Origin of the sequence: Shewanella sp. NKUCC01_JLK, from assembly GCF_019345615.1 — a bacterium.
GTDB classification, from domain to species: Bacteria; Pseudomonadota; Gammaproteobacteria; order Enterobacterales; family Shewanellaceae; genus Shewanella; species Shewanella oncorhynchi.
Genome location: NZ_JAHKRD010000013.1, coordinates 115343 through 162938 on the forward strand (window position 1 = coordinate 115343; position 47596 = coordinate 162938).

The 47596-nt window shown below is 45.8% G+C and carries 39 protein-coding genes (1 of these 39 only partly in view); 21 read left to right on the forward strand and 18 right to left on the reverse strand.

Going from position 1 to position 47596, the window contains the following annotated elements; all coding sequences use genetic code 11:
* The 3 genes from KO537_RS15255 to KO537_RS15265 all read right to left on the reverse strand — a co-directional run.
* Nucleotides 1-311 carry the beginning of a hypothetical protein gene (locus tag KO537_RS15255; protein WP_219234782.1) on the reverse strand. The gene continues 871 nt to the left of window position 1, outside the view, so the window shows 311 of its 1182 coding nt (coding positions 1-311); its start codon is at nucleotides 309-311; its stop codon lies off the left edge, out of view.
* Nucleotides 312-442: 131 nt separating this feature from the next.
* The gene (locus KO537_RS15260) at nucleotides 443-1492 is read right to left on the reverse strand and encodes a nitronate monooxygenase (RefSeq protein WP_219234783.1); all 1050 of its coding nucleotides are present in this window, start codon (nucleotides 1490-1492) and stop codon (nucleotides 443-445) included.
* Nucleotides 1493-1526: 34 nt separating this feature from the next.
* Nucleotides 1527-1922: a VOC family protein gene (locus tag KO537_RS15265; protein WP_219234784.1), complete on the reverse strand. Its 396-nt coding sequence runs from the start codon at nucleotides 1920-1922 to the stop codon at nucleotides 1527-1529.
* Nucleotides 1923-2254: 332 nt separating this feature from the next.
* On the opposite strand from KO537_RS15265, the gene torT reads away from it, so the two are divergent.
* Nucleotides 2255-3328: a TMAO reductase system periplasmic protein TorT gene (gene torT / locus KO537_RS15270; protein WP_219234785.1), complete on the forward strand. Its 1074-nt coding sequence runs from the start codon at nucleotides 2255-2257 to the stop codon at nucleotides 3326-3328.
* A gap of 6 nt (nucleotides 3329-3334) precedes the next feature.
* Here the strand turns inward: torT and ubiA are convergent, their stop codons facing one another.
* Nucleotides 3335-4195: a 4-hydroxybenzoate octaprenyltransferase gene (gene ubiA, locus KO537_RS15275; protein ID WP_168827752.1), complete on the reverse strand. Its 861-nt coding sequence runs from the start codon at nucleotides 4193-4195 to the stop codon at nucleotides 3335-3337.
* Between the two features lie 138 nt (nucleotides 4196-4333).
* Nucleotides 4334-6502 (reverse strand): DNA helicase II, encoded by a 2169-nt coding sequence (gene uvrD / locus KO537_RS15280; protein ID WP_219234786.1) that lies wholly within the window; start codon nucleotides 6500-6502, stop codon nucleotides 4334-4336.
* Nucleotides 6503-7183: 681 nt separating this feature from the next.
* Between uvrD and KO537_RS15285 the strand changes: the two genes are divergently transcribed.
* Complete coding sequence (locus tag KO537_RS15285) at nucleotides 7184-7966, forward strand: hypothetical protein (RefSeq protein WP_219234787.1); 783 nt, start codon at nucleotides 7184-7186, stop codon at nucleotides 7964-7966.
* A 734-nt stretch (nucleotides 7967-8700) separates the two neighbouring features.
* Entirely contained in the window at nucleotides 8701-9900 is a 1200-nt protein-coding gene (locus KO537_RS15290) for an SAM-dependent methyltransferase (protein ID WP_219234788.1), read from the forward strand.
* A 25-nt stretch (nucleotides 9901-9925) separates the two neighbouring features.
* Here KO537_RS15290 and KO537_RS15295 read toward each other — a convergent pair whose 3' ends face one another.
* From KO537_RS15295 to KO537_RS23260, 4 genes are all read right to left on the reverse strand, one after another.
* Nucleotides 9926-10363 carry an NUDIX domain-containing protein gene (locus KO537_RS15295; protein WP_219234789.1) on the reverse strand — a complete coding sequence of 146 codons (438 nt, stop codon included), beginning with the start codon at nucleotides 10361-10363 and terminating at the stop codon, nucleotides 9926-9928.
* Between the two features lie 51 nt (nucleotides 10364-10414).
* The gene (locus KO537_RS15300; protein ID WP_219234790.1) at nucleotides 10415-11293 is read right to left on the reverse strand and encodes a neutral zinc metallopeptidase; all 879 of its coding nucleotides are present in this window, start codon (nucleotides 11291-11293) and stop codon (nucleotides 10415-10417) included.
* A gap of 130 nt (nucleotides 11294-11423) precedes the next feature.
* Entirely contained in the window at nucleotides 11424-11849 is a 426-nt protein-coding gene (locus KO537_RS15305; RefSeq protein ID WP_107949438.1) for a hypothetical protein, read from the reverse strand.
* A gap of 11 nt (nucleotides 11850-11860) precedes the next feature.
* Nucleotides 11861-11992, reverse strand: coding sequence for a hypothetical protein (locus KO537_RS23260; RefSeq protein ID WP_276572372.1), 132 nt, complete (start codon nucleotides 11990-11992; stop codon nucleotides 11861-11863).
* Nucleotides 11993-12359: 367 nt separating this feature from the next.
* Here KO537_RS23260 and KO537_RS15315 point away from each other — a divergent pair, with 367 nt between their 5' ends.
* From KO537_RS15315 to KO537_RS15330, 5 genes are all read left to right on the forward strand, one after another.
* Nucleotides 12360-13856 carry a helicase HerA-like domain-containing protein gene (locus KO537_RS15315; RefSeq protein WP_219234791.1) on the forward strand — a complete coding sequence of 499 codons (1497 nt, stop codon included), beginning with the start codon at nucleotides 12360-12362 and terminating at the stop codon, nucleotides 13854-13856.
* Between the two features lie 365 nt (nucleotides 13857-14221).
* Nucleotides 14222-14344: a hypothetical protein gene (locus tag KO537_RS23265; protein ID WP_105250371.1), complete on the forward strand. Its 123-nt coding sequence runs from the start codon at nucleotides 14222-14224 to the stop codon at nucleotides 14342-14344.
* Nucleotides 14345-14623: 279 nt separating this feature from the next.
* On the forward strand, nucleotides 14624-15580 hold the full coding sequence (locus KO537_RS15320; protein ID WP_105250372.1) for a TAXI family TRAP transporter solute-binding subunit: 957 nt from the start codon (nucleotides 14624-14626) through the stop codon (nucleotides 15578-15580).
* Between the two features lie 108 nt (nucleotides 15581-15688).
* Complete coding sequence (locus tag KO537_RS15325) at nucleotides 15689-17722, forward strand: TRAP transporter permease (protein ID WP_219234792.1); 2034 nt, start codon at nucleotides 15689-15691, stop codon at nucleotides 17720-17722.
* A 45-nt stretch (nucleotides 17723-17767) separates the two neighbouring features.
* Nucleotides 17768-18172 (forward strand): DUF1850 domain-containing protein, encoded by a 405-nt coding sequence (locus KO537_RS15330; protein ID WP_219234793.1) that lies wholly within the window; start codon nucleotides 17768-17770, stop codon nucleotides 18170-18172.
* On the opposite strand, the gene KO537_RS15335 is transcribed toward KO537_RS15330, so the two are convergent.
* Complete coding sequence (locus KO537_RS15335; protein ID WP_219234794.1) at nucleotides 18169-18888, reverse strand: FadR/GntR family transcriptional regulator; 720 nt, start codon at nucleotides 18886-18888, stop codon at nucleotides 18169-18171. The genes KO537_RS15330 and KO537_RS15335 overlap by 4 nt on opposite strands.
* A gap of 279 nt (nucleotides 18889-19167) precedes the next feature.
* On the opposite strand from KO537_RS15335, the gene KO537_RS15340 reads away from it, so the two are divergent.
* The 4 genes from KO537_RS15340 to KO537_RS15355 all read left to right on the forward strand — a co-directional run bounded on the left by KO537_RS15340 (nucleotide 19168) and on the right by KO537_RS15355 (nucleotide 24818).
* Nucleotides 19168-20406: an OprD family outer membrane porin gene (locus tag KO537_RS15340; RefSeq protein WP_212599580.1), complete on the forward strand. Its 1239-nt coding sequence runs from the start codon at nucleotides 19168-19170 to the stop codon at nucleotides 20404-20406.
* A 140-nt stretch (nucleotides 20407-20546) separates the two neighbouring features.
* Nucleotides 20547-22283: a tannase/feruloyl esterase family alpha/beta hydrolase gene (locus KO537_RS15345; RefSeq protein WP_173496228.1), complete on the forward strand. Its 1737-nt coding sequence runs from the start codon at nucleotides 20547-20549 to the stop codon at nucleotides 22281-22283.
* Nucleotides 22284-22724: 441 nt separating this feature from the next.
* Entirely contained in the window at nucleotides 22725-24404 is a 1680-nt protein-coding gene (locus KO537_RS15350; protein ID WP_105250377.1) for an FAD-binding protein, read from the forward strand.
* Nucleotides 24405-24473: 69 nt separating this feature from the next.
* Nucleotides 24474-24818 carry a cytochrome c3 family protein gene (locus KO537_RS15355; RefSeq protein ID WP_105250378.1) on the forward strand — a complete coding sequence of 115 codons (345 nt, stop codon included), beginning with the start codon at nucleotides 24474-24476 and terminating at the stop codon, nucleotides 24816-24818.
* Nucleotides 24819-24943: 125 nt separating this feature from the next.
* Here the strand turns inward: KO537_RS15355 and KO537_RS15360 are convergent, their stop codons facing one another.
* Together KO537_RS15360 and KO537_RS15365 are read right to left on the reverse strand one after the other, a co-directional pair.
* Nucleotides 24944-25921 carry a diguanylate cyclase gene (locus KO537_RS15360; RefSeq protein WP_219234795.1) on the reverse strand — a complete coding sequence of 326 codons (978 nt, stop codon included), beginning with the start codon at nucleotides 25919-25921 and terminating at the stop codon, nucleotides 24944-24946.
* Between the two features lie 142 nt (nucleotides 25922-26063).
* Nucleotides 26064-26399, reverse strand: a complete 336-nt coding sequence (locus tag KO537_RS15365; RefSeq protein WP_011845636.1) for an FKBP-type peptidyl-prolyl cis-trans isomerase — start codon at nucleotides 26397-26399, stop codon at nucleotides 26064-26066.
* Between the two features lie 234 nt (nucleotides 26400-26633).
* On the opposite strand from KO537_RS15365, the gene trxC reads away from it, so the two are divergent.
* Together trxC and KO537_RS15375 are read left to right on the forward strand one after the other, a co-directional pair.
* Nucleotides 26634-27056: a thioredoxin TrxC gene (trxC, locus tag KO537_RS15370; RefSeq protein WP_173247825.1), complete on the forward strand. Its 423-nt coding sequence runs from the start codon at nucleotides 26634-26636 to the stop codon at nucleotides 27054-27056.
* A gap of 57 nt (nucleotides 27057-27113) precedes the next feature.
* Complete coding sequence (locus KO537_RS15375; RefSeq protein ID WP_219234796.1) at nucleotides 27114-27548, forward strand: hypothetical protein; 435 nt, start codon at nucleotides 27114-27116, stop codon at nucleotides 27546-27548.
* Between the two features lie 176 nt (nucleotides 27549-27724).
* Here the strand turns inward: KO537_RS15375 and KO537_RS15380 are convergent, their stop codons facing one another.
* On the reverse strand, nucleotides 27725-29125 hold the full coding sequence (locus KO537_RS15380) for a DASS family sodium-coupled anion symporter (RefSeq protein ID WP_105250382.1): 1401 nt from the start codon (nucleotides 29123-29125) through the stop codon (nucleotides 27725-27727).
* A gap of 609 nt (nucleotides 29126-29734) precedes the next feature.
* Here KO537_RS15380 and KO537_RS15385 point away from each other — a divergent pair.
* Nucleotides 29735-30901 (forward strand): MFS transporter, encoded by a 1167-nt coding sequence (locus tag KO537_RS15385; protein ID WP_173496227.1) that lies wholly within the window; start codon nucleotides 29735-29737, stop codon nucleotides 30899-30901.
* A gap of 261 nt (nucleotides 30902-31162) precedes the next feature.
* Nucleotides 31163-31864 (forward strand): pseudouridine synthase, encoded by a 702-nt coding sequence (locus KO537_RS15390; protein ID WP_173247830.1) that lies wholly within the window; start codon nucleotides 31163-31165, stop codon nucleotides 31862-31864.
* A 163-nt stretch (nucleotides 31865-32027) separates the two neighbouring features.
* Here the strand turns inward: KO537_RS15390 and KO537_RS15395 are convergent, their stop codons facing one another.
* A complete protein-coding gene (locus KO537_RS15395; protein ID WP_173496226.1) occupies nucleotides 32028-33524 on the reverse strand; it encodes a permease in 1497 nt (498 codons plus the stop codon).
* 2 nt (nucleotides 33525-33526) lie between these two features.
* Nucleotides 33527-34027: a Zn(2+)-responsive transcriptional regulator gene (zntR, locus tag KO537_RS15400; RefSeq protein WP_173496225.1), complete on the reverse strand. Its 501-nt coding sequence runs from the start codon at nucleotides 34025-34027 to the stop codon at nucleotides 33527-33529.
* 352 nt (nucleotides 34028-34379) lie between these two features.
* On the opposite strand from zntR, the gene purH reads away from it, so the two are divergent.
* From purH to KO537_RS15420, 4 genes are all read left to right on the forward strand, one after another.
* Complete coding sequence (gene purH / locus KO537_RS15405) at nucleotides 34380-35978, forward strand: bifunctional phosphoribosylaminoimidazolecarboxamide formyltransferase/IMP cyclohydrolase (protein ID WP_173496224.1); 1599 nt, start codon at nucleotides 34380-34382, stop codon at nucleotides 35976-35978.
* A 70-nt stretch (nucleotides 35979-36048) separates the two neighbouring features.
* Nucleotides 36049-37347: a phosphoribosylamine--glycine ligase gene (gene purD, locus KO537_RS15410; protein ID WP_219234797.1), complete on the forward strand. Its 1299-nt coding sequence runs from the start codon at nucleotides 36049-36051 to the stop codon at nucleotides 37345-37347.
* 177 nt (nucleotides 37348-37524) lie between these two features.
* On the forward strand, nucleotides 37525-40755 hold the full coding sequence (locus KO537_RS15415) for an ImpA family metalloprotease (RefSeq protein WP_219234798.1): 3231 nt from the start codon (nucleotides 37525-37527) through the stop codon (nucleotides 40753-40755).
* Between the two features lie 170 nt (nucleotides 40756-40925).
* Nucleotides 40926-41153 carry a hypothetical protein gene (locus KO537_RS15420; RefSeq protein WP_105250390.1) on the forward strand — a complete coding sequence of 76 codons (228 nt, stop codon included), beginning with the start codon at nucleotides 40926-40928 and terminating at the stop codon, nucleotides 41151-41153.
* Between the two features lie 18 nt (nucleotides 41154-41171).
* Here the strand turns inward: KO537_RS15420 and KO537_RS15425 are convergent, their stop codons facing one another.
* The 3 genes from KO537_RS15425 to hemE all read right to left on the reverse strand — a co-directional run bounded on the left by KO537_RS15425 (nucleotide 41172) and on the right by hemE (nucleotide 46111).
* Complete coding sequence (locus KO537_RS15425) at nucleotides 41172-41975, reverse strand: SDR family oxidoreductase (protein WP_219234799.1); 804 nt, start codon at nucleotides 41973-41975, stop codon at nucleotides 41172-41174.
* Between the two features lie 75 nt (nucleotides 41976-42050).
* On the reverse strand, nucleotides 42051-44630 hold the full coding sequence (locus KO537_RS15430) for an EAL domain-containing protein (protein WP_105250392.1): 2580 nt from the start codon (nucleotides 44628-44630) through the stop codon (nucleotides 42051-42053).
* Between the two features lie 416 nt (nucleotides 44631-45046).
* Complete coding sequence (gene hemE / locus KO537_RS15435) at nucleotides 45047-46111, reverse strand: uroporphyrinogen decarboxylase (RefSeq protein WP_006079904.1); 1065 nt, start codon at nucleotides 46109-46111, stop codon at nucleotides 45047-45049.
* 457 nt (nucleotides 46112-46568) lie between these two features.
* On the opposite strand from hemE, the gene rsd reads away from it, so the two are divergent.
* Nucleotides 46569-47048 carry a sigma D regulator gene (gene rsd / locus KO537_RS15440; protein ID WP_105250394.1) on the forward strand — a complete coding sequence of 160 codons (480 nt, stop codon included), beginning with the start codon at nucleotides 46569-46571 and terminating at the stop codon, nucleotides 47046-47048.
* Nucleotides 47049-47596 lie beyond the last annotated feature (548 nt).

The following is a 47596-nucleotide window of genomic DNA, read 5'->3' on the forward strand; positions in this document are numbered from 1 at the left end:
CGCAGCCAAGCGATAAACTCGAAATACTCTGCAATTTGAGGAGGGTAGCTGAGGCGAGCCATGAGGCTGCTCAAACTTAGAATGACTAATATTTTCCAGCTTTTTTGCGCACCAATTTTGATAATCCAATACCAATAGAGCAGAGGTAACAACATAAAATATAGCGCACTGACGAGTGCCAAGGACAACTGCTCACTTGTTTGCGTTAACTGTTCTGGCAGTAAATTAAACCCAAGCCAATACACAATAATCATCAAAATGAGAAAATAAATTCGATATTTAGCTGGGCGTCTTAGTCGAATTTTTAGCATTTAGCATCCTTGTCAGTTGGTCTAGCCAAGCCTATACGATAGTGAAAAACCCAAAAGTAGCTTGGCTTATCAATAACATGATGGATAAAACCATGAATACAAGGCTGGCTTAAAAACACCCAAGCGGATCATTAAACCATCAAACCTAACGCCAATTGCCTTGTCAGTTCTGCGGCGGGAATCGCCTGACAGCCTGTTGCATTTTGGCCACACCAAAGTGGGCTAAAATCACCAAATCCTTGTTGTTCAGCGGCGCTTCGCAATACTGCGACGGCGCTTGAGGCGAGCGGAAAATCCGGGGCAGCACTATTGATGGGGCCAAGCTCTGCCATAAAACGATTCATAATTCCACGTGCGGGTCGACCAGTGAATAAGTTAGTCAGAGCCGTATGCTGCGCTGCCTCACTTTGCAGGGCGGCACGGTGAATATCACTGGTGGTGCATTCGGGACAGAGTAAGTATGCCGTCCCCACTTGCACCGCCGAAGCGCCCATCGCCATAGCAGCGCGCACTGTCTTTGCATCGACTATGCCACCCGCTGCAATAACAGGAATATCAACGGCGGCAATGATTTGCGGCAATAGACTAAAAGTGCCTAATTGCTCGGTTAAATCATCGGATAAAAAATGCCCCCTGTGACCTCCGGCCTCTAAACCCTGCGCAATAATGGCATCCGCACCACGCGCTTCAAGCCATAGGGCTTCTTCTACAGTTGTCGCTGTCGAAATGATTTTTGAACCCCAAGACTTTATCTCCAGCAACAAATCTTCATTCGGTAAGCCAAAATGAAAACTCACCACCTCAGGTTTAAATTTAGCTAACACTGCAGCCTGGGTGCTGGTATATGGCGCGCGTTGTGCCCCCACGGTTTGGCTATCAGAATTGACACCCAACTCAGAAAAATAAGGCGCTAGTTGATTAAGCCATGCGGCTTGTTTCGCTGCTTGCGGTTCAGGTTCATGATGACAAAAGAAGTTTACATTGATGGGCTTAGTCGTCTGGGTGCGAATATGTGTCAAGGCGGTATCTAAGGCTTCGAGGGATAACATGGCGCAGGGCAAAGATCCCAACGCCCCCGCTTGCGACACAGCTATCGCTAAGGCACTGCCCTGAACACCCGCCATTGGCGCTTGAATAATCGGTAATTCGATTCCAAATAATCGGGTTAACTGACACGGCATACATCACCTCCTTTGACTTGTTATCACTTGATGCTCAATCCTGATATGGCCCCGCGGCTAAACGCTGGGAGATCCACCACAGATTGCCCACGGGATCCCGCACTCCACCTTGGCGATCGCCATAGGGCATATTCGCCACTTCCATCACTAATTCACCCGCAGCGGCGAGTGCCTGAGCCACCATTTTATCGGCATTTTCCACATATAAATAATAAGATGCGGGCATAGGCGGAAAAGCTTCACTCGCCTCACTCAACATAAATAAACAGTCGCCGATTTGCATCTGTGCATTAGCTATTTTGCCATCAGCCCGACGGGAAATATGTAGCGCTTTAGCATCAAAGGCTTGCTGTAAAAAAACCACTAAACTATCGGCATCAGCGATCATCATATACGGGCTAACCCGTGCAAATCCTGACGGAATAAACATAACGATTCCTTGTTACCTAAGCATGAAATTGATCATAAAAAACCACTATAAGCCAATGACTATAGACTAAGCACTATGGCAAAAACCAGCTGTGGCAATTAAGCCTTTAGCGTGAAATGTAAACTTAAGCATTCAGTGAACAAGTCAAAGCGTAAAGCCTGCTAATGTAAGACGACCCTACAATTTCAACCACTCTGCAGCCCATCATAAAAGTGCCATAACACTTCATGACACTGGTTATTAAGAATAAATCAGCTTTATTTAGCATCGACTTAGCAACTATGGATCATTCATCTATGCTTAATCTATTGTTAACTTAACATGATGATCCTATGCACTTTACTGCATTCTTCGCTTACTCCCTCAGGATTTGCCTCACCTTAATCCTCTATATTTTCGCCTTTGCAGTGCAGGCAACTTGGTATCCCGCCGATGTGATTGCTGATGGCAAAAAAACGGCATACACACCACTCACTCATGCCAAAAAAGCATGGCGGATCTGCGCCTTACTTCCCCATGGTAAAGACCAATATTGGTGGGGCGTCGCCTTTGGGTTATCGCAGGAAGCCGAACGTCAAGCTGTAACTCTCGGCATTTATGATGCTGGAGGATATGACAATATTGAGCAACAAAAACAACAACTCTATGATTGCCAAGCCCTCAAAGCTCAAGCCTATATTATTGCTGCGAATACGGCCGATGGACTGATTGCGGATATCGAACAACTCTCTGCTGCGGGCATTCCTGTTATTGATTTAGTGAATGGTATCGCGACCGACAAACTCACGAGTCGCTCCTTAGTCAGCTTTGAAGATATGTCTGCGGCGGCGATTGAGTATATTGCATCGCAGCAACGAGACCCTGTCGATAAAGCGCCAGTGAAACTTAAAGTTGCTTGGTTTCCTGGGCCTAAGGATGCCTCTTGGGTTATGGCGGCGGAACAAGGATTTAGGCGGGCGGCAGCTAAACAAGAGTTCGACACAATTGAAGGAGGGTTTGGCACTACGGAGTTATTTATTCAAGCTGATTTAGTGCGAAAAGTGCTTACTAAACAAAGTGTAGATTATGTAATCGCCAATGCAGTTGCCGCCACTTTCGCGGCGCGCTATTTAGACGGGCGTAGGAATAAAACGGGAAAAGTCATCGCATTCTACTCGAATGCACAGACCATAGAATTAGTGCAGAAAAAACAGTTACTCGCGACGGTCAGCGACTCACCAGTATTGCAGGCTCGGATTGCCATCGATCTCGCAATACGCGCACTCGAAGGTGCGCCTTATCCCCACAGAGTGAGCCCAGTTATCAAGGTCATCTCCCAAGATAACATCCACCAGATTGATTTAGAACAAATATTAGCGCCACAGAATCAGTGGATGATCCATCAGGATCTTCCACAGCCAAAATGATGTTCACTAAACTAAATAATCGGCGCCCAGCCCAACAAATAATGCGAGTCCTGCCCAATTGTTATTGAGAAACGCTTTAAAACAAGGGGCTCGTTCGCGATCAAAGATCAGCATTTGCTGGTAAGTACTAAAACCGACAAAAGTCAGTAAACCTAGGCCATAGAGTAAACCACGATCGGCGCTCCAACCGGCGGCGATAAAACAAGCCAGCGCAGCAAGCTGAAATAGCCCTATGATTTGGCGGTCATATTTACCGAACAAAATTGCAGTGGATTTAATGCCCACCTTTAAATCATCATCCCTATCGACCATGGCATACATGGTATCGTAGGCGACAGTCCAAAACCAATTGGCCGCAAATAACCACCAAGCCTCGATGGGTACTTCACCCGTCTGCGCGGCGTAAGCCATAGGGATAGACCAACTCCACACCACGCCTAGAAACATCTGTGGCATATTGGTGATGCGTTTAGTGAAGGGATAAATAATCGTGAGGATAATACCAACAACGGACAATTTAACCACTAATCCATTGAGTAATAAGACTAAACCAAAAGCAGATAAACCTAAAACGACGAACAGTATCAAGGCTTCTTTAGTGCTGATTTCGCCACTGGCCAGCGGCCGAGATTTAGTGCGTTCCACAAAAGAGTCGAGATCGCGATCGGCATAGTCGTTAATAATGCAGCCACAGGCACGCATGATCACCACGCCAATAATAAAGATGATCAATACCTTAAGATCGGGCATACCACCCGCCGCTAACATCAGCGCCATCAAGCATGGCCACATCAGCAATAGCGTACCTATGGGACGGTCGATTCGAGTAAGACGGGAATACACATCCCACTTCTGCTTTAAATTCATTAACTAGGTACTCCCAATACCCTCAAGTTTCCACTCGGTTTCAGGATTAGCATCATATACCCATGCTTCTCCCGATGCGAATTTACGCCCTAAAAGCGTGTCATAAAAAGCTGACATTCATCGCGTTCAGGGCAGGTATTAAAGCGCCTCTAACCGAGCGTAAGCCACCACTAACCACTTGCTGCCAAAGTCAGTAAAGCTCACTTGTACTCGCCCTTGGGCACCGCTGCCCTCAAAGTTGGTCACTTTACCTTCACCAAATTTAGGGTGATTGACTCTTTGGCCGACGTTAAAACCGGTATCGTTTGTCGCAGCCGATTTTGGGGCGCTAAAACGATTATTCGCCATCGGCGTTGAAACCTGCGCCTTGAGGCGGATTTCATCCACATATTGCGGCGGGATCTCTTTGATAAAACGCGACGGCCGAGCGTAATCTTCGCGGCCATAAATGCGCCGCGATTCCGCATAGGTTATGTAGAGTTTTTCCATGGCGCGGGTCATGCCCACATAGCAGAGACGGCGTTCTTCATCGAGTCTATCGCCCTCTTCGAGCGCCATTTTACTCGGGAAGATCCCTTCTTCGACACCCGCCATGAACACCATAGTGAACTCTAGCCCTTTGGCAGAATGCAGCGTCATTAGCTGCACCGCATCGGTAAAGGCATCGGCTTGGCCTTCGCCCGCTTCGAGCGCCGCGTGGGATAGGAAACCGTTAAGTTCGCCCATGTCCTCCAGCTCTTCTGGCATTTCGAAGGTACGCGCCGCCGTGACAAGTTCTTCTAAGTTTTCGATTCTAGCGTGGGCTTTTTCACCCTTTTCGGCTTCATACATGGCCTTAAGGCCCGACGCTTGGATCACTGTATCGGCCATGCGATACAGCACCATATCTTGGGTGTCTTCACGCAGTGTCATGATTAAGTCCATGAAACCACGCACAGAATTTGCTGCGCGACCCGCAAGCACTTTCTCGTCGAGCAAACGCACACTCGCCTGCCACAGGGTTAACTCATGCTGGCGCGCCGTGGAGCGCAAAATATCCAAAGTGCGATCGCCAATGCCACGGGGTGGCGTATTCACCACGCGCTCAAAAGCCGCATCGTCGTCTTTGTTATTAATCAGCCGTAGGTAACCCATGGCGTCTTTAATTTCTTGGCGTTCGAAGAAGCGTAAACCGCCGTAAATGCGATAGGCTAAGCCTTTGTGTAACAAGGCTTCTTCCAATACCCGCGACTGAGCGTTAGAACGATATAAAATCGCACAATCACTGAGGTTGCCGCCCTTTTCGTGCCAATCATTAATTCGACCGACAATAAAGCGCGCCTCGTCCATTTCATTAAAGGCGCAATAGAGCGAAATCGGATCGCCATCGGCTTCATCCGTCCACAACTCTTTGCCCATACGTTCTGGGTTATTGGCGATTAAGGCGTTGGACGCTTTAAGGATATTGCCCTTCGAGCGATAGTTTTGCTCGAGGCGAATCGTGGTCGCACTCGGGAAATCTTTTAAGAATCGGTGTAGGTTTTCAACCTGAGCACCGCGCCAACCGTAAATCGATTGGTCGTCATCACCCACTATCATCACATTGGCAGTTTGACCGGCAAGCACGCGGATCCACGCATATTGGATCGCGTTGGTATCTTGGAACTCGTCCACCAAAATATGCTTAAATCTGTCTTGATAATGGGCCAACAAGTGCGGCTTATTGAGCCATAACTCATGGGCACGTAATAGGATTTCGGCAAAATCGACTAAACCCGCGCGGTCGCAAGACTCTTGGTAGACCTGATAGATTTTTAGCAGATTCTGCTCAAGCGGAAAACCGCCCGCATCGATATGTTTAGGACGTAATCCTTGGTCTTTTTTACCATTGATATAACCCTGAGCTTGGCGTGGAGGATATTGTTTCTCATCCAAATTTAGGCTTTTTAGAATACGTTTGATCAAACGCACTTGATCGTCAGAATCGAGGATTTGGAAGCTTTGCGGTAAACCCGCATCTTGGAAGTGAGTGCGTAACAAGCGATGCGCCAAACCGTGGAACGTGCCAATCCACATGCGGCCCATATTGGTGCCAGCGACTTTTTCAACTCGCTCGCGCATCTCAGCCGCAGCTTTATTGGTAAATGTCACCGCAAGAATCGAGTAAGGACTCTGCTGTTCAACCTGCATCAGCCACGCAATGCGGTGGGTCAACACCCGAGTTTTACCACTGCCCGCGCCCGCCAACACTAACATGCTAGATTGCGGTGCCGCGACAGCCTCGCGCTGCTTATCATTCAGGCCGTCTAGTAAAGAAGATACGTCCATTCTCGCCTCCAAAAAATCGAGGGGGCATTATAACAGAAGAAAACCCGCCTGCGCGTTTGATCCACAAGACGAGAGCCATAAGGTGAGTGATATGTTGCCGCATCTTGCTTTGCGCTTGTATTGTAATGACGACATTGATTAAGCACTGTCATTCCCGCAATACTTGTGGGCGGGAATCCAGCTTTTCGGTAACAGATCTTTGTTTTTAGAGTAGGAATTGAACAAATGCAAGGCTGTATTAATTGCTCATAGAAAGAGTGTTCATCATTCTGTTTCAGCGATTAAGCACTGTCATTCCAGTGACTCGCCATTAACTCATCCCTGATGGCTCGACGACGGCATCCATGCCGTCAACGGTCACTTCCATGACAGTGCTTAATCTTGCCAACCTCTACAGTAACCAGCCCCTTCTGACGAGCATACACTCTGTAAATTTAACAATGGGTGGCTCGTTAATTGCGCTTTTCAACTGCTAAGTGACTTTTAGTTACTTGAATGCTAACCGAAAGCGCATTATGTTGTTTTATCTTGGGTTGCCTGAATTACCTGATTTTCAATATCGCTGGTTTAGAAAATGCAATAAAGCCACTACGAGAAACTTATGGTTGGTAATGCTTAACAAGGCGCTGCTGTCGTACAAATTTTCCGCAAATCTCAGCATTATGTTTCTAAGGAGGAGAAGTGATAAGTTTTCATAAGCGCGATTGTTTTCAACGAGCAAAAGACTTAGTTGAAAACGGTGACCCGATATCGTTGAGGTACGCTTGTTTAGAGCTAAGGCAATGTATTGAGTCAATTTGTTACTCAAAACTACTGACGTATAAGAAAGTTGTTCCTGAGGCAGAGTTTAAGCAATGGCACCCTAAAAGGGTTTACGAGTTCCTGCTAGAGATGGAGCCAATAGCTCATAAAAGTTATGGTCTACAAATATACAGTGAAGATGAAAATGGTGATATAGATAAGTTAGTGTTTCAAGATAACCATGAAACACTTTCCCTTAATGAAATCAATAAAATATATAACAAGCTTGGTTATTACTTACATACACCAACTATAGCGAAGCAAAGTTCGTATATAGATGACACAAAAAAACTGCCATTATCACTAAAAGTTTTTATTGAGCAATTAGAACCTATAGTAAATACAACGTTTGATATGAGGCTTAGTAATACTATAAGTTTTGAGTGTGAATGCTGTAATAATAATATTTATCATAATGTAAATACGTTGAAGCTTGGGAAGCCTATCAGGTGCATAAGCGTCAATTGTGGCATGATGTATGTTTATCAAGGCGAAGGAATTGGTTTTAAGCCACATCAGTTTATAGTTGAGTGTGAGTGTGGAAACTCAATTTTTATAAATTACTACAAACTAAAAGATCCATCGCACGTGTTATGCGAAAAATGCAAAACACGATACAACATCGAAAAACACTGGATGTATCAAAAAGAAACATCAAGGTGACGATCCTCCTTGGTAAAGTTTATTGAGACACCTATAAAATTTTAACGAGACACCCACTGTTAAATTTTGCTACGTAGAGACTTAATAGGCACATATCTAAACTATTGGGAACATGTCTAACTTAGGGTGAAACAGGACATCCACAATTTAAGTGACCAACAGACAACTCAAAAATCAAAGGAATACACCATCCCCTCGGAGTTGCCGCAGGGCATTAGCGCTCGTTGCGTGATCGAGGCATGGTCGTTCTCGTGCATCCATGCACTTCACGACATTCAGGCATGGTCGTTCTCGTGCATCCATGCACTTCACGACATTCAGGCATCCTGCCTATCAGATGCCGAGATAGCGTCAGTCGAATCAGGGACGAGCGTCTGACGCGATAGCATAAGGTCGCTAATTGCCCAAGGGGCTTTCAACTCCGTTAGGGGCGTCTTGGCTGATTGTTTATAAATAGGAAGGAGGATAGGACGAGCAGTCCTCCTTGGTCGACTTTTGATTAAAACATCAGGGGGGTGAAGCCCCACGACTTTGACTTTGATTAAATAATTCAAACAAGAGTTGGGACAAAATCCCGCTTGCCAAAAACCTACACGAGATTACGAATTTCAACAGATAGATCAGCAGCGGAGCTCTGCCCCAAACCCCTTCTCGATGAGAATAACTTTAGGTAGCGGCGGATCGCGGTTAGAATACTCACCCTGTTTTTCTTGGTTACTTTTTCGGAAACAATAATGTCCCATTCAGCGCTTAATTCTTTTGATGATTTCTACCAGCTTTTGGCTGACAGCTTGGCGAAGAATAGTCTGATAAAACTATTGTTGAGTAAGTACCGAGGGGCAGATAAAAGCCTGCAGCGCATTACGATCCGACCGATAAGTTTGCAGAATGAACCTGTGCTGTCGTTTGTGTATCAACACCAGACGAATCACATCACTAAAAACCTGAGTTATGACGAAGGGTTAGCCAGCATAAAACTGTTACTCGGTAGCGATTTTAAGAGTGCCCACTTAGCCACGGCGCAGGCAGAAGTTCAGCTTGAGATCAGCAAAAAAGGCAAAGTCCAAATCAGCACACATAACGTTAAACAAGCCGTCGCGGCGCCCTTAGAACATGACCGTGAGAAAAAGCGTTTTGTGGATATCGAACGTCCCTTCCTGACCAAGCTAGGGGTGACGGACAGCCAACATAATCTTATCCCTGCGATGTCGCGTAAATGGAAGCAAATCAATAAATTTATTGAGGTTTTCAGCCAAGCACTCGAAGCCTCACCCCACAAGAATGACCAACCGATCAATGTGGTCGATTTTGGCTCTGGCAAAGGCTATCTCACCTTTGCAATCCATGACTACCTGCGCCACAGCCTTCACAATGATGCGCAGGTGACTGGGGTGGAATTACGCCAAGCCTTGGCCGATTTATGTAATGAAACGGCGGCAACGCTGGATCATCAAGGATTGTCGTTTGTCTGCGGCGATGTGAGAACCCACGCGCCTAAGCAAACCGATGTGATGATCGCGCTGCACGCCTGCGATATCGCCACTGACTATGCGATTCATTATGGTATTCGCGCCAATGCCGACATCATCATGTGTTCGCCTTGCTGCCATAAACAAATTCGCCCGCAGATGCACAGCCCAGAGTTGTTCAAACCTATGCTGCAATATGGAGTGCACATGGGCCAACAGGCTGAAATGGTGACGGATTCATTACGTGCGCTATTTTTGGAAGCCAATGGTTATGCGACTAAGGTGTTTGAATTTATCAGCCTAGAACATACCAATAAGAATAAGATGATTTTGGCCGTTAAAAAGCCACAACACAATCAGAAAGACAGCGCCGCAATCCTCGCGCAAATTGCTGACATCAAAGCCTATTACGGGATCAAGGAACATTGCTTAGAAACCTTGCTCGCGCAAACCCAAGCCGATTAACGGCCGGCGGTTTGCCAGTAAAGCATTAAAACTTTGCGCTCATGACAACCCCGTTGAAATTGAGGCAATCTTTAATTCTTTGCTGCTGAACTGCGCTAAGGGTGTCGATATCGTGGAAGGCAAACTCTGAATGTTCGTGGCTTAAGTGGATTGGCAGAGACTCGTCTTCTGCCACATTTTTTGCCACATCAGGCAATAGCAGTTCACAACGAAAAATAAAGGCTTGGGATTGATAGGCGCTGTGATAATACACGCCGCTCAAATAGTTAACCTGCACACTTAAGCCTAATTCCTCTTGGCATTCGCGTACTAAAGCCTCGTGAATCGTTTCACCGGGCTCAAGTGCGCCACCGGGCAAACCCCAAGCAAAATTACCATAATTGGCCTTAAGCAACAGCACTTGTCCCTGCGCATTAGTGATAACAGCGTGGCTGCTCAATCTAAAGGTATCGTTAAAGGCCACTCAGTTATCCTTGCATTTCTGTTCGGTACGTATTTGAGGTTTCAGACTAAATCACTTCGCCGCAAAAGTATTACAACTGGCGAGATTACCCGAATCAAACCCTGTCTTAAACCATTTCACCCGCTGCGCCGAACTGCCATGGGTAAAAGCATCAGGCTGTACGGCGCGACCCGCCATCTTTTGCAGACGATCGTCACCCACTGCACTGGCGGCGGCAATGCCTTCCGCTAAATCGCCCGCTTCAAGTAAGTTAAGTTGTTGATTAACATAATGCCCCCAAATCCCTGCATAGCAATCAGCCTGCAATTCAAGTGCGACACTCAATTGATTCGCTTGCACTTTACTGCCAGATTGCTGGGCTTGGCGCACCTTAGTGCTAGTGCCCAGCAGGTTTTGCACATGGTGGCCTACTTCGTGGGCAATCACATAGGCAAAGGCAAAATCACCGGGCGCGCCTAAGGTTTTAAGCTCATCAAGAAAGCTAAGATCGATATACACCTTACTATCGGCAGGACAATAAAAAGGCCCAGACTGCGCCTGTCCCATACCGCAGCCAGTGGAGGTCATATTGCGATAAAGCACTAACTTAGGCTCTCGATATTGCCCTTTGAGCAACTGGCCCCAAACGGTTTCTGTGGTGCCTAAAATGGCCGCCACAAACTGGGCATTTTCATCCTGTACCGCTGTTGTTGAGCTAGATTGAGATTGGCTAAGATGAGCTTGAGTATTCGGGTCGAGTGACAGACCACCGGTAAAATACTGAAAAGCAATATAAATGCCGCCGATGAGCAACACCACACGACCAAGTTTAGTTCTCAGTAAAAAGGGCAAGAACCTGAGTAACAAGGCACTCGGCACACCCGCAGATGCAATTTGCTGGCCGCGTCTGTCTTCGATATTGGAGCTTCTGTCAGTGTCACGCCAGCGCATCTCATTCCTTCACTCTGTAGTTAAAACTTTCATTAAACCGCTATTAAAGTCGCTTAGATGCACAACTCTGATTTCGTATTTGCACTCTAGCGCCTAGTGGTTAAGAGCCTAGTGATTAAGTGTCTAGTGATTATTTCGCCTGTGTATCGCTTGTGGGCGCGTCTTTTAGTGAACGCAAAAACAACCCTAAACCACCAAAGGCCAAAACGAGGATCACGATAAGTTCAAAGGCCGACATGGATTTAAAGTGGAATTGAATCGAGCTGATCACGCCCACAACCAAGGCCGTAAGCGAACCTAGACTCAACAGCCAAGCTAACTTACTCTTAGCGTCAAAAAACACCATCACAATGCCGATAATAAACGGTAGCATCACCATGCCTGTGGTAATCGACATGCCTTGCCCAAAGGCATTCACTCGATATAAGCCATAGCCCAGTCCAAAACTAGAGCTCACCTGTATTGCATTGAACAATAAATAAAATCCGCCACACATCATGGCAAGACCCATAAAAAATTGTCCCGTCCCGCCCTGTGTTCCGCCCGCACCTTTCATAGATATCCTTTCTACATTAACGATTTTTGAGTGGCTTGTTCTATGGCCATTTTCAGCCGTTGATTTTCTTCTAATGCTTTTAGTTTTTCATACAAATAAAGGTTTTTATCCACCTCAGCAACACAGCGCAGTTTATCTCGCATAGGCTCATAAGATTCAACACAGGTTCTTGCACCACAGACTCATTCGGTGCAGGCAGATGTCAGCACAGTAAAGAACAAGAGCAGCATAATCAAAGGGAATTTCACCATCAAGCACGCCTCAGTGAATGACAAAAATAACACACCTTATTCATAGGTAACGCCCATATTGCCAATCACACATTTTTGCTAAGTGATATCAAGCTTATTCAGGCCCCATGTTGACATAAATTACGCTAAGGCCAACACTCAATGATGAATTTTTATACGCATGAACGACGACACTAAAGTGGATTAAATACACAGAGGCTAAAATAAGGATGCTGCAACGATTCCAATATAAGCCCTACCGTTAACATAAGGAATGCCTTTGAATACGCTATTAATAGGAAAAGGTGAACAACAGGTTCACTTAAATCTTAAGTATGCCAATCGCCATGGGTTAATTGCCGGTGCCACAGGGACAGGCAAAACCGTGTCGCTGATGAGTATTGCCGAAGGTTTTTCACGCCAAGGCGTGCCAGTTTTTATCACAGACGTTAAAGGCGATATCTCGGGTCTAGCTATGGCCGGCACTCCAAGTGAAAAGCTATTACAAAGGGCAACTCAAATTGGCATTGAGGATTATCACAACGAAGCCAACCCTGTAGTGTTATGGGATTTAGCGGGCGTTCAAGGCCACCCGCTGCGTACCACCATCAGCGAAATGGGCCCGACCTTACTCGGCCGAATTTTAGAATTGAATGACACCCAGAGCGGTATTTTAGACATAGTCTTTCAACTAGCGGACGACCAAGGATTATTACTGCTCGACTTAGATGATCTGCGGGCCATGCTGGCCTTAGTTGCCGAGGAACGCAAAGAAATCTCCGCCAAATATGGTTTAATCAGCGCCCAATCCCTCGCAGCGATTCAACGCTCGGTACTAGGATTAGAGCGCGATGGTGGCAAAGACTTTTTTGGTGAACCCGCGTTACAGCTTGAAGATTTAATGCGCACTAATTTGCAAGGACGCGGCATTATCAATTTATTAGCAGCAAACAAACTGATTTTAACACCCCGTTTATATTCAAGTTTTTTACTCTGGCTACTCTCAGAATTATTTGAGAATCTGCCCGAAGTCGGCGATCCCGAAAAACCTAAGTTAGTGTTTTTTATCGATGAGGCGCATTTACTCTTTGAGGGTTGCCCACCGAGTCTATTAAAACGCGTCGAACAGATCATGCGCCTAATTCGCTCAAAAGGCGTAGGCGTTTATTTTTGCTCGCAATTTCCTGATGATGTCCCAAGCGAAATTCTCGGACAATTAGGTAATCGTATTCAACATGCCCTGCGAGCTTACACGCCAAGGGATCAAAAGGCCGTTAAAACCGCCGCCGAAACCTTTGTGCCTAACCCCAAACTGGTTGTTAGCGACGTCATATCCCAGCTCGCTGTAGGTGAAGCCTTAGTGTCTATGTTAGCCGACAAAGGCGTGCCAACTATGGTCGAGCGCGCGCTCATCGCACCGCCACGTTGCCGCATGGGACCCGCCACAAGTGAGGAGTTACAACAAGTCCGTGTCCAAAGCCCGATTGGAGGTAAATACGATCAGTTAATCAACCGCGAATCTGCCTACGAACGCCTTAACCAAAGACGAGTTGGTAACGCCACCAGCGACACCACATCCACAGCAAGTGATGCTCAAACGGGCCAAAAAGCCGAAGAACAAGGTTGGTTCAGTGAACTTATTTTTGGTAATAAGCGCCGTCAAGGGTTAGCTGAAACCTTGTCAAAACAAGCTGCACGCACGGTTGGAAGCCAATTAGGTAAACAAATTTTGCGCGGTATATTAGGTGGCATGTTAGGTAAATCGAGCCGACGTTAGGCATATGGTACTTAGTTAAGCCTCCAATTAGGGCCCACTAAAACCACAAACAATGACGAAAATAGAGGTACTGTGTCCTTGTTCGCATATTTCTTATACAGGTTAACGCTAGCATTAGCATTAATTATTCTAAGTGATAGATGGATCATGGTACGGAATTCGGTGATAAGATTATTTTGCTGTAATCGCTCATTGAGGCAAATAAATTCACAGATAATTATCAATGATTTTAGATATTTGTAATTTAAAATGTTGTAATTCGAGATAAAAATTTCGCTTCAATCAGGACGTCATGGAATAGGTTCAATTAAGTACGGCTTACATGATTAGCCTGATGAATAACCAAAGAGTACATGGAGTTTTATATGAGTAAAGAGCAAAAAAACCGTAAAGAATCGAAGAAACAACCGCTGATGTCTCCTAAAGAGAAAAGAGCAGCAAAACATGCGAAAAACGCAACTAAAGGTTTCTTAGATAACACTAAATAGTGTCTTGTTATTAGGAGGTTTGTCCTCTAATAACACAAATAGGGTTAACTTAGGTTAGCCCTTTTTATTGCCCGCTTCATTGAACCAACCAAGTTTTACCTCACAATACAACCTTGCTCAAAACAGTCTCAGATCTCAGTTTTGTGATACAAAAGTAGCAGCTATCGACTATAGCCTAATTGACCTTTTCCAGGTTTTATGTAGTTATATTGAGCTGATTACGGTATTTACCGCTCGAAAGACCCTACATAACACTATAAAAAATAAGGATATTTCATAATGAAAATCAAAAAACGTTTTGTCGCCGTCGGCGCAGCAGTGACTCTCACACTCAGTGCTGCCGCTATGGCTGCTGCCCCCGCCTTTATCAACATTCTCACAGGCGGCACCAGTGGTGTGTATTACCCTATTGGCGTTGCGCTGTCGCAACTCTACGGCACAGGAATCGAAGGTTCTAAAACCTCAGTTCAAGCAACTAAAGCCTCAGTAGAAAACCTCAATTTATTGCAAGCGGGTCGTGGTGAATTAGCGTTCGCTTTAGGTGATTCAGTCGCAGCAGCATATCAAGGTGATATTGATGCAGGCTTTAAAACGCCGCTGGATAAAATCCGAGTACTTGCCTCGGCTTATCCTAACTACATTCAAATCGTCGCCAATAAAGAGTCTGGCATTAAAACCTTGGCCGATTTAAAGGGAAAACGCATCTCAGTGGGTGCCCCTAAATCAGGGACAGAACTCAATGCCAGATCGATTTTCAAGGCTGCGGGATTAAGTTACGAAGACATGGGGAAAGTCGAGTTTTTACCCTATGCCGAATCCGTTGAGCTAATCAAAAATCGTCAATTGGACGCCACGTTACAATCTTCCGGTCTCGGCATGGCTGCTATCCGTGACTTAGCTGCGACTATGGCAATCAACTTTGTTGAAATTCCAGAAGATGTGATCGCTAAGATTAACAATCCCGCCTATCAACATGGCGTGATCCCAGCATCGACCTATGAAGGCCAAACCACCGACGTTTCTACCGTCGCCATTCAAAATTTACTGGTGACTCAAAGCGGTGTATCGGATGATTTAGCCTATCAGATGACCAAACTCATGTTCGAGCACTTAGACCGACTCGGTAACGCGCACTCCGCCGCGAAGACCATCAGCGTAGATAAAGCGACGAAAAATCTACCAATACCACTGCACCCAGGTGCAGAACGTTATTACAAAGAAGTTGGTGCACTCTAAGTTTTACTGATATCTGTGCATCCTATTCCAAACTAAGCAATTGAGATGCCGTTAAATAACGGCATCTCGTTTATATCATCTCTGTAGTCTAATGCTGTGAGGCATAATATGAGTGATCCCCAACAAGGTCTCAGCGCAAATACTGGCGATTGGCCCAAGGCTCTATTTTATACAGCCTTAATTTTTTCTATTTTTCAAATCATCACTGCCGCTTTTCATCCCGTCTCGACTCAAGTACTGCGTGCCACCCATGTAGGCTTTTTACTGTTAGTGGTTTTTTTAAGTTATCCCGCTAGAGGAAAATCTCAGCCTTGGCAGCCACTCGCTTGGCTACTCGGTCTAGCTGGCATGGCCACAGCGGCTTATCAGTGGTATTTCGAAGCCGACTTAATTCAACGTTCAGGCGATCTGACCGATGCGGATATAGTGATAGGTATCACTTTGATCGTATTAGTGTTTGAAGCAGCGCGCCGAGTCATGGGCTGGGCGCTACCTATCATCTGTAGCATCTTTTTGATGTATGGCTTATTTGGCCAATATTTACCCGGTGACTTAATGCACCGCGGCTATGGATTCGATCAGATCATCAATCAATTAGCCTTCGGTACCGAAGGGTTATACGGCACACCAACCTATGTGTCGGCGACATATATATTCCTGTTTATTCTCTTCGGCTCCTTTTTAGAACAAGCCGGAATGATCCGTTTATTTACCGACTTTGCCATGGGATTATTTGGCCACAAGCTCGGCGGTCCAGCAAAAGTTGCGGTAGTATCATCGGCATTGATGGGGACGATTACAGGATCAGGTGTTGCCAACGTGGTCACAACGGGCCAATTTACCATTCCACTCATGAAACGATTCGGTTATCGTCCAGCCTTCGCCGGCGGGGTAGAGGCAACATCGAGTATGGGCAGCCAAATCATGCCGCCGATCATGGGCGCAGTGGCCTTTATCATGGCCGAAACCATTAACGTCCCCTTTATCGAGATAGCCAAAGCGGCATTGATCCCTGCGCTACTTTATTTCTGCTCCGTATTTTGGATGGTGCATTTAGAAGCCAAACGCGCCAATCTCTGTGGCCTGCCTAAAGATCAGTGCCCTAATCCATGGGCGGCAATTAAAGAGCGTTGGTATCTCCTTATCCCCTTGTTTATTTTAGTCTACTTGCTGTTTTCGGGTAGAACGCCGCTGTTCTCAGGCATGGTAGGACTCGCCCTCACATCGATAGTAATTTTAGGCTCAGCCATAGTACTGCGGCTTTCCTCAATGGCAATGCGCATTGCCTTTTGGATTGCCCTTGGCATCCTTTGCGCTGGCTTCTTCCAACTCGGGATCGGGGTCGTATTTGGGGTTATCGCCTTATTAGTCGCCATTTGTTGGTTTATTAAAGGCGGCAGAGATACTCTCACCATCTGCTTGCATGCAATGGTAGAAGGCGCCCGTCATGCCGTGCCTGTGGGTATCGCCTGTGCTTTAGTCGGTGTGATTATCGGCATAGTGTCACTGACAGGAATTGCCTCGACCTTCGCGAGCTATATTCTTGCCGTTGGCCAAGATAACTTGTTCTTATCACTCGTGTTAACTATGGTCACTTGCCTAGTGCTCGGAATGGGGATCCCCACGATCCCTAACTACATAATTACTAGCTCGATTGCCGCTCCCGCATTACTCGATCTCGGTGTGCCACTGATTGTGTCGCATATGTTTGTATTTTATTTCGGCATCATGGCCGATCTCACCCCTCCCGTTGCCTTAGCCTGTTTTGCCGCGGCGCCAATCGCTAAGGAATCAGGCCTTAAGATCAGCCTTTGGGCAATCCGTATCGCCATTGCAGGTTTTGTGATCCCCTTTATGGCGGTTTACGATCCCGCTTTGATGCTTCAAGGTGATAGCTGGTTAGCCACTGGGTTTGTCTTGCTAAAAGCGACTGTGGGTATTGGTATTTGGGGCGTCATCTTTACCGGATATCTATTACAAAAACTCTACTGGTGGGAACGCGTTATCGGCTTCCTTGCAGGTGCTAGCTTAATTCTTGCTACGCCGTTGAGTGATGAAATTGGCTTTGGGCTCGCGCTGCTATTTATCGTGCAACACAGCTGGCGAGCACGCAAACTTAAACGTCTCGCAGAGCAAGGATAAGCTCTTGAGATTATTGGTCGTTAATCAGTCTTTGAAGGTAAACAGATGCTAGGCCTGTGTTTAGGCCTAGCTGGCACACTGTGGGCCCAAGTGCCCACAGACAACTTCACCTTGGCATGGAACCATAGCATAGAAAAAATTCGCTGGGAGGAAGACTATAACGTCACCCCACAAGGATTAGTGTTGGTCGAAGCAAGAGTGAAAGGTACGGGTGCAGGAATGGAAATCCCAGATGATGCCTATCTTAAAAATGGCAGCTGGCATTATCAGCCCAAGCTGCCCATTTTACCTGTGTTGCGCTTAGGTCGCACACCCGAAGCAGGGGATTTTGAACTTTGCTTCACTCAAATCTCAGGAAAAGTGCAATGCCAAGCCATGAGTCATTGGATTGGCGTACCCAACAAACAAACAGCCGCGGTTGAACTTTGGGGTTGCGGCTCTTTGCCTTAAGCGTGTTTATCCATATATTTACGCTCAATTTCTATTAGGCGCTGATTAAAATCCTCAAGGTGTGCAAACATTTCAGCCTCAGCTTTCGCCCCATCTTTTGCGATAACCGCTTCGACAATGACATCATGCAAGCCTAAAGGATGAATTTCATCAGTCGGTGGCTGAAACTTAGTCGTTTGATTACTTAATAAAACCAACAAGGATTTTACGATCGCTTCTAAAAAGCGATTTCCAGACATTTCAGCGAGCAAATAATGTACTTGAGATCGCAATATGACAGTTTCGGGATAAGCCAATGAGTCACTTTCATGACTATTCGCCTCTTGCAAAGCTTTAGCTTGCTCTGGAGTGCAATTTTTAGCAGCCATTCTAGCCACTTGCGGTTCAATCAGCATGCGTGCTTGACACAGTTCAGGAAGGGAAAGTTTCCCCATTAGAAATAAATCTTGGCAAGCATCACTTAAACGTTCAAAGGTTAAGTGCTTAACAAATGCGCCACCTGTTGCACCTTGGCGAATCTCCACTAATCCACCCGCTTCGAGGCTTTTGATCGCCTCTCTCACCACAGTGCGACTAACTTGAAATAATTCTATTAATTCGCGCTCAGAGGGTAATTTATCGCCAGCCTTATATTCGCCATCTAAAATAGCATTTTTCAGTTGCTGCCCGACTTCACTCGATGCTCTTATCTGCTTAATTGGCTTGAAGATATGCACTTGATTATCCCAAATATGCTTAGTGTCGCCATACTAGCATAAAACCGCATTAACGCAGAAAAAGTACTCTCATCTTTCCTACATTAGTGATTAAAAAACATTCACATTTGTTGATCCAAGTAACATCTGTGCGAATTTCGTAACTAGTTTCTCATATTCATCCTAACTTCGTTGTCGACATTAGTCATACGTCATACATTTAACCTAAGAATGTTAAACATAATTTCTTTAACTAGCTCAGACAATTCTGATCAGGGCTTACTAATAATAGGGAAGATGATGATGAAAAAATCTTATTTATCTTTGCTTGTGCTATCTACGCTAGCGATTCCTGCTACAGCAGATACCAGCATTGATCAAATGTTTAGCCAAGGTACGTTAAAAGGGGAATTACGCTTATTCGATTTTACCCGTGACTTTGATAATACGACGAACACTAAACACGATACGTCATTTGGCGGACTGTTTTATTACAATACCGCAAAAGTGAATGGCCTCAGTTTTGGGACCAGCTTCGCATCTGCAAATCCCATTTGGACCAATGATTCAGATGATGTCTACGGCCTAGTTGCTCGCGATGCCGCTGGCGACCATGACAACGTCAACCGTTTACAGGAGTATTTTGTCCAAGGTAATTGGTGGGATACTCAATTCAAATTAGGTGCACAAGAACTGCGCACACCAATGATGAATCCCCATGACATTCGTGCGATCCCACGAACTTTTCGCGGCTTTTCAGCAGAAAATAAGAGTGTTGATAATCTAACGTTATCAGCACTCTATATTACAGATTCCATGGGGTGGTCTGACAATAGCTTCGTATCCGTAAAAGAGGCGGTACAAAGCGAATTAGCAAGAGCGGGTATTGTGGCAGATGTTGCCGATAACCCAGTTTATGCCCTAGGTGCTAAATATCAATTGCCCTTTAAGACAGTCCAAACTGAAGCCCATCTTTGGCACTACAGCATGGAAGATGTTTTCAATCAAACCTATGCCAAAGTGAAATTAGCCGCTGATGTTGGTCCAACGAATTTGTACTTAACACCTTCCTATTTAACTCAACAGGCAATAGGTGAAGAAACCGGCGGCCCACTCGATACCTATCAATATGGCTTCCATCTAGGCGCCAAATTGGCGGGGGCAGATCTCACTTATATGTACGCCAAAACCGGGGATGACACAGTGCTGACCCCATGGGGCGATGAAAAAGTGGTCATTCAACAGGTATATCAATCTGCACGGGCGAATGAAGAGGTCAACGCGTTAAAGCTGGCCTATGACTTTGAAAAATTAGGGGCGAGTGGATTAGAAGCCTATGCCTTCTATGGGCAGTACGATGTGCCAGAGGGGACTGCGTCAGATTTTAATGAAACAAACTTTTCAATCGCCTATAAATTTTCAGGCATGTTATCGGGCCTAGGTCTTAAGGCGCGTTATGCCATGGTCGATTTTGATCAAGCTGAAGATCTTGACGATCTGCGTTTATATGTCACTTATAAATTTGCCTTAGGTAAATAGTTCATCAGTTTTAACTCCCCTGCACCAAAACTTATATGGGTGTATCAGCCTTGTTCGATACACCCAATTTTTGTACCGCAAAATTACCCATACCCAACTAAAAGTTGCGGTAAACACTTTGACTTAAGGATTGAGATTAAATGGAAACAAAGAATTTCTTACTTATTCCAGCCGTTGCTATGTCATGTTTTTTATTTAGCGGATGTGGAAATAACGATAACGCCGAAACCCCATTACCACAGTTAGCCTCGGCCACACCCGCCACACTGAATCTATGTAGTGAAATTGCTTCACAATATAATTTCAAAAATACTGTGATAACGAACTCACAAATTATTGCGGCTGGCAATGTTGAATATAGCGCTACTGAACGTTACCGAGCACCAGAACATTGTTTAGTGACGGGTTATATGAATGAAAGGATGGGAACTGGCATTGCGGGAGAAACCCGCTATGCGATCGGCTTTGAAATGCGTTTACCCACTAACTGGAATGGTCGATTCTATTATCAAGCCAATGGCGGCCTCGACGGTTCGATCGCTAAGGCGGTTGGCCGCTTAGTGTTTTCCGCAGGCCCAGATTCTGCCGCCCTCAATGAAGGGTTCGCTGTGATAAGTTCTGATATGGGGCATCCAGCACCAATCCCTTTCTTTGGTTTAGATCCTCAAGCAAGGCTTGACTATGGTTACAATGCTGTGGCCGAATTAACGCCAATGGCGAAAGCTTTAATAGAAAAAGCATATGGTAAGCAACCTGATAGATCATATTTTGCCGGTTGTTCTAACGGTGGTAGACACACTATGGTCGCGGCCAGTCGTTTTGCCGATATGTACGATGGCTTTCTAGTAGGCAACCCTGGATTTAACTTACCTAAAGCTGCAGTAGCGCAAATGTATGGTGTTCAAGAGTATTCAAAGCTGGTTGAATTTGATGGTCCTGATATTTTAGCCACACTACAAACCGCCATTACCCCTGAAGAATTCTCCCTCGTTTCCCAAAAAGTCCTCGAGCAGTGTGATGCCCTTGACGGTGTGAGCGATGGCATTATTACCGACACCTATTCCTGTCAAAAGACCTTTGACCTTGAACGTGATGTTCCAACCTGTTCAAGTGACAGAGATAATACCTGCTTAACAGCAGAGCAAAAGCAGGTACTCGGCAATATCATGGCAGGGCCCCATAACAGCAAGACAGGTGAAGCCATTTATACTGACTTCCCATACGATGCGGGTATCGGCGCATCTGGTTGGGCTTCCTGGGAATATAACATGGCGCTCAATCGAGACCCTGGTGCCGTTGGTTTTATTTTTAGTTCGCCACCAACCCCCTTTAATGGTGCAACTGAACAATCCAGTTTGGAATTTGTGCAATCATTTAGCATGGATGAGGATACCCAACGGATCTATGCCACGGATTCGATTTACTCCGAATCGGGTATAGACTTTATGACACCGCCCCAGCCAACGGATCTTTCGGTCATAAAAAATCGCGGCGCTAAGATGATGTTGTTCCATGGAACATCTGACCCCGTATTTTCAGCCAATGATACAGTGAACTGGTATAACGAATTAGCCGAGGCCAATGCTGGGCACGCAGAAACCTTCGCCCGTTTATTCCTTATCCCTGGGATGAATCATTGCGGCAGCGGTCCTACCACAGATAAATTTAACATGATCCGCGCATTGGTTGACTGGGTTGAAAAAGGAGTCGAACCCCAAAACATCACGGCTTCAGTCCGCCCTGAAAATGCCGAATTACCCAGTGATTGGTCAAAAAGCAGAACTCGGGTCCTCTGCCCATACCCCCAATTCGCAAAATATAATGGCATAGGCAATATTGAAGATGCCGCCAATTTTACCTGTGTAACACCTAAATAATCCCTAGGGCATTAAAGCCCAAAGGCCACCTCAATATTGTTGAGGTGGCCTACCTCAAATCATGTTTATTTATAAATAGTCCCTATTTGTTAACTACTTAAACATGCATAAAATCAGACGCTCATATTTCCCGCGTCGCCAAACTTATTCATTCAATAAAGTCCTATATTAGATTGTTTTAAAAAGAATAATCACATTCATCGCTCAAAATGCCAGCATTTTGTGAAGCACTGCAAAGATGTAATTAATACCTCTTTTGGTTTATTGTCATATGTCATACATTTAAACGTATGTTGTTAATGAATGAGAATTTAATCACTTTCACGCAACTGCACTTCTAGTTTTTAAAGCAAACAAATCACATGCGGTTATGGCCAGATCCATTGTCGTTGCTAACGATGTCATATCGACCTTAGCAATGAGGACCCAAGGAGTATCAAAATGAGTAAAGAGCATTCACAGAAACCGAAAGAAATCGATCAATACACTGCTAGCGTGCTTCAGAATGGTATATCTCGAAGAAGTTTCCTAACTCGAGCTGCAGTGGGAAGTGGTGGCTTAGCCTTTGCAAGTCTTGGTATTGCTTCAGCGAGTGCTGCACCACTTCAAGTTGGCACTGAATATGGCGAAATTGGCGGCGCAACGCTCAATTTTCTACCTAAGCCAAAACCTATTGCTGATAAAGATATTGCAACAACCCAAACCTTTGATGTCGTCGTCGTCGGTGCTGGAGCCTCTGGTGTGCCTGCGGCTCTATCCGCCAGAGAAAGTGGTGCAACCGTTGCGTGTTTACAAAAGCAAGCCATTCCAGTCTCTCAAGGAAACACTGGTTCAGGGATTGACCTGAAAAACAGTGATAAATCAGCAATTGAAGCTTTAGTTAGCCGTTTAATGGCGGATAACGCGCACCGTTCACATCCCGGTCTTCTTAAGCAATGGGCTTACAATTCAGGTGAAGCTGTCACTTGGGTTATCGATAGAGTTAAACAAGGTGGCGGCCAGATTGTTGACCAAGGAACTAAAGTGCAGCACGGTATTCGCGGAATTGCTGATACTGATGACCGTTTAAATTTTATCACTTCTTTCTGCGGCCCTAAACCCTACACCACGGGTGATGCTATCCGCGCATTAGCTAAAACAGCGGAAAAAGCAGGCGTTAAGTTTTTCTTTAATACTCCTGCACAACAATTAATCCAGGATGAGTCAGGAAAAGTCATCGGCGTCATTGCTCAAACTCGTGATGGTAAGTACCACAAATACATGGCGAAGAAAGGTGTCATTCTGTCCTCTGGCGACTATCAAAATAACAAAGCCATGTGTGACTTCTTCATCCCCGAACTGAAAAACTTTGAACGTAAACAAATGGATCGTACCGGTGACGGTTTTGCTATGGCCTATTGGGCTGGCGGCGTTATTGAACCTGTTGGACATACCAAAATGTTGCACGACTTCGATGCCGGCCCGGCTTCCATGTGTGACATGCCATTCTTAGCGGTAAACCGTAAAGGTGAGCGCTTTGTGAATGAGAAGGTTGAGATGTCTCTAATGAATAACTACTTGAAAGATGAGCAGAATGCGGGGCATTACTCACAAGTATTTGATTCTGACTATATGACGCAAGCGAAGGATTGGCCTGGCCACCTCTATTCTCCTGAAGAGCTTAAAGTTTATATGCCTGAAGTTCCTGGTGAGAAAACAGGAGTATTTCCCTCTTTGATCAACACCCATTCAGCTAACACATTAGAAGAATTGGCTGTGAAGTTAGAGTGCGATCCAAAAACCTTTGTTGCCAGCGTTAACCGTTATAACGAGCTGTGCAAAAAAGGTAAAGATGAGGACTTCGGTAAACCTAGAAGCAAAATGGTACCAGTGCTCAAACCACCGTTTTACGGTATTCACCGTCGTATGCGTATTTCTACTTTATGTTCAGGAATTCTCGTTAACGACAACCACCAAGTACTTGATGCCGATGGTAAGGAAATTCCAGGTTTATTCATTGTTGGTAACCTAGGAGCAGGTTTCTACGGTGGCGTTGACTACCCATTAACGGTATTTGGCTTGTCTTTAGGTCGCTGCTACACCTTCGGCTATTTAGCTGGCAAATATGTAGCAAAGCTATAGAACACATAGTCATCAATAATGGATGCCTCACATTTTGGCATCCTGTGAAATGAATAATGGGATCAAACAATGAAAAACTTAACAATTATATTGGCTATTATTTTGGGTATTTTCGCTGGCAGCGCGTTCGCTAAAGAGAGTACTTTACTCGATCAAACTCATATGGCGAAAGGCCTTAAATGTGCAAGCTGCCATGGTGCAGAAGAACGACAAGCAGTCCCTATGCTCAAGTGTGTACAATGCCACAACACTAAGAAATTAGCGGAAAAAACGGCGGATGTAAAACCAACCAATCCCCATAAAAATCGCCACTTCGACACCGAAACTGATTGCAGTAAGTGCCACCATGTACACAAAAAATCTGAAAACTATTGTGTCAGTTGCCATCAACCATTTAATTTTGTAACTCCATAAGCTGATGACACTACGCTTAAAAAGCTAAAAAACAAAAAACCACCATTAAAGGTGGTTTTTTGTTCGAATAAGGCACTGTAATCAAATCTAAATTAAGTATTACTAAGATCAGCAGGCTTGGAACATTATTCCGACGACTGATAAAAACAATATCCATGCTTTCCTTGGTGTTTCACGCGATACATGGCGGCATCCGCGCGATCACAACTATCGGCAAAACTATCACCATAGCCAAATATATCAATACCGATACTCAGGCCTACCTCTACTTCACAACCTTCTAGCAGGAATTTATCTTGATAAACATCGAGCAATGATTGTGCGAGCGCCCCTAAAGATTCACGATCAAATGACGGCAGTAATATCACAAACTCGTCGCCACCTAACCGTGCGATCTGCGCGAATTCACCTGCGTGAGATACCAAAGTATGCGCAACGTGCATCAACAGGCTGTCACCAAACTTATGGCCGTGACGGTCATTTAACGCTTTAAAACCATCAAGGTCGATAAAAAATAACGCACCGCGAATACCTGGTAGCGAAGATTCATCGAATACTTTGGCAATAGCTTGGCGATTCATTAAGTTGGTGAGTGGATCACTGTGGGCTAAACGGGCTAAATCTATTTCGTAGCGCTTTTCTTGAGTAATATCGATATGGCTGCCCATCATTCGCAGTGGTGTTCCATCAGCTAAGCGCTCGACAATACGCCCACGATCGGACACCCAGGTTATGCTGCCATCTTTGTGTAGCATTCTGTGAACTGCTTGATAGTAATCGGCTTGACCATTCACATGATCTTCAAAGGCTTTTATCACCCATTCTTTATCTTCGGGGTGTAATTTACTTTTCCAGATATCAACATGGGCAGCAAACTCTTCAGGACTAAACCCGAGCATTTCGCCCCAGCGCATGTTAAATATGGTTAAATTTCCGCTTGGAATATGCTGTTCCCATAGACATAAACCATTACCATCGAGGGCTGCAAAGAGTTTTTCTTCGGCACGATAATTCAACGCTGCTAAATGAGCGTTTTCACTTTTTAGCTGAGCGATCTCAGCCTGAAGTTGCGCAATTAACTCTACTGCAGTATCCGAAGCCACGACAAATATCTTTCCTTTAAGTGGGAAAATTGAGTCTAGTGTAAATCACCCTATGCCGAAGCAACATAGCGAGGAGTGCAAGATGAGCCAGAATCATATTGGCTCAATCGAGCTTACACAGACTCTCGCAGTCCTGTCACGCTTAGTCGCGAGTCAGCACTTCGAGCAATTCGATCTCAAAGGTGAGATCAGAATTTGGTTTGATATGAGCACCCACTTGACGCTCGCCATAGGCTAAGTGAGCTGGGACTAACAACTTACGTTTGCCACCGACTTTCATCCCCATAATACCTTGATCCCAGCCTTTAATCACACGGCCAGTACCAATTACACATTGAAACGCCTGACCACGATCATAGGATGAATCGAATTGGGTACCATCCTGCAAAAATCCACGATATTGGGTAGTGATCAGTGCACCTTTTACCGCTTCTTTTCCTTCGCCCACTTGCAGATCGATTACTTCTAATTCAGTCATATCTTCATTCTCTTTTCTTGTTCGCACTTAGGGCGTGATATTCAACTTTGCGCAGGATTTTATCACCGACGAGCGGGCTTGTCGGCGCAATCTAAACATTTCTGCAGCTCGGTTCACTGCTTAATCCTTAATAATAAGGTCATCATGGGCGATAACATCATCACTCGCCCTTTAAATTACTGTCGGTTAGCCCAATATATAAGTCGTATAAACGTTTTATTTTGGAGCTTTGCCATGATTATTGCCTGCCCCCATTGCGATACGTTAAACCGCGTTCCCGATGAGCGTTTAAACCAACAACCCACTTGCGGTAAATGTAAGCTCAGTGTCTTTACGGCTGCGCCAATTGAACTCAATAGCACAAACTTTGCCAACCATGCCAATAAATCAGAGCTCCCCCTAGTCGTTGACTTTTGGGCCAGCTGGTGTGGGCCCTGTAAAAGTTTTGCGCCCATATTTTCTGCAGCAGCTAAGACATGGGAGCCTCAATTTCGCTTCGGTAAAATCAATACTGAAGAACAGCAAGCCCTCGCGGCTCAATTTAATATTCGATCTATTCCAACCTTAATGATTTTTAAACAAGGCCACATACTCGCCCAGCAAGCCGGAGCTTTACCCTCCTCAGCGTTTAACCAATGGTTAAATGCCTATAAATAAGAGGATTGAGCTAAGATACAACCGCTCAGCCGAGCTAATTTGTAAAGGTAACGAAAATTGAAAAAAGCAATGTTCTTACTGGGCGCAGTACTCTTGCTAGTGGTGACAGGATGGGGTTTACAACAACATCTCACAATTGATACTTGTCTCGACAAGGGAGGGACTTGGAACGATGACACTAAGCAATGCATTCGTCCATTCGAACAAGGGATAGCCTTTACTCGCAGTGATCATAATTCTGCCGAGCCTCAGACAGCTTATGTTTATCTTTCCGAGAATTTACAGCAAGCAGAAGTGTTTTTTGCCACAACAGATAAGCCTATTATTTTACAAGCCGTTACTGTCACTGAAGGCGATACCGCTCCCGTATTATATAAAAATGACATTGAACAGATTGATATCATCAACGTAAAAGAAATCTTTTATCTACGTTATCAACATCAAGCAATTTATAGCGCAAATACTTTTAGTCGCAACTTAACCTCAAATTAAGTGCAAAACATAAGCATAGAGTAAGCTTCGAAACACTAAGCCTGACACTAAGCCCAAAAACTCGGTACGACGACTCAGCTAAAAACAAAATCAGTATCCGCCCTATGCTCTTCATAAGGCGAATACTATTCTAGCGACAACGTTAAAACACAAAGTTGCCATGAACTATATCAGTGTTAAATATCCCAGAAGGTATGGGCGATAATACCCAAGACTATCATACTGATAAAGTTGATGATCATACCCACTCGCACCATTTCCGATTGCTTGATATGGCCAGAACCATAAACGATAGCATTGGGCGGTGTCGCCACCGGCAGCATAAAGGCGCAAGAAGCTGCAATACCAATCAGCACAGATAACATCACAGGCGATATGCCTAATGCCTCAGCAATCGCAGCAAATACAGGCACTAACAGTGCAGCGCTGGCGGTGTTACTGGCAAATTCAGTCAACATCACCACAAAAGCAATCACAGCAAAGACGAACAACGACATGTGAGTGCTACCGAAAATATCTGTCATCCAGTGAGCTAAAAATACGCTAGTGCCAGTCGTTTTTAGTACTGCGCTCAGTGTTAAACCACCACCAAACAATATGAGTACACCCCAATCTGTGGTCGATTCAATTTTCTTCCAGCCGACCAAACCTAAGCCCGAGAGTAAAACGACGGCCCCTAAGGCGACTATGGTATCAAACTGAGTGATGCCACCTAATGCCTTGGCTAACGGCACACTGAAAATCCAGCAACATACGGTAGTCAGGAAGATAAGCAGAGTAAATTTCCCCTGAAATGTCAGCTTCTGAGCTTCAACATCCACATCGAATTTGGCAGAAAGATCAGGCTTAAAATACCAATACAAGGCAATCAACATCATAGGTAGCATGAGGATAACGGTTGGAATACCAAACTTCAGCCAATCACTAAAACTTAAGCCCACTTGAGCCGCAGCAATCGCATTCGGTGGGCTACCCACTAAAGTACCAATACCGCCGATGTTGGCCGAATAGGCAATCCCGAGCAGTAGAAATACATAGGTGCTGTGGTATTTTTCGCGGTCGAGCTGCTGCAAAATCCCGAGAGCCAATGGCAACATCATCGCCGTGGTCGCGGTATTGCTGATCCACATCGATAGCAGCGCAGTTACTCCAAACAGCATCAAACAGGCGATACTGAGTTTGCCTTTAGAGGCTAGCAGCAGCTTTTGCGCTATGAGGGTATCAATCTTTTGATGGTGCAAGGCCGCAGCCAAGACGAAACCCCCAAAGAATAAGTAAATGATGGGATTGGCAAAGTTACTCATCGCCTCCTTGGTTTCAAACACCCCAAAGAATACGGCGAGTATAGGAACGAGAATCGCAGTGATACTGATATGAATCGCTTCGGTCAGCCAAAGAATCGCGGCGAAGAACAAAATGGCCAGCCCAGTATTCACCCCTTGTTCGAAAGGTAAACCGTAATAAAGTGCAAATAACAGCACAATATCAGCCACTAGGATCAGCATTTTTTTCTTATCGAGCCCCTCGCTGACGGGAGCTTGATTAGGTGGAGCAGTACTTGAATCTGTTAAAGACATGGTTACAACCTTAATACCATTTTATTTTGACGCAAATTTAGGGCATAGATCACACTTGGCAAAGCGGTTTATTTTGTAATTTTATCACTTGGCAACAACATTTATTGCTGAGCTAGCACGCACAAACGGCCGATTAGCGACAATAATCACCAAATTCTGATCGACACCTTTGTTTTAAAATTTCAAACGGACAAAGATCGAACAAAACCTTGCCCACGTTGTAATTTAATTAATGTTTAAAACTGAGATGTAGATCACGCCACACTTTTTACCAAGGTGATAATCAACTAATTAATCATACCTTCTGATCATTGGTAGGATTAGATATTATTCCCCCAATTTGGCACAAAATTGAATGTGTAGCGCTAAATCGAATCTAGATATCGTTGAATGTGCACTAAAACTGCGACGCAGTGAACAGCAAGCGACCAACACAAACGTATTGCAACAAGGCAACATAGAAAACCCAATATCTACATGAATCGTAAACACAAATATTATTCACCACCACAGTCAATCTAACTCACTTTACCCTGTCAGCGATCCAGCCTAAAGTCGCGACCGCAACCCCGCCCGCTGTATATTATTTGTCTGTTTTCGGAACCGCCCGTGGAAAAAATTGCCTTAACTCAGTCGGCTCAAAAGCCCAGCCTTTTCGTCCCAGTAGCAGGGTTAAGTTTGTTTGCTTTGGCATCAGGCTACTTGATGAGCTTAATCCCACTGTCGCTCACTTTTTTCGAACTCAGCACCTCACTTGCTCCATTACTGGCCAGTATTTTTTATTTAGGTTTATTACTGGGGGCGCCTTGTATTGCTCCTGTTGTTGCCCGTATCGGCCACAGTAAAGCCTTTATCCTTTTTTTGAATATCCTTCTTTGCAGCGTTGTCGCTATGATATTAATCCCCAAAAGTGGAGTCTGGTTAGCCTCTCGACTTATAGCGGGATTTGCGGTTGCAGGGATTTTTGTGGTTGTTGAATCATGGCTATTAATGGCCGATACCCAAAAGCAACGCGCTAAGCGGCTTGGACTTTATATGACAGCGCTTTATGGAGGCACTGCCTTAGGACAATTAGCCATTGATTATTTAGGTACAAAGGGCAATCTACCTTACCTAGTGATCATGGGATTATTAGCCGCGGCAAGTTTACCCGCGCTACTGGTAAAACGCGGTCAACCTCAGGTAAGCGAACAACAATCAATGTCATTGTCTGCGCTAAAAAACCTAAGTCAGCCTGCCATTATGGGATGTTTAGTCTCTGGATTATTGCTTGGCCCTATCTATGGTTTACTTCCCATCTATGTGGCACTGGATATGGGGCTTGATCAGCAAACAGGACAATTTATGGCCCTCATCATAGTGGGTGGCATGCTGGTACAACCTTTAGTCAGTTATTTATCTCCTCGAGTTAACAAAAGTGGCTTGATAGTAAGCTTTTGCCTACTGGGTGTCGCAGCATTATTACTGCTCACTCAGCATTCAAATATGACGCTGATTATTGGATTTCTCTTGCTTGGCGCCAGCGCTTTTGCCCTTTACCCGATTGCAATCAGCTTAGCTTGTGACGACTTGCCTGCTAGCCAAATTGTTTCAGCGACTCAAGTGATGCTACTGAGCTATTCGGTGGGGTCAGTAATAGGCCCATTAGTGGCCAGCAGTTTTGGCCAAACGGAGTTCGGCTTACTCATTTATTTAGGAATATGCTGTATTCTGAGCAGTATTTACATTTTTGCTCAATTACTTATTAATACTAAGCCAAGTTTTTCCTCGCCTTAACAAGTCCCATAAAATACATTGCACTGCGACTCAATAAGCAGCCACTTAATGAACGACATGCTCATCGAGTGGCTCAAATAGAAAACATCTGCGGTCAAATCAACACAAAACGAACAGCAAAATGCTCCACAAAGGTCATAACGTTAAAAATCAGTACGCTTAGTTTTAACATTCAGACAGGGCAGTTGCTTATCCTCCCTAAGTCGCGATAATGCAGCTTACTTAAACACCTGTGCTGATTGTTTTTCCTGAGATTTAACTATGCGCCTCGATAAATTCCTCTGTAAAAGCACAGATCTTGATCGCAAAGCCGCAAAAGTCACCATTCTTAGCGGCTCAATCACAGTCAATGGCGCTATCGCGACAAACTGTGCGATGCAAGTGCATGAAAATAATACTGTCAGCCTTAATGGAAAGCCGCTAGCGCCACGCCCATCTCGCTATATCATGTTGCACAAACCTGCTAATACCTTGTGCTCAAATGTGGATGGAGCCTACCCTTCGCTATTTCATCTGCTCAATATCGATCGCGCATTTGACCTGCACATCGTTGGCCGCCTAGATGCTGATACCACAGGCTTAGTGCTACTGACTGATGATGGCCGCTGGTCGTTTAATATTATCTCGCCTCAATATCAGTGCGAAAAAATCTATCGTGTTCAACTGCGAGATCCACTCGACAGCGAAGCGACTGCAGCCATAGCCGCAAAGTTTGCCGCTGGGCTAAATCTACAGGGCGAAACTGCCCTCACTCTGCCAGCAACACTGCAGCAAGTGGATGAAAAAACCGTGCTACTCACGCTCACCGAAGGCAAGTTTCATCAAGTCAAAAGGATGTTTGCCGCCGTGGGCAATAAAGTGGTTGCCCTACACAGGGCGCAAATTGGCGCAGTGGCCTTAGATATCGATGTAGGGAAATGGCGCAACTTAACCTTGGCGGAGATAAGCTCCTTCACATCCTAATTGATTAACAAGGCTGAAGCCGACAGGCCGCCTACGTTTATCGACGTTAAAAAAGCAAACAAATACTGATAGGTTTGCAAATCAATCCCATAAAAAATCCCAGTGTTAGCAACAACACTGGGATGTTTATTTGTTTGATACTGCTTAGCGGAATATGAATCGACTAAGAACAGCAATCGTTGCGGCGAACCCAGCTTCTTGGGATCTTCTCAAAAACCACTTTTGCCATGAGTAACGCCAACAATATGCCAGAGGTTGCCACTAACCATTGAGGTAACATTTGGTGCTCTTCACCAATTTGTGGCATCACCACAAAACCAAAGGTATTAACCAGATAATTGACCAACATACCGGCCACTAAAGCCACGCCAATCACACCGCCAAGGTAGCCCCACAGCGCACGTTTACCTAGCTCTTTAGCCACTATGCCTAAAGTCGCGATATTGGTTGCCGGACCTGCCATCATAAACACGAGTACAGCACCCGGTGACACACCCGCCAATAATAATCCAGCGGCAATCGGTGTCGATGCGGTCGCGCAAATATACATAGGCACAGAAACGAGCACCATCACTAGCATAGCCAGAATGCCATCGCCCCATTTAGCCAAAAAGTCAGCCGGCACATAGGTTTGTACCAGAGCTGCGAAAAATAAGCCCACCAGCAGCCACAGCGTAGTATCACGCACTAAATCCGTTGCCGCATATTTAAGGCCAATTCCGATACGACTGAGTACCGATTGCGACTTAAATTCAGTCGCCATATCTTGAGTAGAGGCACAGCAGCTATCGCCTGCAGTGTTAGTACTCACCTGCTCTGCATCCTTAGCACTGCCACCACAGCAAGCGCCTTTTTTCACCACCACTATTTTTTCAGGCTCTGTGGTTTGGCTGCCACAACATGACCCCACGCTTTCTGCTTTAGCAGCGTTAACCTTAACCACAGAACCCATAGTTTGAGCAGATCCCATGGTTTGACTGCCAACAGCCATAACACTTGAAGGACCTGCCATCAAGCTCTGCGCCGCCATAGGCGTCATTTTGATCTTCGGCTTTGGCTCGGCTGCAGGTGCATCAACATTGTCATTACCACAGCAGGAAGACTTTACGGGCGTTATCGTAGGCGTAGTCGATGAGCAGCAGCTTTTAACCGCTTCGGCTTTTACCATCTCTGGCTGAGCCACTGATTTTGAAGCGCAGCAAGACGCCTCACCCTCTAATGGCTTATCTGATTGAGTATCTACCTTAACCACTGACTTGCCATCGTCATCATCGCGACCAACGAGTAAGCCCGCCACTATCGCACTGGTAATCGCTGCAATCGGTCTAATGATTGCCATAAAGGGACCAAGTAACACATAAGAAACCGCGATGGAATCGACGCCCGTTTCAGGGGTTGAGACTAAAAAGGAGGTGGTGGCCGCTTTAGATGCACCAGAACGGCGCAGCCCAACTGCTGCGGGAATAACGCCACAAGAACACAAAGGTAAAGGTGCGCCAAGCAGCGCCGCTTTCACTACGGTTTTAAAACCGTGACCACCGAGCTGCTTTTGCATCCACGCCATTGGCACGAATACTTTTAATAGCCCAGCTAAAATCAGGCCCAGTAACAACCAAGGCGCCGAGTCTAAAAACAGATCAATAAAATTCTTCAGTAACATAATTAATTCCCTGACTCTTCATAAATGGCTTTGCCGTGATGATTCTGGTGCGCTTGGTGCTGATTTACATTATGAGAGTGATGCTCAACGCGTACCCGCTCAGTGCTGGACTCCAACGCCTCTAAAATAGAACAATGTTCGGCGCTACGTGGCCCACCACAGCAAGCATCAGACAAGCTTTGTAAACTCGCTTGAAAATGATTCAGCTCAGCAATTTTGGCCTGTACTTGAGACAATTTACAATCAACCATGCCTTTTACATCGGCACAGACTCGGTTAGATTTATCGAGTTCAATTGACAGCAATTCACTGATTTCATTGAGGGTAAAACCCACAGCTTTCGCCCGTAAAATAAAGCGTAATCGCGCAGCATCGGCCTCGGTATATACTCGATAGCCAGACTCAGTACGGCTCGACGGCGCGAGTAGGCCGTGCTTCTCGTAGAATCTTAACGTGTCGGCTTTCACCTCACATAAATCCGCCAATTCACCAATACGATACATGTCTTCATCCTTTGCGAAATAGCCTACAACTCAGGGATCATTTCCAGCATACAACTCAATAGTGCAAGTATAAACCTTGGAGCCTACTCCAAGGTCAAGAGGTAATTTTAACTTTACTGAAAGCCAACACGGCAATGCCGCTTTGTTCTGATATGAATATTGTGAAATCACGCAGAAAAAACACCCGTAAATCGAGTTTTACGCTAGAATACGCGCGCTGTGACGAAGGGATAAAAAGTTAGCTAATAAAGTAAAAATAGGACCAAGGGACTTTTGGAAAGCAGTACAACGTTAAGGCTGTTCTGTTTTCCGAAAGATCCTTGAAACTAAAATAACTGGACCCTGTACCCAAATGACTGCTGCAAATAATGCCAGACCCATTCGTCGCGCGCTGTTAAGCGTTTCAGATAAAACCGGAATTCTCGAGTTCGCCAAAGCACTTCACGCCCAAGGTGTGGAACTGTTATCAACTGGCGGCACCGCTCGCCTGTTAGCGGATAACGGCGTGCCTGTTATCGAAGTATCTGATTACACAGGACACCCTGAGATCATGGACGGTCGCGTTAAGACGCTGCACCCTAAAGTGCACGGCGGCATTTTGGCGCGCCGCGGTCTTGATGAAAGCGTGATGGCCGACAACAATATCAATGCCATCGATCTGGTTGCGGTTAACCTTTATCCCTTCGCTGAAACTGTGGCTAAAGCTGGTTGTACCTTAGAAGACGCTATCGAAAATATCGATATTGGCGGTCCAACTATGGTGCGCGCTGCGGCGAAAAACCATAAAGATGTGACTATCGTGGTGAATGCGGCCGATTACTCACGCGTACTTGCAGAAATGACGGCTAACAATGGCTGCACGACCCATGCGACGCGTTTCGATTTAGCGATTGCGGCCTTTGAGCACACTGCGGGTTACGATGGCATGATCGCCAACTACTTCGGTACTATGGTTCCTGCACACAGCACGGACGAATGCTTTGCTGATTCTAAGTTCCCACGCACGTTCAACACCCAATTAGTGAAGAAACAAGACTTACGCTATGGCGAAAACAGCCATCAAGCCGCGGCTTTCTATGTTGACACTAAAATTGATGAAGCTTCTGTGGCTACCGCGATTCAGTTGCAAGGCAAAGCCTTGTCTTACAACAACATTGCCGATACCGACGCCGCCCTTGAGTGCGTAAAAGAATTCTTGGAACCCGCCTGCGTTATCGTTAAACACGCTAACCCCTGTGGTGTGGCCTTAGGTAAAGACTTACTCGATGCCTATAACCGCGCTTATCAAACTGACCCAACCTCAGCCTTCGGTGGCATTATCGCCTTCAACGGCGAATTAGATGCTGCGACGGCGAGTGCGATCGTTGAGCGTCAATTCGTTGAAGTGATTATCGCCCCAAGTGTCAGCCAAGCGGCGCGCGATGTGGTTGCGAAAAAGACCAACGTGCGTTTATTAGAATGTGGTCAGTGGAATACTAAGACCCAAACCTTAGACTACAAACGTGTTAACGGCGGCTTACTGGTGCAAGATCGCGATCAAGGTATGGTCGGTTTAGAAGACATCAAAGTGGTTTCTAAACGTCAACCTACGGCAAGCGAACTGAAAGACTTAATGTTCTGCTGGAAAGTGGCGAAATTCGTTAAATCTAACGCCATCGTTTATGCCAAAGACGGCATGACTATCGGTGTCGGCGCAGGCCAAATGAGCCGCGTCTACAGCGCTAAAATCGCTGGCATCAAGGCCGCCGATGAAGGTTTAGAAGTGGTGAACTCTGTGATGGCATCCGATGCTTTCTTCCCCTTCCGTGACGGTATTGATGCCGCAGCGGCTGCGGGCATTAGCTGCATCATCCAACCGGGCGGCTCAATGCGCGATGCTGAAATCATCGCAGCAGCAGACGAGCACGGCATGGCCATGGTGATGACAGGCATGCGCCACTTCCGTCATTGATAACAACTTAAATCAAACTTGGCCCTAGCGATTAGGGCCTTTTCCTTTGCGATGTGTGGGAGTTTTAACCATGAAAGTGTTAATCATTGGTGGCGGCGGCCGCGAACATGCCCTAGCTTGGAAAGCCGCTCAATCGGCTCAAGTTGATACCGTTTATGTAGCACCCGGCAATGCGGGCACAGCCCTAGAACCTAATGTTGAAAATCTGGCGATCAGCGCCACCGACATCCCTGCTCTGCTCGATTTTGCGAAAACCAATAAGATTGAACTGACCATAGTCGGCCCAGAAGCACCACTCGTTATCGGTGTCGTCGATGCCTTCAACGCCGCAGGTTTAGCGATTTTTGGCCCTACTAAAGCCGCAGCCCAACTCGAAGGTTCAAAAGCCTTCACTAAAGACTTTTTAGCCCGCCACAATATTCCAACTGCGGGTTACAAAAACTGCACTGAAATCAGCGACGCTAAAGCCTTCGTGCGTGAATTAACGGCCACAACGGGTTATCCAGTGGTCATCAAAGCTGACGGTTTAGCCGCAGGTAAAGGCGTGATTATCGCGCAAGACCAAGCTGAAGCCGATGCCGCAATTGATGACATGCTCGCCGGTAACAAGTTTGGCGAAGCGGGTTCGCGCGTAGTGATTGAAGAGTTTCTCAAGGGCGAAGAAGCCAGCTTTATCGTGATGGTAGATGGTAAAAACATTCTGCCAATGGCAACCAGCCAAGATCATAAAGCCCGCGATAACGGCGACTATGGTCCAAACACGGGTGGTATGGGCGCTTACTCGCCAGCACCTGTGGTGACTCAAGCGGTACACGATTGGACTGTGGCAAACGTGATTCGCCCAACGGTTGATGGCATGGCGGCAGAAGGCAATATCTACACAGGCTTTTTGTATGCTGGCTTGATGATATCACCCGATGGCAGTGCCAAAGTGCTCGAGTACAACTGTCGCTTCGGCGATCCAGAAACTCAGCCAATCATGATGCGGTTAAAGTCTGACTTAGTGGAACTGTGTTTAGCGGCCACCCGTGGCGAGTTAGATAAAGTGACCGCTGAATACGACGAGCGCGCAGCCGTGGGTGTGGTATTGGCTGCTGGCGGTTACCCAGATGAGTATCGCAAATTTGATGTCATCGACGGTCTCAGCCTTGGCGATAACGACGGCAAAGTTTTCCATGCGGGCACTGAGATGAAAAACGGCCACGTCGTTACCAACGGCGGTCGCGTATTGTGTGCGACGGCATTGGGTAACACAGTCACCGAAGCACAAAAAGCCGCCTATAAATTGGTTGATGAAATCCACTGGGATGATGTGTATTTCCGCACCGATATTGGTTATCGCGCAATCGCACGTGAACAACAAGATTAATTAATATCTCTATTAAAAAACCGGCAAGAAGCCGGTTTTTTTGTGCCTGTTTCTTGACAAGCGTCAAATATAACATCATGATTTTCAATAAAATTATGTAATTAACCCTATTGAAAACAGGAGCAACAAGATACAATGTCAACCAAATGTTAAATACACAAAGATCAAGGACTCCCCATGAGGATTAGACTACTTTATGCCTACATTGCCATACTGCTTAGCGGATGCGGTGGCGGCTCAGAAGATGCTGGCCCGACAACACCACCCACTCAGCCGCCAGTCCAACCTCCCGCGCTGGTACAATACACCGCCAGCAGCCTATCGGTAATAGGTGGCGCACTGAGTCCAAGCAGCCAAAAAGTGGAGTCTGGCAAAAGCGCTATTTTTAGCATTACTGCCGATACCAGCTTTACGCTTGAGGGCATTACTGGCTGTGGTGGCACGCTCAATGTGCTGACTTACACCACCGCGGCCATGACGGCCGATTGCTCTATCACGCCGACATTTATCAGTAATGCCGAAAATGCCATTAAGCACCAAGACCACAGGCTTGCCAGTGCGAGTGAGTTAATTGATTTCAGCATCGCCGAACTCGCTAATATCGACATCAAACGTAAAGCCCAGATAAATCAGCTATATCAAGGTGTCGGTAGCAGCATCTCTTGGCATCCAACCCATGACTCAATTACCTTTTCGAGCTTTATGCCGGAGAACACTTTTACTATCTTGCCATCAAATGTCGATGGCAGTGGGGCAAGCGCCGTTCGTGGGTTAGTGATGGCGGGCGAGCAACAGGGGCAAAGATATGCGGCCATGGCGGGGAATCTGTTTTCCGTCAACACTTCGGCGCAAACAGATACTTTATTGAAAAACCTTTTAGGCTGGCTGACCAAAGGTGCCGATAAAACCGACGGCCTCAGCATAGTGACCGCCCAAATGCCGAGCAAGGCTGACAGTTGGTACTTTCCCCATAATGAAGGGATCCGCACTTGGCTCACAAACAACTACCCCGCAGCCCATAGCATTAATACAGCAAATACCTGTGACTACAGCGAGTTAAGCAACTGTATCAACACACTGAAACCGGATCTGATTATCATTAGTGACATAGACCGTCAGTCACTCGGTTTTGCAGGCATAAAAGCCGCGATCGCTAAGGCCAAAGCGGCAGGAATTCCCTTGTTGCTCTCTAACTACTGGCGTAATGAAAGCCCAATACTGTCGCCACTTTACCTTGAGATGGGGCTTTCTACCTCTGGCAATTACTGGTCAAAACTCAATACCAATAACCTCAGTGTGACCGACATTTTGGTCGAAGACACCGCCCTGACCAAAGTGAATAATTTGCTCGGTAAGCTTAACGAAGGCCGCTTCGACACCTCAGTACTCAACGACTGCGGTGGCAATTACTTGAGCTGTAATACTGCCGCCTTTGTTGACTCATTCAAGGCGGGTGCCGATTGGTATCGAGCCAATGCTGAAACCTTAGATAACCATGCTATCGATGTGTTTACCAAAGCAGACTTCCCCTTGATGAAGGCCGGACTGCTGCTCGCCGATAAGTATCGCAGCGAGATTGACTACCCCATAGCCTACAGCGAATACGCCCAGTGGCAGCAGGCCCTGTTTGCCGATTGGACTGTCAGCTATGCCCGCGTCCATAACTTAGCCCAGCCAGATTTAGGTGAATATGTTACCGACAGAGCTAACCTCAGCAAGGGCAGCAATGCGCACTACACTTATCCTGCGACTGTCACAGAACATAAAACCATTAGCGTACCCTATGCAGGCCAATGGACGACCACAGGCTGGTATGCGCTGCCAGGACAAACCATTAAACTGACTCGTCTCGATAGCAGCGCTGCAAATGTGGAGATCAAACTCAACTACCACAGACGCAATACCAACCGTGCCTATGAGCAGAAAATCTACCGCGGTCCATTGGAGTTGGCGCAGCAACGCCTGCGCTTAGCTCAAGGACAAAGTCTTGAATTTTCTTCCCCCTACGGCGGGCCGATTTATCTGTATATCGATACTTCGAGTGCTGATGGCGGCGCGTTAAGTGTCGAAGTCAGCGCTGAGCATGTGGCTAAACATCCGACCATTATGGATTTTTCAAACCCTGCAGAAATAGCAGCCTTTAACGATCGCATCCAAAATACCGAATTACCCCATGTAGACTTGCGTACCGATGGTGCCGAGCAGCATCTGCGTCGCGACCGCTTTTTAAACGCCATCGGCGGGGATGTACCCGATGTAAACGCGCTACTCAAAAGTATTGTCGATGACCATATCAACAGCGTTTACACCCTTGCGGGACTTAAGATCCAAGGCAAGAGCTTAAGTGAATCCTTACCTGCCGATGTACTAGCGGCCTGCAAAGGACTGTTTGGCGACGACTGTATCGATAATAGTCTGCATACCCGCACTATCATTCAACACGCGAATTATGACCAAAATGCCCAGTGCGGTGGAGGTTGTAGCGGTAATCCTTGGGACGCAGCATGGAATATCGACCCAACGGGTTGGGGTGATAACCATGAGTTAGGCCACAATCTGCAAACTAACCGTCTCAATGTGCAATATGCTGCGGCAAGTGATAATGAAAACTGGGCAGGTTATGGCAGCCGCGCAGGGGAAAACTCCAACAATATCTTCCCCTATGTGGTGAAGTGGAAAACCCATTATCTGCGCGACGGCAATACAGGCACAGTGACCGATGGTCACATGAACCACAAGGATCTCTTTTATGTGTTTATGTCCGATGCCGCAGGTACAACAGACACCCGTGGTAAACGCGTAGTGTTTGGCGCCAATTGTAAGGTGCTCGATGCTGGTGAAGACAGATACACTGCGCCTTGGGCCAGCAATGCTTATGCAGTGCATAACGGTTATCGCATGGCGTTTTACATCCAAATGGCGCATAAGGCTCACGGCATGACTCTCAGTGACGGCACCACTCTGAACAATGGCTTTAATCTCTTTACCTTGCTGTATCAACACAGTCGTATTTTCGGTAAATATGCGAATAACGCCAGTGATTGGGAAGCGAATCGTAGCAAACTGGGGTTTAGCCAATTTTCGTTTGAAGGCAATAGTGTCTACGGTGGCAAAACGGTGAAAGATATTCCGGGCAACGACTTTATGCTAGTGTCTTTGAGTAAACTCACAGGCAAAGATTGGCGCAGCCATTTCGATATGTTAGGCCTGCACTACTCAAGCCTTGCGGCCGCACAAACAGCCGCCAATGCCACATCAGGGGCTATCCCCATGGGCATGTATGAGTTAGAAACCGACTTGCCACCCGCCAATATGAGCCAAGGTTTAACCTTTGTGCCCCTGTCACTCACTGATGGCACTACACAGTGGAAAGGCGTGGGTTCGCCAACCCAGTGCACCAAACCATAAGTGTGCTAAACCTTAATCTCGCTAAGATACTAACGCTATTCATAAACCTCGCTCTGGCGGGGTTTATGTTTACCTGAAAATGTGATGTAAAGCACACACCTAGGTTAAGATGACGTGCACCATTTAGCTTCTTATATTTTTAACAATCATGAAATTAATGGGGTAAATATATGGGTTATTCGATAAAAGATCTTATTTATCAAGGTGAAAAATCAGGCGTACATAACTGGCAAACCCTAGAAGGAGCCAGCTTTTACTGGCATCCAGATTGGTTTCATATTGCAGAGGATATGACGGGCCATAACGCGACTGTGACTATCGATATCGATGGGGACAAAGCGACCCAAAGTGAGGCAGAACAATCCATCATTAAGCACCTCAATAAGAGTGGCAAATAGCTTGTAGTGGCAAAGACTTTAGTGCCCGGAGGCGATCGCCCTGCGGGCAATTTTGTCGATTAAGCCTGGTGCGATCAGCTTAAGCCAACGCCCCAAACGACCGCGAAGTGAAGTAATCAGTTGACGGCCTCGAGTTGCAATCACTGGCAACATCATATTAGCGCATTGCTCAGCCGTCAGTATCTTAGCTTCCTGCATCGGAGATTTGCCTAAAGGATTACCAGCACCATCGAGGGCACGTTTGTGAATTTGTGACACCACAAAATCGGGGCAAATAACAGTTACGGCCACATTATCATCCACTAATTCAATCCGCAAAGAATCGAAAAAACCAATCACAGCATGTTTAGAAGCGGCATAACCGCTGCGAGTAGGAACGCCCGTTAATCCAGCGACTGACGCCACAACCACCACTTGGCCTTTACTGGCTTTCAAGTGCGGTAACGCGGTATGGGTTAAATACGCAGGACCAAGATAATTCACCCGCATAATGTCTTCAAGCACCGAGAGCTGAGTCAGTTCATCAAAACGTGACCACATAGTCATGCCAGCATTGTTAATCAAAATATCGAGATGGCCATAATGCGCAACTGCAGCTTCAACTAAGGCTTCACACTGTTCTGGGCTGGAGACATCGGCGGCAAACACAAAAGGAGGCGGACCATAATTAGCGATTTCTAAAGCGAGTGAGGCGAGACGTGTTTCATTACGCGCACTGAGCACCAGTTGGCAGCCCATTCGCGCCATTGCCACGGCGAGCGCCCGACCAATACCTTCTGAGGCACCCGTGATGATCACGACCTTGCCAGTGAGTCCATCCATAGTCATTCCTTTGTTATCGCTATGTTAATTACGCCTTTTGCTAAATTGGCATAATCACGCTAAAAGCGCAATCCTTCACGCGCGTTGTGCAAGCCTCATCTCATATTGCTCACGATAATTAGCTAAGGGTTGCGGGCGCCCTATCGCATAACCTTGCGCATAATTAATGCCTATGCTCAACAACCTGTCAATAATATCCTGATTCTCAACAAATTCAGCAACAGTCTCGATTCCCATAACCCGACAAACATCCTGAATCGATTTAACGATGGCGTAGTCTTTAGCATTCACGGCGAGATTCTTAATAAAACAGCCGTCGATTTTGACATAATCCACGGGCAGCTCACGCAGATAGCCATAAGAGGCAAAACCACTGCCAAAATCATCCAGTGCAAATGAGAAACCGAGTTTACGTAACTGCTTCAACATTTCCATACCACGATTGCGATTTTGGATCGCGGTGGTTTCAGTAATTTCAAAACAAATACATTGGCTTGGAATATCAAAAATGTGTTGCTGCTGGGCGATATATTCCACCATACCTTCGGCACCTAAACTATTGCCCGAAAGGTTGATCGAAATACAATGATCAGGCCAAAGCACGGGGTTCAAAGACAACCATAAAAAAGCTTTGCGGATGACTTCTTTATCGATATCTGGCATCAACTTAAAACGTTCAGCGGCGGCTATAAACTGCGCTGGCGCCAAAATGCGGCCACAGGGCTCTTGAATTCGTAACAGAATTTCCATTCGTTGTCGCTGCGGACCACTGCCTAGTCCGCGGATCGGTTGGTAATACAGGATCAACTCGTTTTCTTCAATCGCTTGCGCAATACGTACCGCCCATTTAGGCGCATTTCTTTGGTAGGTGAGCTCTTTATCTTTATCATCGTAAAAATGAATTTGATTAGCCCCCTTAGCTTTAGCGGCAATGCAGGCGATATCAGCGTCTTTTAATAACTCTTGTGCATCAATATAGGGGGCTCGGCCAAAGGCAACACCTATGCTGAGGCCAACTTTATAATTACAGTTTTTATCGTTCAACACTTGCATGGAGACTTGCGCGATCATTTGCTTCAGTAATTGCGCCACAGATAAGGCACTACGATTACAAATCACTAAACCAAACTCATCGCCACCAAGGCGCGCCAATAGCTCCTGTGGCCCAAGACAAGCCTGCATTGCCTTAGCCACCATAGCAAGCATACGATCTCCTGCAGTATGGCCACAGCTGTCGTTAATCAACTTGAATTGCTCCAAATCGAGGTAACAAACGGCGATAGTTTTGGCTGAAGCGGCAAATTGGGGTAACTGCTCATCAAATGCCTGACGGTTTAGCAGCCCTGTAATGCTATCGAAATTTGCCCTTTTTTGTAGCTGGTGTTTAAGCAACTCTTCTTGAGTGATATCCCGCAATACCACGACAGTTCCAACAATTTCTTTATCGTGATTGCGCAGATTGCTGATACTGCGCTCCATAATCCGAGGCGAAGCAGTTAATAGCTTGATTTTCTCGACCTGCGGCGCTGATTCTTCGAGACGAATGCAGGTAAAAACCGCCTGATTCAACTGCTCCCCAGCCTTTAACAGACTCGCAAGGCTCTGACCTATGGCATAGCAACTAGCAACATCGAGAAGCAACTCGGCCCGCGGATTCATATAAATCACGTTGGCATCGACATCGGTCAAAATCACCGCTTCAGCAATGGATTCTAAGGTGATTTTCGCGCGTTCTTTTTGCTGATAAATTCTTGCCAGCAAGCTATTAACACGGCTGGCGAGCACTTCTAATTCTTCATTACCCTCGCTTGTAACGGGTTGATAGACACTGGACATAGGATCGACCAGCGCCAATTGATGCATCAGATTTTTAAAGGGTTTGAGTAAGCCCGAACGCAGCCAAATATAACCAAGACCAACAATAAACACACCAAAGAGAATAAATCCGAGCGATACCCAATCAAGTTGAAATTTAACCTCTCTAAAGGGACCATCGGAAAACAGTACTTGCAGGTAGACAGGCTTATCTTTTAACAGACTTGGAATGTTAATCGCGTCACTGTGCACACCATCAACTGTTGGCGTAACTTCGCGAGAATGGCTCATGCTCACCTTAGTCACCAATAAGGCCTGAGCATATTCCAGTAAGTCTTTATCAGTCAGTTGGCGTACCAGCAGCACAGATTCATTGGGCGCAGAAGCCACGGAAGTAACGACATAAGCATACTTGCCCATCAAATAAGCGCCAGCAACACTGGGCTTATCGGCACTGACAATAGCATTGGCGATTTCTCGTAACTTATCATTCTCAAAGGGACGTTCATTGGGAAAAAAAGGGTGCAATTCACCCTGCCGTAGAATATACCAACTCAGATTGGCTGACATTGAGCTATCGCGCCACGAGGATTCAAGCTTTTTAAGTTGGTCTTCATCTAATTGAGACAAAGGTAAGGCATAGATATTAGTGAGAAAGGTTAAGCGATCTACATCAATTTGAAACTGCTGCTGGATATTGGCAAGCTCACGGTTAGCACTATCTTGACGTAATAGCTCGACGCGATGGTCGTACCAATAACCAAGACAATAGGAGACAATTACCACCGCAGGGAGACAAAAGCCCGCAATAAATACCATTATTTTCTTGCCAATGTGCATCTCTTACCACGGCTTGTTATGACTAAATTGATTGACGGCCTTGCATAATCCTTCACTGCGCCATGCAACATATCTTATTTGCGAATAGTATTAAACATCACTTCGCTTTAGTCGTTGCTAAAGTAGACATTTTCATGCAATTAAATCAATTTTATACCTTTGATTTAAATTAAAATTTATAAATTAAACGATTATAAGTTTTACTTTTTTATCAAGATAATTCACACATAATCAGTATGTGAATATAGGGAATTCAAGTCGTTGTTTAAAAGTAAGACTCATTAAGCTCGCAGACGATAGAAACCACCGCATACGCTAATCCATAAAGATACCTTCGCCAGAAGCTCCAACGCTATCAAATTCAAATGTCGGATATAAAACAGGCCCGCAAGCGGGCCTGTTTCGCAAACCAAAAATTATTTATGGTATTGCTTTGATTGCGCATGAACCGCCTTGATAAAGGCGCCAGCATGTTCTGGATCGACATGCTGATGAATACCATGGCCTAGGTTAAATACATGGCCAGTACCTTCACCATAACCCGCTAAAATATGACCAACTTCCTCTTCGATACGTGGAATTGGCGCATACAACATAGATGGGTCCATGTTGCCTTGCAATGCCACTTTATGGCCTACACGACGACGGGCATCGGCAATGTCTACCGTCCAATCCAAACCTAGTGCATCACAGCCAGTTTCTGCCATCGCTTCTAGCCACAAACCACCGCCTTTAGTAAACAGCGTCACTGGCACTTTACGGCCATCGGCAAAGCGTGTCAGACCATCAATAATCTTCTGCATATAACGCAAAGAGAACTCACGGTAAGCAGAGTGCGATAACGCGCCGCCCCATGAGTCAAATATCATCAAAGATTGCGCACCGTTAGCAACTTGAGCATTCAGGTATAAGATCACTGAATCGGCTAATTTATCTAACAGCATGTGTAATGCCATTGGCTCAGCGTAAGCCATCTTCTTAATTTTTTCGAAGGTTTTGCTCGAACCACCTTCAACCATGTAAGTCGCTAAGGTCCAAGGTGAACCAGAAAAGCCAATTAACGGCACTGCACCATTCAGTTCACGGCGAATAGTGCTAACGGCTTTCATCACATAACCCAGCTCATCTTCTGGATCTGGAATTGAGAGCTTTTTGATCGCATCGATAGTGTCTGTTGGGCGTTCGAAACGTGGGCCTTCACCCGCCTCAAAATACAAACCTAAACCCATAGCATCGGGCACTGTTAGAATATCGGAAAACAAAATCGCCGCATCAAGATCATAACGACGTAAAGGTTGCAGCGTGACTTCACAGGCAAGCTCATGATTTTTACACAAAGACATGAAGTCACCCGCTTGAGCGCGAGTGGCTTTATATTCAGGAAGATAACGGCCAGCTTGACGCATCATCCACACAGGGGTCACATCGACAGGCTCTTTTAGTAGGGCGCGTAAATAACGATCATTCTTTAATTCTGCCATTGGGCTTGGTTCCTAGTCTTATTGAGATCCGCTGGGTCGGTAGTTTAGCATTTACGCGAATAATGTAACCTTTATGTGCAAATTTATGTGAGCTATTCCCCATCATTGGCGTCGATTTGACCGCATAAACCGGAAAATGTTAGCCAGCTAACATACTGCTCATTTATTCGTAACGAAGTCACACTCAGACAGAAAAAAGTTGCGCCGGTTCCCCGCCTTTGGTATAAAAAGTCTGCGCTAGCAAGAACAATCAAGAAGCTCGTCGCATCGAGCCTGCTATAAACTTTACTCGCCCAACGATAGGTTTCTATCGTTGGGCTTTTTATTTGCATTTTTCGATACGAAACAGCTGGTTTGTCCATTTCGTCATTCTCGCAAATTCGCATGAAAAGAGTTGATCGATTAGCAACTTGTCCCTACATTAGAGTTATGTGCTGGCACTTAAATGGAATGCATCATGCTGAGAGAACTCGAAAAAGCAGAACAGAAGTGGGGCGGTTCAAATAAGCTTATTGATCAATGGCTAAAAAACCGTCGAAAACTGTTAGTGCATTACTGCCAAATTGCTGGGCTTCCTCCTTACGGTAAATCAGAAAAATCGCTTCCCTCGTTCGAACATGTTAAATCTTTCTGTGACTTATTAGTTGACTATGTGTCCGAAGGACATTTCGAGGTCTATGATAAAGTCGTTAATGCCTGCAGTGAATATGGCGAATCAAGCAAAACGCTCGCGCAACAAGTATTGCCCAAGATAACGCCAACCACGAATGCAGCATTAGATTTCAACGATAAATATGCGGAAACACAAGACGATTTCGTATTATATCAACTCGATAAAGACCTATCTGAGCTCGCCCATAACATGGAAACACGCTTCGAACTCGAAGATGAACTACTTGAAGTTCTCCATCGCAAACATTCTGAGCACAACCAGTAGCCCCCTTCCTAAGCGCACCTTGCTGCATCTGTGCGCTTATCTATCCTTCCCTCAATCGTTTTGAAAATGAAGTAGCATGGCTTTGGGCGACTACAGGAACACGTCCTAGTGCCATCAGACAGCAACCGTTTGAATCAAATTGAATCCGATAGAGCAGATGTAGTCATGGCCGAGGCAGCACACATTGGCAAATCGTTGTTTCAATAGGTATGGCGATATTGTTATGTAATGCTCGATAGCATTAATGTCTTGAGGAGCCACAGAAGATGACTCAGTTGTGCTTTCGGGAATGGATAAACTTTGCTAATTAATAGAATAGGTTTAGCTTTAAAACAAAAAATTCATATTCTGGTAAGGATGTCATCTACATGATAGCCGAGTATGAGGATAACCATGTGCTTCGAGCCCGAAGCATTAGCGTCACTGACACGAATTATCCGCGACGCCATAACGAAAAAAGCCTCATCTTTCGATGAGGCTTATCTCTTAATGTTGGCGGAGCGGACGGGACTCGAACCCGCGACCCCCGGCGTGACAGGCCGGTATTC

What these genes read in the sequence shown, in the direction of transcription:
- KO537_RS15260 (WP_219234783.1), bottom strand. Translation starts at nt 1,492, where the DNA reads ATGCCGTGTCAGTTAACCCGATTATTTGGAATCGAATTACCGATTATT.
- KO537_RS15265 (WP_219234784.1), bottom strand. Translation starts at nt 1,922, where the DNA reads ATGTTTATTCCGTCAGGATTTGCACGGGTTAGCCCGTATATGATGATC.
- torT (WP_219234785.1), top strand. Translation starts at nt 2,255, where the DNA reads ATGCACTTTACTGCATTCTTCGCTTACTCCCTCAGGATTTGCCTCACC.
- ubiA (WP_168827752.1), bottom strand. Translation starts at nt 4,195, where the DNA reads ATGAATTTAAAGCAGAAGTGGGATGTGTATTCCCGTCTTACTCGAATC.
- uvrD (WP_219234786.1), bottom strand. Translation starts at nt 6,502, where the DNA reads ATGGACGTATCTTCTTTACTAGACGGCCTGAATGATAAGCAGCGCGAG.
- KO537_RS15290 (WP_219234788.1), top strand. Translation starts at nt 8,701, where the DNA reads ATGTCCCATTCAGCGCTTAATTCTTTTGATGATTTCTACCAGCTTTTG.
- KO537_RS15300 (WP_219234790.1), bottom strand. Translation starts at nt 11,293, where the DNA reads ATGCGCTGGCGTGACACTGACAGAAGCTCCAATATCGAAGACAGACGC.
- KO537_RS15305 (WP_107949438.1), bottom strand. Translation starts at nt 11,849, where the DNA reads ATGAAAGGTGCGGGCGGAACACAGGGCGGGACGGGACAATTTTTTATG.
- KO537_RS23260 (WP_276572372.1), bottom strand. Translation starts at nt 11,992, where the DNA reads ATGCGAGATAAACTGCGCTGTGTTGCTGAGGTGGATAAAAACCTTTAT.
- KO537_RS23265 (WP_105250371.1), top strand. Translation starts at nt 14,222, where the DNA reads ATGAGTAAAGAGCAAAAAAACCGTAAAGAATCGAAGAAACAACCGCTG.
- KO537_RS15320 (WP_105250372.1), top strand. Translation starts at nt 14,624, where the DNA reads ATGAAAATCAAAAAACGTTTTGTCGCCGTCGGCGCAGCAGTGACTCTC.
- KO537_RS15325 (WP_219234792.1), top strand. Translation starts at nt 15,689, where the DNA reads ATGAGTGATCCCCAACAAGGTCTCAGCGCAAATACTGGCGATTGGCCC.
- KO537_RS15330 (WP_219234793.1), top strand. Translation starts at nt 17,768, where the DNA reads ATGCTAGGCCTGTGTTTAGGCCTAGCTGGCACACTGTGGGCCCAAGTG.
- KO537_RS15340 (WP_212599580.1), top strand. Translation starts at nt 19,168, where the DNA reads ATGATGAAAAAATCTTATTTATCTTTGCTTGTGCTATCTACGCTAGCG.
- KO537_RS15345 (WP_173496228.1), top strand. Translation starts at nt 20,547, where the DNA reads ATGGAAACAAAGAATTTCTTACTTATTCCAGCCGTTGCTATGTCATGT.
- KO537_RS15350 (WP_105250377.1), top strand. Translation starts at nt 22,725, where the DNA reads ATGAGTAAAGAGCATTCACAGAAACCGAAAGAAATCGATCAATACACT.
- KO537_RS15355 (WP_105250378.1), top strand. Translation starts at nt 24,474, where the DNA reads ATGAAAAACTTAACAATTATATTGGCTATTATTTTGGGTATTTTCGCT.
- KO537_RS15365 (WP_011845636.1), bottom strand. Translation starts at nt 26,399, where the DNA reads ATGACTGAATTAGAAGTAATCGATCTGCAAGTGGGCGAAGGAAAAGAA.
- trxC (WP_173247825.1), top strand. Translation starts at nt 26,634, where the DNA reads ATGATTATTGCCTGCCCCCATTGCGATACGTTAAACCGCGTTCCCGAT.
- KO537_RS15380 (WP_105250382.1), bottom strand. Translation starts at nt 29,125, where the DNA reads ATGTCTTTAACAGATTCAAGTACTGCTCCACCTAATCAAGCTCCCGTC.
- KO537_RS15390 (WP_173247830.1), top strand. Translation starts at nt 31,163, where the DNA reads ATGCGCCTCGATAAATTCCTCTGTAAAAGCACAGATCTTGATCGCAAA.
- KO537_RS15395 (WP_173496226.1), bottom strand. Translation starts at nt 33,524, where the DNA reads ATGTTACTGAAGAATTTTATTGATCTGTTTTTAGACTCGGCGCCTTGG.
- zntR (WP_173496225.1), bottom strand. Translation starts at nt 34,027, where the DNA reads ATGTATCGTATTGGTGAATTGGCGGATTTATGTGAGGTGAAAGCCGAC.
- purH (WP_173496224.1), top strand. Translation starts at nt 34,380, where the DNA reads ATGACTGCTGCAAATAATGCCAGACCCATTCGTCGCGCGCTGTTAAGC.
- purD (WP_219234797.1), top strand. Translation starts at nt 36,049, where the DNA reads ATGAAAGTGTTAATCATTGGTGGCGGCGGCCGCGAACATGCCCTAGCT.
- KO537_RS15415 (WP_219234798.1), top strand. Translation starts at nt 37,525, where the DNA reads ATGAGGATTAGACTACTTTATGCCTACATTGCCATACTGCTTAGCGGA.
- KO537_RS15420 (WP_105250390.1), top strand. Translation starts at nt 40,926, where the DNA reads ATGGGTTATTCGATAAAAGATCTTATTTATCAAGGTGAAAAATCAGGC.
- KO537_RS15425 (WP_219234799.1), bottom strand. Translation starts at nt 41,975, where the DNA reads ATGGATGGACTCACTGGCAAGGTCGTGATCATCACGGGTGCCTCAGAA.
- KO537_RS15430 (WP_105250392.1), bottom strand. Translation starts at nt 44,630, where the DNA reads ATGCACATTGGCAAGAAAATAATGGTATTTATTGCGGGCTTTTGTCTC.
- hemE (WP_006079904.1), bottom strand. Translation starts at nt 46,111, where the DNA reads ATGGCAGAATTAAAGAATGATCGTTATTTACGCGCCCTACTAAAAGAG.
- rsd (WP_105250394.1), top strand. Translation starts at nt 46,569, where the DNA reads ATGCTGAGAGAACTCGAAAAAGCAGAACAGAAGTGGGGCGGTTCAAAT.